This window comes from Paenibacillus sp. FSL M7-1046 (assembly GCF_038007405.1).
In the GTDB taxonomy this organism is placed as follows: Bacteria; Bacillota; Bacilli; order Paenibacillales; family Paenibacillaceae; genus Paenibacillus_AQ.
In genome coordinates, this window is record NZ_JBBOXB010000001.1 from 2,940,411 (window position 1) to 2,998,081 (window position 57,671).

Genomic DNA, 57,671 nt, shown 5'->3' on the forward strand with positions numbered 1-57,671 from the left:
TCGACATACACAACTATGGCGTATGCTTCCGGGAGGATGTGGAAGAAGCGATGAGTGAAGCCTATGCCCATCAAACACTCAGGAGGATGAACAGCTGAATGAAGAAAACATGGCGTGGATTTATGACCGTACTACTTGGAGTTAGCATGTTGTTCGGGGCTCTGGGCAGTGTTTCTGCCGCTTCTGTGCCAAAGGATATTAAGGGACACTGGGCACAAAGCCAACTGCAGAACTGGCTGGACAAAGGATATTTGGGTGGATACCCTGATGGTACGGTTAAGCCCAATAAGGTGATTACCCGGGGCGAATACGTTGCTTTTGTAAACCGTCTCTTTGGATTTACGGATACGGCGGCTATCAGCTTCAAGGATCTTCAAAAATCCAACTGGGCTTACAATGAAGTAGCGAAAGCTGTAAAAGCCGGATATATCGCCGGTTTTAGCGACAAAACCTTTCGCCCTTTAAGTCCGCTGACAAGACAGGAAGCAGCGGCAATTACTGCCAGATTACTTAGTCTGAACACAGGCAGCACTACACTTGCTTTCAAGGATAGTGCCCAGATTTCTGTGTGGGCACGGGGATCCGTTGCTGCGGTAGCCAATAAGAAGATTATCAACGGGTATACAGACGGAACCTTCGGTCCTAAGAAATCGCTGACAAGAGCCGAAGCGGTTACCATCATCGGAAATTCGGTAGCTAACCGGCCGGGTGGCTCTGGTGGAACTGTAACACCTACCCCTACGCCAACAACAGCGCCAACCGCGACACCTGCACCAACACCAGTTTCAACTAGCGGTACAGGCGGAGGCAGCGGTGGTGGAGGAAGCGGTGGCGGTGGCATCACTGTTCCATCTGTAAGTGGTGTAACCTACGGACATGTTGGTGTTGTTACAGCAGATGTGTATCTTACACCTTCAGTGACCGGTGATGTCTATTATGTTGTAGCACCTTACAGCAGTACTGTATCGGCACCGAGCGCTTTGCAGATTAGAGACGGCCTGACTAGTGCCGGAACAGCTGGTGTCAATAGCGGAAAGACAGCAGCGACGGGTAATACAACGGTATCTTTCTCTGTGTATGGATTGCAGGCGGGTACTGAGTATGCAGCCTATGTAACGCTTACTGATTCTTACGGAAACTGGTCAGAAGTATCGACACTGCGTTTAACCACTGCTGCAAGCAGTGCAACTTCCATTACTGCTGTTAAACCAGGGGAGATAGGTACGGTTACAGCAGATGTGTATGTCACCTACGGGCAAGCAAGTGGGACTCATGTACCGGTAAGATATGTAGTGTTGCCGGCTAATGCAGCTGATCCGAGTGCAGCTCAAATTGCCCAAGGAAAAGATAGTGCAGGAACAGCGCTGTCAGCTCCTTGGACGGGTTTAATCAGTCCTGCACCTGCTCCTGGAGTAAGACAGACGCTGGGGCTAACCGGCCTGACTGCGAATACCAGCTACAAGGTATATCTCATTACCGGTAGTGAAAACACATGGTCACCGGTGGAGATCCTGCGCATTCATACTAAGTATAATTGACTTTGGTCCGGAAGAGGGTAATTAAAAACTGCCCCTTCCGGGCCAATTGTGTATTTTCGGGGAAATCATCGCATCTTATGTTAGCTAAATGTAAAGGCTGTCATGATTTGTTTTTTACTTAGCGCTGACAATTTGGTATAATGAAAATGTAAACAAAGGAGGAGTGCCCATGCAATTCAGCATTCGAGGTCAACAAATTGAAGTGACCGACGCTTTGAGAGAATATGTTGATAAGAAGCTCAGCAGACTTGAGAAGTATTTCGATGCACCCCCTACCTCAGAAGGATATGTGACGCTTGGCGTTGTCCGCGGCCTTCATACGGTGGAGGTAACCATTCCACTGGCAGGTGTGACGCTTCGTGCCGAGGACCGCAGTGATGACATGTACGCTTCCATTGATGCTGTTGTGGACAAGCTGGAACGCCAAATCCGCAAGCACAAGACCAAACTTAATCGCAAGTTCCGCCAGGAAGGAAGCCTGAAGACGCTCTTTGTCGAAGGATCCCCTAGTGCTGTTGCCGTAGAGGAACAGGATTATGATGATTTGGAAGTTGTGCGTAACAAGCGGTTTACCTTGAAGCCTATGGATGTCGAGGAAGCGATCCTGCAAATGAACATGGTTGGACATAATTTCTTTGTGTTCTCCAACATCGACACTTCTGAAGTGAGTGTTGTTTACAAACGAAATGATGGAAAGTATGGCTTGATTGAACAGAACTAGTTTCTGAAAATCAAGAAGGCAATAGCTGAGGCAGCGTTATTCGTCTCAGTCTGACGTAGAAAATTAACCGAGCCCCTATTCGTGTGAATCGAATAGGGCTCTTGTGCGTATATAAACGGAGACAGAAAAAAGGGCAACATTGCCCTCCACAGGTACAGCGGCATTTCAGCGAAAATATGAAGTTAAAACGCGACTGAACTTTTTTTGTAAAATAAGGTTGCGGCCTGCTCGTATTGCGGCATCTCTTACAAACTGTTACAATTTATGAAGCAGCGGAATCGAAATAATATATGGCCCTTTCAATTTTGTGGGATGGGCTCGATTCCACCATCTGTGTTGCATGAAAGGGGTTAACCATGCTAGGACTTGTAAAGAAAATATTCGGCGACACCAATGAACGGGATGTCAAACGTCTAATGAAGACGGTCGAAGTAATTAATGGACTGGAGCCGGATTTTGTGGCGCTTTCGGATGAAGCGCTCAAAGCTAAGACTGAAGAATTCCGCGCCCGTATTGAGAAGGGCGAAACCTTGGAAGAGATTCTTCCCGAGGCCTTTGCAACCGTACGCGAAGCTTCCAAACGGACGCTGGGCATGCGGCATTTTGACGTACAGCTGGTTGGGGGAATGGCGCTGCATGAAGGCCGTATCTCCGAGATGAAGACAGGTGAAGGTAAGACACTGGTAGGAACGCTACCGGTATATTTGAATGCATTGCTGGGTAAAGGCGTGCATGTTGTAACTGTAAATGACTATCTCGCTCAGCGCGACAGTGCGCAAATGGCACAAATTTATAACTTCCTGGGCTTGACCGTCGGGGTGAACCTGAACGGTATGGACCATGCTGATAAACAAAGCGCTTATGCCTGCGATATTACGTATGGCACGAACAATGAATTCGGTTTCGACTACCTGCGTGACAACATGGTGCTCTACAAGGAGCAAATGGTACAACGCCCGCTATACTTCTGTATTATTGATGAGGTTGACTCCATCTTGATTGATGAAGCCCGTACCCCTCTTATTATTTCCGGACAGGCTGAGAAATCGACAGAGTTGTATTACGCCGCAGACCGTTTCGTGAAGAAGCTGACTGCTGAAGAGGACTACACGATTGATATTAAAGTGAAGTCCGTGGCTTTGACCGAGAAGGGTGTCGCTACGGCTGAACGTGCTTTTGGCATTGAGAATTTATATGACCATGCCCATGTAACCTTGAACCATCATATCGTACAAGCCCTCAAGGCTAATGCTATTATGCGCCGCGATGTGGATTATGTAGTAAATGATGAAGAGGTTGTTATTGTCGATGAATTCACGGGTCGTCTGATGGCCGGACGCCGTTATAGTGACGGGCTGCATCAAGCGATTGAAGCCAAGGAAGAGATTCAGGTACAGAATGAGAGCATGACGCTCGCTACAATTACGTTCCAGAACTACTTCCGTATGTACCGCAAGCTGGGTGGTATGACAGGTACTGCGAAGACGGAAGAAGAGGAATTCAAGAAGATCTACGGGCTGGAAGTTCTCCAGGTGCCGACCAATAAACCTAACAAACGTGATGATATGCCAGACGTCGTGTACAAGAGCGAAAATGGCAAATTCAACGCTGTAGTAGCGGAGATTGTAGAGCGCCACAAAAAGAACCAGCCGGTACTGGTAGGTACAGTATCCATCGAGAATTCCGAACGCGTATCTGAAATGCTGAAACGCAAGGGTGTTAGACACCAGGTGCTGAACGCCAAACATCACGAGGCGGAAGCAGAAATTATCTCTCATGCCGGACAACCGGGAACAGTAACTATCGCTACGAATATGGCTGGCCGCGGTACGGATATTGTACTGGGTGAAGGTGTGACCGATCTTGGTGGCCTGCATATTATTGGTACGGAGCGGCATGAATCCCGGCGGATTGATAACCAGCTGCGTGGACGCGCGGGACGTCAAGGCGACCCGGGCTCAACTCAATTTTATCTGTCGCTTGGCGATGAACTGATGAAACGTTTCGGAGCGGACAATGTCCTGAATATGATGGACCGTCTCGGATTCGAAGAAGATCAGCCGATTGAGAGCCGTATGATTACCCGTGCAGTGGAATCTGCCCAGAAGCGGGTAGAAGGCAACAACTTTGATATCCGTAAGGTTGTATTGCAATATGATGACGTAATGAATCAGCAGCGTGAGATTATCTACAAACAACGCCGCGAAATTCTGGAGTCTGACAACATTAAAGATATCGTAGTGGAAATGATCAAACCTGTCATTGACCGTGTGGTTAACGCCCACTGCAGTGATGATATTCCGGAAAACTGGGAGCTTCAAGAGGTTGCTGATTATGTAAACAGCAAACTGTTGGAAGAAGGCGTTTTGACACGTGACGATCTCTGGGGCAAGGAAGTTGAAGAGATCATCGAGTACATCTTCACCCGTGTGCTGGAGAAATATGCAGCCCGTGAAGAACGTCTGGGTGCCGAGCTGGTACGCGAATTCGAGAAGGTTATCGTACTTCGTTCCGTAGACAGCAAATGGATGGATCATATTGATGCGATGGATCAGCTTCGTCAAGGGATTCACCTGCGTGCTTACGGCGGTACCGATCCGCTTCGCGAATATCAATTCGAAGGCTTTGAAATGTTCAATGCCATGACCGCCAGCATTCAGGAGGAAGTAGCGACCTACATTATGAAGGCGCACATTGAGACGAATCAGGAACGCCAGTCGGTAGTGGAAGAGGACAAAATCTCCACAAATGCTGAGCCTGCCGAGAAACGTCCGGTGCATGTGGAGTCTGCGATTGGCCGTAACGACCCTTGCCCTTGCGGAAGCGGCAAAAAGTACAAGAACTGCCACGGACAGAACGCGTAAGACATTTGGATGATTTTCAGATGTCCGGTCTTCCGGTAAAATAGTGAGAAGATCTGAAGCTGCGAATGTTTTTTACCAAGTGCGCTTTAGGTCTTGTCCATTGCTTCAAAGGTTATAATGACAATAAAAAGCGGCTGGGCCCGGGGGACTCCCCCGTTTTGCGGCCCGGCCGCTTTTTTGGACTTTGGGATCTTTTGGTGACCATGAAGCGGAGCAGAAGGAACTGTTCTTGAGAACCTAGCCATGAAGTGAGAGTAACGGAGGGGAAGTTTGGAACTGTAGGAGCGGTAGCGTCCGCCTGAAACCTTTCCGCAGGAAAGCTCGCTTCGGAAGCATGGGCAGTGTTTGGATTTCCACCGTGACTATATAAATTGAACTTAAATACTAGAGATAAGGAAAAGGAGCAATGGAAGGGGATTTTGGAACTGGAGGAACGGTAGTGTCCGCCTTTGTCTTCGGATTTCTACCGCTAATAGCGGTATTGATCAAGAAATCTGAAGACAACAGCGGCCGGAAGTCCAAATATTCACCGTAGTAGCGACTGATCCTGTACTCTAAAACCTTAAGTTCAATCTATATAGCGGTTTAAATCAGGAAATCCAAACCTAACAGCGGCTGAAAGTCCAAACATTCGACGCAGTTACGGGCATCACCGAGTGAAGCCATTCGCATGAACAATTCCGCCAGCGAAGCGCGTTGGACTCCAGAAATGCCTAAGTCCAATCAGCCGCCCGGCGCAAACACTTATTTTTGAAAGGTGAAGTGAACCATATGATCGATGCTAACGTGAAGCAAGACCTGCGTGAAATAGGCAAGAAACTAACCAACCTTAGGGGGTCTCTTTGACTTAGATCTGAAGCAGGAGATGATCGCAAACTTTGAGGAGAAAATGGCTGCTCCCGGATTTTGGGATGATCCCGAGAAGGCGCAAGGTGTGATCGGCGAGATGAACGCGGTAAAGTCCAGCGTGGATCAGTATGAGAAGCTGCAGCAGGATTATGAAGATGCCGCAATGATGGCTGAGCTTGCCGATGAAGAAGGCGATGACGCCCTGGCAGCAGAGATTGCCGGAACCATCCGCAGTGTGGGCAGTAAAGTCGATGAGTTCGAGCTTCAGCTGTTGCTGAACCAGCCGTATGACAAGCTGAATGCAATTCTGGAGCTGCACCCGGGTGCTGGCGGAACGGAATCCCAGGATTGGGGACAGATGCTGCTGCGGATGTATACGCGGTGGGCGGAAAAGCACGGATTTAAAGTAGAGGTGCTCGATTATCTGCCGGGTGATGAAGCGGGGATTAAGAGTGTTACACTGCTGATCAAGGGTTTTAATGCCTATGGCTATTTAAAGACTGAAAAAGGGGTCCACCGGCTGGTGCGCATTTCACCGTTTGACTCTTCCGGAAGACGCCATACTTCTTTTGTCTCCTGCGATGTCGTTCCGGAAATAGCCGATGATGTAGAGGTGGATATCCGTACAGAAGATCTGAAGATCGATACGTACCGGGCCAGCGGCGCAGGCGGTCAGCATATCAATACAACCGACTCTGCCGTGCGGATTACCCACTTGCCGACAGGTGTAGTGGTAACCTGCCAGAACGAGCGCTCGCAGATCAAAAACCGGGAACAGGCAATGAAAATGCTCCGTTCCAAGCTGTATGAGCGCAAATTACAGGAACAACAGCAGCATCTGGATGAGATCCGCGGCGAGCAATCTGAAATTGCCTGGGGAAGCCAGATTCGCTCTTATGTATTCCATCCCTATAGCATGGTAAAGGATCACCGTACTTCCGTGGAAACCGGAAATGTCGGAGCGGTCATGGACGGCGATTTAGATCTGTTCATTGACGGGTACTTGCGGAGCCAAATCAAAACAGAGGTTGAATAAGCGGAACTGTATTCCTACGCGTCTTCGGAGGTGTAGGAATTTTTGTGATGCAAGAATGAAATGCCTGTAATTCCCGCAAAGTAGTTGAAATGCTCTGGAACAACAACTTGACTTGGCGGCGATATATAAGCAAGATCACATCTTAAGGAGAAAAGGCATACATGCAAAAAATCAATTCACGCAACAAGCCCCCGTTGATCCCGCTGAACGGGCCGCTGCGCCATACCGTAGATATTGTGCTCATCCTGGTCGGGTCGCTGATTACCGCGCTTGCTTTTAATCTGTTTTTCTTGCCGAACCAGATTGCATCCGGCGGGGTTTCGGGATTGTCCGTACTTGCCGAAGCCTGGTTTCATGCAGAGCCGGCATTTACGCAGTGGGCGCTGAATATCCCGCTGTTTGTGCTGGGGATCATTTTTCTCGGCAAGCAATATGGAATCCGCTCCTTGCTGGGGAGCTTTGTGCTGCCGCTGTTTATTTTCCTGACCAAAGATGGGCCTGTTCCTACAACGAACCCGCTGCTGGCTTCAATCTATGGTGGTATTGGCGTGGGGCTGGGTCTGGGTCTGGTTTTCCGCGGGCGCGGTTCGACAGGTGGTTTGACCATTCTGGCGCAGATTATCCAGAAGATAACCGGGTTCAGCTTCTCACTCTCCGTTGTGCTGCTGGACGGCACGGTCATTACGCTGGCTGCTTTTGTACTGGGGATGGAGCAGGCGATGTACGCATTGATCGGGCTGTTCGTTACAGGCAAGGTAATCAACGCGCTGGAGGTAGGCTTTAGTACGACCAAGGTTGCGTATATTATTTCGGATCAGACGGAAGAGATATCGCAGGCGATCTTAAACGACCTGGACCGTGGTCTGACTAAGCTGAAGGCTGAGGGCGGATATACCGGCGACAATCGTACGGTTCTCATGGCAGTTGTCGGGCAGAACGAGATTACGAGGCTGAAGGCCATTGTCCGCTCGGTCGATCCGGGGGCGTTTGTCATTATAACGGAGGCTCATGAAGTATTGGGCGAAGGCTTTAAAAGAGAAGCATAGATTTTTCCTTAGGGGAAGCTCAACGCTTCTCTTTTTTCTTAGATATCGGGTCACGGGCTGCGGTGGAAATCTAAAAATGCTTGGAATAAAGTTGACGCAACGTGTTGTATTTATATTAATTCGGACGTATAATAATACATATTTGCAGGACGGTATTCATTCAATTCATGAAGCAGGAAGTGGGGATGACAGTGGAAGGCAAGCTGAGAGCGGCAATTGTCGGATCAACGGGTTATGGAGGCGTGGAGCTGATTAGGCTGCTGCAGAACCACCCTGATATAGAGGTTACGTCAGTGATCTCCTCATCGAGTGCGGGCGAGCCCATTGAGAATGGATTCCCCCACTTAACGGGAATTATCCAGCGCAATCTGGATGGTGTCGACCCGGCAGAGATCGCCGGAAGGGCGGATGTCGTGTTCACGGCTACACCATCGGGAGTCAGTGCGAAGCTGGTGCCGCAATTGCTGGAGGCAGGACTGAAGGTCGTCGATTTATCGGGTGACTTCCGGCTGAAAGACGGTGCGGAGTATGAGCAGTGGTATAAGCATCCGGCTCCCCCTCAAGCTTACCTGGAGCAGGCGGTCTACGGCTTATGTGAGGTATTCGGGGAACGTGCCGCCGGCGTGGATTTTATCTCTAATCCGGGCTGTTATCCTACGGCAACACTGCTGGGGCTGATTCCGGCGCTGAAGGCAGGCTGGATTAAGCATGACAGTATCATTATTGATGCAAAATCGGGAGTTTCCGGGGCAGGGCGCGGAACGAGTCTGATGGTCCATTTTGCCGAGATCAATGAGAATCTCAAAGCCTATAAAATCAACAAACACCAGCATATTCCCGAAATTGAGCAGGTGCTCACGGAGATTGCCGGAGAGAAGGTAACTGTAACGTTCACTACGCATCTGGTTCCGATGAACCGGGGGATTATGAGTACGATGTATGCCGGGATGAACGGAAATTATAGCGAGCAGGATTTTGTGGAATTATACCGTGAGTATTATGAAGGCAGACCGTTTGTCCGCGTCCGCGGGGCTGGCGTAGTTCCGGCGACGAAAGAAGTCAGCGGCTCCAACTACTGCGATATCGGGTTTGCCACAGATGCCCGTACAGGTCGGGTTACCATAGTGTCCGTGATTGACAACATCGTTAAGGGCGCAGCAGGGCAAGCGATTCAGAACCTGAATTTGATGATGGGATGGGAGGAAACCCGTGGCCTTGGCTACACGCCTGTGTATCCGTAAGGTTCAGCGGTCAAACATACAATGAATGAGATTAAAGCTTATACCGTCGTGGAAGGCGGAAGTATAACTGCACCGAAGGGATTTACCTCTGGAGGGCTGCACTGCGGCCTCAAAAAGACCGACCGCAATGACCTTGCGGCCATCCTTTGCGAGGTGCCTGCCACCGCTGCTGCTGTCTATACGACCAATGTATTTCAGGCTGCTCCGCTGAAGGTGACACGGGAAAGTCTGGCAAACGGGGTGTTGCAGGCAGTAATTGTAAACAGCGGAAACGCCAATGCCTGCACCGGTGAACAGGGAGAAGCCGATGCCTACGAAATGCGCGCCGCTGCTGCACGTCATCTCGGTGTGAATGAGCTGGATGTTGCGGTTGCTTCTACCGGGGTAATCGGTGAGCTGCTGAAGATGGATTGTGTACGCAGCGGAATTGCCGGACTTCCGGAGAAGCTGGATGGGGGAGCGGCTGGTGCGGAGGAATTCTGCCAGGCTATTTTGACTACCGATCTGGTGAAAAAAGAATGCTGCGTGAAGGTACTGGTCGGCGGCGAGGAAGTTACAATTGCCGGAGCGGCTAAAGGTTCGGGAATGATTCATCCCAATATGGCCACGATGCTGGGCTTCATGACCACGGATGCGGTCATTGATGGGGAAGCTCTGCTGACCCTGCTGCGCACAGCTACCAATTCAACATTTAATATGATCACGGTGGATGGAGATACGAGCACCAATGATATGCTGGTAGCGATGGCCAGCGGTCTGGCCGGCAATGAGAAGCTGACGCGGCTGCATCCGGATTGGGACGCTTTTGCCGCTGCATTTATACATGTCTGCAAGACGTTGGCCAAGGCAATTGCCCGTGACGGCGAAGGTGCAACGAAGCTTATTGAGGTGCAGATCAGCGGGGCGGTCCATGACGAGGCTGCAGGTGCGATTGCCAAAACGGTGGTCGGCTCCAGTCTGGTCAAATCGGCGATATTCGGTGCGGATGCCAACTGGGGACGAATCATTGCTGCGGTGGGACGCGCTGGAGTGCCTGTATCACCAGAGCGTGTAGACATTTCGCTGGGAGAGATTGAGGTGCTGAAGCAGTCGCGTCCGGTTGCTTTTGATGAAGAGAAGGCACTTCACTATTTGCAAAAGAGCGATACGATATTGATTACCGTAGCTTTATCTGATGGGGATGGTACGGCTACAGCCTGGGGCTGTGATCTCACTTATGATTATGTGCGGATCAATGCGGCCTACCGTACCTGACCAACCTGTTGCATAAGTCCATGGGAAGGATACCGATACTATGACCGATGAACGTATAGAGAAGAATAAGGCCGGCGGGCTGTTCGTGATGAAATGCGGCGGCAGTACGCTGGCGGCATTGCCTGACTCTTTTTTTGAGGATTTAAGAGAGTTGCAGAGCAGCGGTGTGAAGCCTGTGATCGTTCACGGCGGCGGCCCGGCGATCTCCGGAAATCTGGCGAAGCTGGGTATTGAGAGCCGTTTCGTGAATGGCCTGCGGGTGACGACCGAGGAAGTGCTGGATGTGGTGGAGATGACCTTGGCCGGGAGTATCAACAAGGCGATTGTCCGAAGAATTCAGGGCAGCGGCGGGCAGGCAATTGGCCTATCCGGTGTCGACGGGAATCTCATCATGGCCAAACCGGTAGCGAACAGCGATGAAGTGGGCCAGGTCGGTGAAGTAACCGGGGTCAAAGCAGAGATCATCAAGGGTATTCTTGATTTGGGCTATATTCCTGTAATTGCTCCTATCGGTGTGGATGCAGCAGGCCAGCGCTACAATATTAATGCGGATACAGCAGCCGGAGCGGTGGCTTCTTTTGTGGAGTCGCCCAAAATGATTGTAGTGACGGATGTTCCGGGCATTATGCGTACAGTGGAAGGACAGAAGATTGTGCTTCCGTCGGTGACGGTGGCGGAGATTGAAGAATTGATCGAAAGCGGCGAAATCTACGGCGGGATGATTCCTAAAGTGCGGGCCGCGATGGACTGCATTCAAGGCAGTGTGTCAGAGGTCGTTATTGTGGACGGCAAGGAGCCGAAAGTGCTTAGCCGGGTGCTGCAGGGCGAATCGCTGGGAACGAGAATAATTTCTTCCTAATATAAGTTGAACAAAAGAACTACCTAGAGGCAAAAGCAGCGGAGGGGAAGTTTGGAACTGTAGGAGCGACAGCGACCGCCTTTGTCTACGGATTTCTACCGCTAAGAGCGGTATTGTTCAAGAAATCTGTAGACAACAGCGGCCGGAAGTCCAAACATTCACCGCAGTTGCGTTCTATGCCGGATCGGTAAATCTAAATTTCAACTTATGTAGCTGAATTTGATAGAATGCAAGAGAAGATGTACTGCACAGCCGCATTCTGATTGGAATCACAAAATTACAGCGCTGCCGGAATACCGGAAGCAGCATGGTGGGAGAGTGACTAAGAATGAGTAAGCTAACGCAAGCGGAAAAGGATTCTTTGACAGGGGCAACGGAAAACCGTTCAGCGGAACTGGAGGATCAGGGGGCTGCTCCTGCCAAGCTGGGTGCGGTATTCCCGTCCTACGCCAGATATGACATCAGTCTGGTCAAGGGCAAAGGCAGCTGGGTATGGGATGATCAGGGCAATAAATATCTCGATTTCATGTGTGGTCTGGCTGTGACCAGTCTGGGGCACGCTCCGGAGAAAGTTGGCGCGAAGCTGAAGGCGCAGATTGATACGCTATGGCATGTGTCGAACCTGTTCCACATTCCGGGCCAGGACCGGGTAGCTGCGCTGCTTACGGGCAACAGCTGTGCGGATCAGGTGTTCTTTTGCAACAGTGGAGCAGAAGCGAATGAGGCTGCGATCAAGCTGGCCCGCCGCTATCACCAGAAGGTAAAAGGCACGGGGCGTTATGAGGTCATTACGTTCGAGCAATCCTTCCATGGCCGCACATTGGCGACACTTACGGCTACCGGCCAGCAGAAGGTTAAAGAAGGCTTCCTGCCGCTTCCGGCAGGCTTTAAGACGGTGCCTTTGCATGATCTTCCGGCGCTTAAGGAAGCGATCTCCGAGAATACCGCAGCCATTATGCTGGAGATGGTGCTGGCGGAAGGCGGCGTGCTTGAGGTGCAGCAGGAGTTCCTGGACGCAGTGGTGGAACTGTGCAAGGAGCATGGTCTGCTGCTGATCGTCGATGAAGTGCAGACCGGCATGGGCCGTACCGGCAAGCTGTTTGCACATCAGCATTACGGCATTGAGCCGGATATTTTCACTTTGGCCAAAGGTGTGGCCAGCGGTTTTCCGGCGGGGGTTATGCTGGGCAAAGGCTATTTGCGCGAAGCCTTCAGCCCGGGCAGCCATGCGAGCACCTTCGGGGGCACGCCGCTTGCCGCAGCGGTAATGGAAGCGACCATCGAGACGATGCTCGAAGATGAGCTGCCGCAGCGCGCAGCCGAAATGGGCCAGTACCTCACCGGATTGCTGGGAGAGAAGCTGGCAGATACGCCGTTTGTGAAGGAGATTCGCGGCAAAGGCTTGTTGATCGGCATCGAATGCCAGTCGCCGGTAAGCGATATTGTGCTGGCCGGACAGAAGCAGGGATTGCTGTTCGTACAGGCCGGACCGAATGTGATTCGGCTGCTGCCTAATTTATATGTAAGCAAAGAGGAGATCCACCAGGCGGTGGACATCCTTTCCGAACTAATTCATACTTATGCTAACAAAGAAAACGGGGAGGCAGGTTCATGAGCCAGGGTGTACAAAACGCTGCGAATACAATCGCACAGCAGCTCAAAGGCCGTGATTTACTGGAGCTGAACGATTACAGTCCGGAAGAAATCACGTATTTGATTGATTTGGCCATCGAGCTGAAACAGAAGCAAAAGAACGGCGAGGTCTACCAGCCGCTAAAGGGCAAGACGATCGGGCTGATCTTCGAGAAATCCTCAACCCGCACACGCGTTTCATTTGAAGTGGGGATGTATCAGCTGGGCGGACATGCGCTTTTCTTAAGCAAAAATGACATTCAGCTCGGACGCGGAGAAACGGTCGGCGATACGGCGCAGGTAATGTCCCGTTATCTTGACGGCATCATGATCCGTACCTTTGGCCATGATAAAGTGGAGGATCTGGCACGTTATGCCTCAGTCCCTGTAATCAACGGACTAAGCGACCTGGCTCATCCTTGCCAGGTGCTGGCCGATTACCAGACGGTCTATGAGCACAAGGGTAAGCTTAAAGGGCTGAAGCTGGCTTATATCGGCGATGGCAACAACATGGCGCATTCCCTGCTGATCGGCGGAGCCAAGCTGGGTGTGCATGTCTCCATCGCCGGACCGGAAGGCTATGAGCCGGATGCCGCTGTCGTCGCGGAAGCGCGGGAGATCGCCAAGGAGACCGGCTCTGTCATCGTCATTACCCGCAGTCCGCAGGAAGCGGTACAGGATGCCGATGTCATCTACACGGACGTGTGGGCGAGCATGGGCTTTGAGGCCGAGCAGCTGGCCCGCGAAGCGGCGTTCAAGGACTACCAGGTCAATGATGAACTGGTCAAAGGCGCGAAGAGCGACTACCTGTTCCTGCACTGCCTGCCGGCCCACCGCGAGGAAGAGGTCAGCAGCGGTGTAATCGACGGTCCGAATTCGGTCATCTTTGACCAGGCTGAGAACCGCCTGCATGCGCAGAAGGCCCTGATGGCCGCGCTTATGGGCTAATTAATTTAGCCTTAGGTTTAGAGTGAATAAAGATTGATCTTGCAAGGGTCTTGCTTGGTCTTATACTATATAAAACACTATACAAGATGAACTGTTATAAATAATAGGGTGAAAAGGAACGAAGGGGAAGTTTGGAACTGTAGGAGCGTAAGCGTCCGCCTTTGTCTCCGGATGTTAACCGCTATAACGGTATAATCAAAAACATCTGGAGACAACAGCGGCCGGAAGTCCAAACATTCTCCGCAGTGACGACCAGAACCCGATTGTTGTATAGTAGTTCATCTTATACCCCCCACACGAAAGGAAGTTGCTTCTTCATGGCTAAAGAAAAAATTGTACTCGCCTATTCCGGCGGACTGGATACCTCGGTCATTCTAAAATGGCTGAAAGAAACCTATGACGCGGAGATCATTGCTTTTACAGCCGATATCGGCCAGAAGGAAGAGCTGGATGGTCTGGAGGAAAAAGCACTGGCGACCGGCGCCTCCAAAGTCTACATTGATGATCTGCGCGACGAGTTCGCGAATGACTTCATCTACCCGATGTTCCAATCGGGCGCACTTTATGAAGGACAGTACCTGCTGGGCACCAGCATTGCCCGTCCGCTGATCGCCAAGCGGATGGTGGACATTGCGATCGCTGAAGGCGCTACGGCCATTGCCCATGGCGCAACAGGCAAAGGCAACGACCAGGTACGCTTTGAGCTGGGTGTAGCTGCACTGGCTCCGAACATCAACGTTATCGCACCTTGGCGGCTCGAAGAGTTCCGCAACCAGTTCCCGGGCCGTGCAGAAATGATCGCTTATGCGGAAGCCAACGGAATTCCGGTACAGGCCTCAGCGGCAAAACCGTATTCCATGGACCGCAATCTGCTGCATATCAGCTATGAGAGCGGCGTGCTGGAGGATCCTTGGTTTGATCCAAGCGCACCGGAGAACAAGGGAATGTTCCTGCTCAGCAACGCGCCGGAGGATGCTCCGGACGAGGCGGAATATTTGGAGCTTGATTTCCTCAAAGGCGATTGTGTTGCGCTGAATGGCGAAGCTTTGACCCCGCTGCAAGTCATGGAGAAACTCAATGAACTGGGCGGCAAGCACGGTATTGGTCGCGTAGATATGGTGGAGAACCGTTTTGTCGGTATGAAGAGCCGCGGTGTGTATGAAACTCCGGGCGGAACGATCCTGTTCACGGCACACCGCAAGATGGAGTCCATCACCATGGACCGTGAAGTGATGAACCTGCGCGACAGCCTCATTACCCGTTACAGCACTTTGGTATATAACGGCTTCTGGTTTGCGCCTGAACGTCTTGCTCTACAGGCTCTGGTCAAAGAAAGCCAGCAGAACGTGACTGGTACGGTGCGTCTCAAGCTCTACAAAGGCAATATCATCGGTGCCGGCGTCAAGAGTCCGGTCAGCCTGTACAACCCGGATATCGCGACGATGGAAGCTGATCCTACACAAGCTTATGACCAAGGCGATGCCACAGGATTTATCCGTCTGAATGCCCTGCGTTTGAAGGTTTCAGCAGGTGTAGCGGAATCCAAGAAGTAGAGTATTTTAACCGCGCGGCGGTATTAGTCAAGAAATAAGTTCAGCTTAATTAAGCAGACATCCGAAGGCCGTTCCTCCCGTCAGGACAGGAGCGGCCCTTCTGGCGTCAACAGAGGAGGAAAAAACAGGTGAGCAAGCTTTGGGGCGGACGTTTTACCAAAGGAACAAACAAGCTGGTGGAGGAATATACGGCTTCCATCGGGTTCGATAAGGCTTTGGCCGAAGAGGATGTGCAGGGCAGTCTGGCCCATGTCACAATGCTGGGCAAATGCGGGATTTTGCCGAAGGACGATGTAGAAACGATCAAGGCGGGTCTGAATAAGGTGCTGGATAAGGTTCGGGCGGGAGAGATTGTTTTTTCCGTAGCGGATGAAGATATCCATATGAATATCGAAAAGAACCTGATTGAGGAAATCGGTCCAGTCGGCGGGAAGCTGCACACCGGACGCAGCCGCAACGATCAGGTGGCGACCGACATGCATCTATACTTGCGCAATCGGGTAGTAGAGCTGGTTGGGCTGCTGCATGAACTGCAGGAAGCGCTGATCGGCCAGGCGAAGGATAATGTGGAGACGATTGTTCCCGGTTATACACATTTGCAGCGGGCACAGCCAATCCTGTTCGCCCATCACCTGCTGGCTTATGTGTCGATGTTCCGCCGGGATGCGGAGCGCCTGACGGACAGCTATAAGCGGATCAATGTACTGCCGTTGGGAGCGGGCGCGCTGGCGGGAACTACATTCCCGATTGACCGCCATTTTGTAGCGGAACAGCTTGGCTTCGACAGTGTGTACGAGAACAGCCTGGATGCAGTCAGCGACCGTGACTTTATCGTTGAGTTTCTGGCGAACGCCTCGTTGATCATGACCCACCTGTCCCGGCTAAGCGAGGAGCTGGTGCTGTGGAGCAGCACGGAATTCAGCTTCGTGGAGCTGGATGATGCCTTCTGTACCGGCAGCAGTATTATGCCGCAGAAGAAGAATCCGGATGTGCCGGAACTGGTGCGGGGCAAAACCGGCCGCGTCTACGGCAACCTGATTGGCCTCCTGACCGTACTGAAGTCTCTGCCGCTGGCTTACAACAAGGATATGCAGGAAGACAAGGAAGGCATGTTCGATACAGTAGCCACTCTTACAGGGGCGCTGCAGCTGTTTGCACCAATGATCTCCACCATGAAGGTGAATAAGGGGCGGATGCGTGAAGCGGTGAATACCGACTTCTCCAACGCGACCGATATTGCAGACTTCCTGGTCGGCAAAGGCTTGCCTTTCCGCCAGGCCCATGAAGTCATTGGCAAAACCGTACTGTTCTGCATTAACGAAGGGAAATTCCTGCTCGATCTGACGCTGGAGGAATTCAAGCAATTCTCGCCGCTGTTCGACGAGCAGATCTATGCAGTCCTGCAGCCGGAAGCAGTGGTGGATGCGCGCAACGTGTACGGCGGCACAGCCACTGTGCAGGTGAAAGCAGCGATTGGACGGGCAGAGGCTTCCTTGCTTGAGGCCAATAAATGGGTAGTGCAGCATGGGAACGCCGCTGAATAGTTAACTTTTGGCCAACGCATCATCGAAAGAGCTTAAATCAAGAAAGACTGTCTTCAGCCGTATCTTAGGATGCGGGAGGACAGTCTTTTTTCTATATTAGGGGAATGTCTCTGCATTGGCAGAGAAAAGCCTATTTCGATAATGGCAGCCAGGCCAGCACATCGCGGATCTTGGTGTCCCAGTAGCCCCATTCATGTTCACCCGGGCCTTCCTCATAAGTGAGGGGCAATGACGTCTTGCTGCAGGCTTCACGGAAGGCCTGATTATCCTCGTACAGGAAATCATCGGTGCCGCAGCATTGGTAGAGCAGCGGTTTGGGTCCCTTCGAGCCGTCAACTTCTTGAAGCAGCCACAATAAGTCATCCGGAGTGCCTGCGATGTCTTTCTTGCCAAAGATCAGTTCGTACTCTTTACTTTTCTTCGAGGCATCTTCCGAGTTCAAGAAATGATGGGCCATATCGAGTGCCCCCGACAGACTTGCAGCAGCGGCAAAAACCTCCGGCTTGCGCAGACCCAGCTTGATCGCCCCATAACCACCCATTGAGAGGCCAGCCACGAAGTTATCCTCACGTTTCGCTGACAACGGGAAAAAGGAGCGCGCCAGCGCAGGCAATTCCTCACTGATAAACGTCCAGTAATTGCCCCCTGAGGCCATATCCGTATAAAAGCTGCGATGTACCTGCGGCATAACCACAGCAATCCCCAGTTTCGCTACATACCGTTCGATTGAAGTCCGGCGCAGCCAGATGGAGTCATCATCAGACAAGCCATGCAGCAAAAACAGCGTCGGGTGAAGATCACCCCGTTTTACATTGCTGAGCCCGATCTGCGTAGTGGTTTGCTGCGGCAAAATGACAGTCATCGAAGTGTTCAGTCCCAATACTTCTGAATAAAATTTGCATTCTATTAAAGCCATAATTCACTCCTCCTCTCAGCCAAATAATACCACAGCGCAAATCCGATATACATCCTCGGCGGAGCTTTTTTTGTGCTTGCCGGACATAATTCCGTTTTCATAAGAAGCGGGATTGGGTATTTTAGCTTACGGGACACCGTAAGCTATAAAGTAGCTATCGCTTTTTAAAGACAATGAAGGAGGCGTTTAAAGGATGAACAAGAAGTGGATCATCGGTTCGTTAGCTCTCTCCTTGGGGCTGATGTCTGCGGGAAGCGGGGCACTGGCGGCTTCACTGCCGCTCTCGAATACAGGAGTAAAAAGCGTGGCCGTAGTGGCACCGGGAAAAGAGGGGCCGGTACTGATCAATAATTTGACAGTCAATAGCGTGGTTCCGCTGGTGGCCCATGCCAAAGCTTTGTATACGTATACGCATCGCGGAGGAAGTGCATATATGCCGGAGCTTTTTCAGTATAATGCTATGGAATACCGGTTTCTTTCCAGTGATCTCGGAACGAAGCAGAAACTGCTCAGTTACATAAAACGTGCGTATACCCACAAGGCGGCAGCTTATTATGTACAGAATCAATTTCTGGAGTATAAGGGGAGAATGGCGCAGGTGAATGCCGACATGGGCAATTTGCTGCAATATGAGAAGGCTAAGGCCAGAATGATCTCAAAAGACACAGCCTCGGCGGTGTTCGAGCTTAGTGTGCCTTATCCCGAGGGCCAGGGACCAAATGAGACTGTAATAGTCAACCTGAAGAAAGTGAACGGGTACTGGAGGATTGACACGTCACCGGACATTCTTTTCTAAGAGGCAGTGAAGTGGGTTTGCTATTCGGGCTGAGGTAGATCTGAAGGGTAGACAACACCGGCGAACTTGCCGTTGCTCGTAATAATAATGCAATCATTTCTCATAGGCTCGGGGCGGTTCATTGCTTCAGCCCGCACGTTGTCTGGGGAGGCGGAGATGTCTGTAATCAGCGGCTTGCGGTTCATCAGCTTGGTTATAGATTCTCTGTAGAAATGATCCATGCCCAAACGTCCGGTGGCTTTCAAAAAGAAGCGCTCGCACATCAGCAGGCCAACAGGTTCATTCACGGAGTTGCAGACGACAATGCATTTGGATTCTGGATGCTGAAACATGACACGCAGCGTTTCACGGCAGGTGCGGGAGGCGTAGACGGCAGGAGCGCTGCGGACGACGGAGGGCAGCCCGGATGCAAGTATTGTGCTCATAGTAATTCATCCTTTCCGATGTTAGTTTACTGTCAGTGTAACGTCATACTATTAACTGTGGTGGCGCTGTAGATTATCAGAGTGTAAAATGGATATAAACGGGCGTGCAACGAATGCTTCCTTATACTTCCCAAAAAGACGGTCAGAGCATCCGCTGCTGACCGTCTTTTTCGAATTTCCGTAATGTCCGCCAGTAAAGGGAAGGCTCACTGCTGTTGACTGCTGCGTACGCCATCCTCAACCAGTTGCTTTTTGGGTGATTCCGGCAGGGTGGATTTGCTCATGCCGCCGCGGTTGATGGCGATGACCCGTTTTTGCGCCGGATAGACATCGCGTGAGAGCTTTGTCTTCTCTACGGCTTTGCCATCCTCATAGCGGGTAATATAGGTCTCAACCACATAGCCGGTTTTGCCGTTCTGCAGTACCCGTGTTCCGCCGGGAGGCAGCGAGGAGTCGCCTACATACTTATCGGTCGGCGGCAGCACCTCCACAGTCTGGGAGTGGACAGCATAGGAAACGTTCTTCGGGAACGTTCCGAACAGCTTTACAGTTAAGGTGCGCCCTTGTACCGCAGCTTTAATAATCAAGTATTTACCGGTGTTGTTGCGGAAGCGGAAATTGATGTAGCCCTGGGCGAAAGTTGCATCCTGTCCCTTGGGCAGATAGCTGACCGGCAGCGAATGATTGCGCCGCTCCACAATTTCCAGCCCCGAGCGGAGTGCGGCGTTGTAGAGGGTGCTGGAGACCTGGCAGATTCCACCGCCAGTGCCGGGCTGCAGCTTTCCGTTCACAATGACCGGTGCTTCACGGAAGCCGTATTCAACCTGAGCTTTTTCAATCGCTTTACCGTAATCGAACACAGCGCCCGGCGGGAGCATTGTACCGTTGACGGCTTTGGCGGCGGCTTCTACGTTAAAGGACCGCCCGGGTCCGCTTGTACCGAGTGAAGTGCTGAATTGGGTGATTTTCCGTTCAATCCCCTGGTCTTTCAAAGCCCTAAGTGTGACTGCAGGCTCCTGGACGGCCAACGGCACTTCAAGAGTGATTCCCTTGCCCTGCAAAGAATCTACGGTACTGAGTCTGGTTGGCAGGGCTGCCCGGAGGGCAAGCTCCAGTCCGTGCCAATCCACCTCGTAGGAGGTCTTCTCTGGTGTATAGACTACCCGGTCATCCTCAGTAATCCGCCGCGTGGCGTCAACGGGAATGCCAAAAGACTCTCTTTCCCAGGCCGGGCTTAAGCTGTTCTGGAGCTGGCTGATCTCCAGATGGGCACCGAAGCTCCAGCTGCGGGGGAAACTCCGGCGGGCGCGCACCCGGTCCAAGAGTCTTCCTTCTGTCAGCTCCTTCAGTCCCCGGAGGAAATGTTCCGCTTCGTAGGTCATTCCCGCTTGCTTCAGCGTGAGGGTCAACTCCGTATTACCCTCCGCCTTCAGGATAAGAGGGACCGCCTCCAGCGCCTCCAGCCGCGTATTTAATCCGTTGCGGACCTCGCCGATGTCCATTCCGCCGATGTTCCAGCCTGCCAAATAGGTGTCCTTCGGAATGGTTTTCTGGCTCCCATATAAATGAAGCGCTCCTGTGAAAAGAGAACCGGCAAGGATGAGCCCGATCAAAGCGATAAGCGCAGCGTGGATTTTTTTCATGAAAATTCTCCTTCTGGGGGCGGATTGGCGCTTGAAGCGGCGCGGGCCATAGTAACAATGCTAGTAGTAACAATGCTTAAAGAACGGTTTCTTTAACCGATATATATGTACAGGGGACAACAATCACGCTTTTATATATGTATATGTGCGGCTCCGGCAAAACTTTCGGGTACTCAATCGGTTACGGATTTGTTACAATAGATACGCCTGCGATAATAATGCAGTTTATGGAAGCTCCCGCTGTTTACTGTCGAAAGGCAGGGGCCGGAGCAATATGTCAGAATCGGGAAGTGATAAGATGATCGAAATGCAGGACGTATGGAAGACCTACCCGAACGGAACCCATGCCCTTCAAGGTGTATCCGTTAAGATCGATCGCAATGAATTCGTTTATATCGTCGGACCGTCCGGCGCAGGGAAATCAACGTTCATGAAATTAATTTATAGAGAAGAAACTCCGACCAAAGGACAGATATCTGTAGGCGGGTTTAATATAGGTAAGCTTAAGCCGCGCAAGATCCCTTATGTCCGCCGTAATATCGGCGTTGTGTTTCAGGATTTTCGCCTGCTGCCCAGGCTGACAGCTTACGAGAATGTCGCTTTTGCTATGGAGGTTATTGAAGCACCGAAGAAGATCATTAAGAAACGTGTCAATGAAGTGCTCGACCTGGTAGGTCTCCGCAGCAAAGCGGGCCGTGAGCCTTCGCAGCTGTCGGGCGGGGAGCAGCAGCGGATCGCGATTGCCCGGGCCATCGTCAACAATCCTTCCGTTATTATTGCGGACGAGCCTACCGGCAATCTGGATCCCGAGACCTCATGGGGAATTATGCAGCTTCTTGACGAGATTAATTTTCGCGGCACGACCATTGTAATGGCTACCCACAACAGAGATATTGTCAACAAAATGCGTAAGCGAGTGCTGGCTATAGAGAACGGTAACATTGTTCGAGACCAGGTGAGAGGGGAATACGGTTATGAGTTTTAAGACCTTCTTGCGGCATGTGCGGGAAGGCTTCAAAAACGTATTCCGCAACGGTTGGATGTCGGTGGCTTCCATCACATCCATTGTCGTCTCTCTCTTCGTCCTAGGCGTATTTATATTGCTAGTGCTTAATGTTAATTCCGTCGCAGACAAGGCGGACAGCCAGGTGCAGATCAATGTGCATTTAGCGCTGAATACGGATCAGAAGATGCGTGAAACGGTGGAGAACGAAATCGGCAGCATGCCGGAAGTCAGCAAGGTTGAGTTCGTCTCCAAGGAGCAGGGGCTAAAGGAATTCCGCGAAGATATGGGCCCGGATGCCGCCGAGCTTTTGGAAGGTTTTGATGTGGATAATAATCCGCTGCCGGACAAGCTGCTGGTGGAAGTTATCGAACCCAAAACCGTTCCTTTTGTCTCCGGAAAGATTGAAGCACTCAACAAGACCCACAAAGAGCAGCCAATCTTTAAAGTTAACTATGGCAAAGGATCGGTAGAGACGCTGTTCAAAGTAACGCGTGCTGTGCGCAACATCGGCTTTATTTTTGTGGCAGGACTTGCGCTGATGTCGATGTTCCTGATCTCCAATACGATCCGGGTGACCATTCTTGCCCGCCGCAAGGAGATTGGCATCATGAAGCTGGTGGGTGCGACGAATTATTTTATCCGCTGGCCGTTCTTTATTGAAGGTGCGCTCATTGGTCTGATCGGATCGCTGGTTACCTCAGGTGCCCTCTACGTCGGTTACACCGGTCTCGTGGCTTCCGTACAGGGAGATCCGATGCTTGGGCTGAAACTTGTTCCCTTTGAGGATATTTGGTTGATGCTCTGCGGGCTGCTGGTTGGCCTGGGAGTGCTGATCGGTGTGTGGGGAAGTACCGTGTCGATCCGCAAGTTTTTGAAAGTATAAGTCTTCATTCAATACTACTAAAATTACGAAACGAAAATATTTGAGAATAAAGGATGGGGAGTGCGAGTTGAAGAAGATTGCCGCCGGATTAGCCGCTGCACTGCTGGTTGTCACTTTAGTAGGACCCTCTGACGGATATGCCAAGAAGACAAGTGTCGCTGAAATTGACAAGCAATTGAAGAAGCTGCAGCAAGAGGTGCAGACGGCCAAGGCTGCACAGGAAAAAGCGGAATCACGCAATCAGGAAGCCCAGCACTATAAGAACAAGACAACGCTTAATCTCCAGAATGTGCTGGAGCAAATAGAACAAGTGAAAGGCGAAATGAAGACCACCTCCGGCAAAATCGCCAGCACCGAAGAGTCGCTTAATGTTACCGCGGCCGAGCTGGATGAAGCAGAAGCGCGTGTAGCTTCCCGGGAGAAATTGCTGGAATCGCGCGTTCGGCTGATGTATACAGATGGGGCGGTATCGTACCTTGATGTGCTGCTGTCTTCAAAGAGCTTTGCGGATTTTCTCGACCGGGCCGATTCGCTGAAGATGATTGTGGATCAGGATCAGGATTTGCTGGTGCAGCACAAAGTGGACAAGCAGACCGTTATTGTGAAAAAGCAGGAGCTTGAAGGGCAATATGCCCAGGCCAAGCAGTTGTACACGAATCTGGAATCCCAGCGCAGCGTGCTTAAGGAAAGAGAAGCGCAGAGACAGGAACTTATTGCTTATTATGACAAGGAAATACAAGACACGGATGATATCAGTGAAGAGCAGAACGCCAAGCTAGTGCAGCTTGCCAGTGAACGTTCCGCTTTGGAAGTGCAGAAGGATAAGATTAAGGCTGAAGAAGCGGCACGCAGGGCAGCAGCAGCGAAAGCGGAGGCGGCCCGCAGAGCGGCGGCAGCGGCAGCTAGAGCTAAGGAGGCTGCGAGCGCTAGCAGCTCCAGTTCTAGCTCTAGTTCCAGTTCTTCAGAATATGTTGGAGGCAGTGGTCCTTTCCTGATGCCGGTAGGCCAGGCACGTATTTCTTCTCCTTTTGGTCCGCGTACCCATCCGGTGACAGGAGAGGTTGGTAAAATGCATACGGGTGTGGATTTTGCAGTTCCGCAGGGGACGAGCATCCATGCAGCGGACTCCGGCACCGTTATTATTGCAGAATGGTGGAGCGGTTACGGAAACTGCGTAATTATTGACCACGGCGGCGGTGTCTGGACATTGTATGGACATATCCGCGAAGGCGGCATTAAGGTGAGAGAAGGCGAAAAGGTAGAACGAGGCCAAGTAATTGCTGAATCGGGATCGACAGGTCGTTCAACGGGGCCCCATCTGCATTTTGAAGTCCGGATTGATCAAAAAGCGGTTAATCCAATGCCTTATCTCTAATTTTTAGCACTAATAAATATAAATTCGTTATACGGCATATACTGGGAGAGATACCGTTCTTTCCTGGACGGACTAATGTGGGTTTTACGAGATGGACAAGAAGGGACGGTGGGAACGTTATGTTAAAGAAAAGCACAGCGGCCTTTATGATCGTCGCCGCCTTGCTGTGCGGCAGCCTGCTGACCTTAGGCGTAACCGGATATGTGCAAGTATTTGGACAAGCCGCAGGCGAAGGCCTGGCGGCGTCGGTGCGGCCGACCGGTGGCCTGGAGGACAAGGAGTCACAGAAGCTTGGAACCGCTCTGAGTTTGATTGAGGGCAATTATTACGAGACTGTGGACCGGGAAAAGCTGATAGATGGTGCGGTCAACGGTATGATGGAAGCCCTGGGCGACCCTTATTCCAACTATATGGGCAAGGAAACGGCAGAGAAGTTCGAGGAGAGTATCGAAGGCTCCTTCTCGGGAATCGGTGCGGAAGTTTCCTCAGACAACGGCAAGGTAGTGGTGGTGTCCCCGATTAAGGGCTCACCTGCCGAAAAAGCCGGAATTCAGGCCAAGGATGTTATCCTGTCGGTGAACGGAGAGTCGCTGGAGGGGTTGGAGCTGAATGCAGCTGTAGCCAAGATACGCGGCCCGAAAGGCAGCGAAGCCACGCTTCAAATCCAGCGGGCAGGTTCTGCAGTGCCGCTGAAATTTGTAATTACCCGTGCTGACGTGAAGCTGGAGACTGTGTATGCGACGATGGAGAAGAACGGGGTGGGTGTTATCGAAGTGACCCAGTTCTCCATGAATACCGCCGAGCGCTTCAAGACAGAGCTGGCTAATCTGGAGAAGCAGGGCATGAAGGGACTTGTCCTTGATGTCCGCAACGATCCCGGGGGTGTACTGCAAAGGGTCATTGAGATGGCAGAGCAGTTCGTACCGTCCGGCAAAACGATTGTCCAGGTCGAGAATAAGGACAAAACCCGCGAGGTCAGTACCTCAAAGGGCTCAAGCAAGAAATACCCGGTAGTCGTGCTGATGAACAAAGGCAGCGCAAGCGCATCGGAGATTCTTGCCGGGGCATTGCAGCAATCGGCCGGGGCCAAGCTGATCGGTGAAAATTCATTCGGCAAGGGCACGGTGCAGACCAGTTTTGAAAAGGAACTCGGGGATGGCAGTCTGCTCAAGATTACCATTGCCAAGTGGCTGACGCCGGATGGCACCTGGATTCACGGCAAAGGAATTAAGCCGGATATCGCGGTATCCCAGCCTGATTACTTCTCGGTGGCGCCTATTAACAAAAGTGTGGCACTGCAATACAACATGAACAGTTCCGATGTGAAAAGCGCACAGACGATGCTGGAGGGTCTGGGCTACAAGCCGGGCCGCAAAGATGGATATTTTGATGCAGGCACGAAGGAAGCAGTCAAGAAATTCCAAAGCACGGCGAAGCTGAAATCGACAGGTGTCATTGACGCCAAGACAGCAGAAGCCATGGAGCTGGCGCTGATCAAGGTTATTCAGGACCCGGTCAATGATAACCAGCGGAACAAGGCAATCGAAGAGATTCAGAAGGAAATTAAGGCAACAGCGTCGAAAAAGTAAGAAGGCTGAATTCAGCCTTCTTTTTTTCTATGACGGGTAGATGATACTGAATTACACTGCAATAGGAGTCAAGCCAGGGAGATAAGGAGTGTGACGAAGTCTTTGAATGTGATGACGGAACTGCTTACAAGCTGGGGGAATGCGGTCATACATCTGCTTCTTCAGCCTTACTACTATATCGCACTTATATTTATAGCACTGTATTACCGCAGGCAGGTTGCACTGGAGCGGAAGCTGATTCATGTGAAGCAGCATAGCTGGGGGCGGGAAACATGGCGGACGATCTGGAGCGGGCTGGTCATGGGGCTGCTCGTCTCGCTTGCCGCGATCGCGCTGGGCATTTCACTTCCCGGGGCTGCGGTAGCCCTCATCTGGGTGGTCAGTCTGGTATTGATGTTGTTCCGTGTGCGGTTTTTATGCTTCGCCTATTCCATAGGCTTGCTGGGAGTTGCGCAATTTGTGCTCTCCTTCTTCCCGGATAGCCTGCAGAGCGGAGGCTTAAGCACCTTCGCCACGGCGCTGCGGGATATGGATATCCCGGCGCTGCTGGTGCTGGCCGCGTTGCTTCATCTCGCGGAAGCGCTGTTGGCGCGCTGGCAGGGCGCGCGCCTGGCAACCCCGCTCTTCCTGGCAGGGAAGCGCGGCAAGGTCGTCGGCGGCTATCAGCTGCAAGCCTTCTGGCCGCTGCCGTTGTTCCTGCTGATTCCCTCAGGCGCGGGAATCGGCGACCTGCCCTGGCAGCCGCTGCTGGGCGGCGGCCTTGGGCTGGTCTCGCTGCCGGTGATCATCGGCTTCAGCGAGATGACCCAGAGCATGCTGCCCGGGCGCAAGGCGGCCCGCACGGCAGGACGGCTGCTGTTATACAGCATCGTCCTGCTGGGCATCAGCCTGCTTGCGGCCTGGTGGAGCCCGCTGACCGTGCTCGCGGCGCTCGCCGCTGTTCTGCTGCACGAAGGCTTAAGCTGGTACAGCGCTCTGGAGGAGCGCAGTACCAGTCCCATCTTCGTGCATCCCCCGGCCGGCCGCAAGGTGCTTGCCGTGCTGCCGGACAGCCCCGCGCAGGAGATGGGCATCCTGCCGGGCGAGATTCTGCTGAAGGTCAACGGGGTCCTGTTGACCGAAGCGGCGCAGCTGCATGAAGCGCTGCGCATGAACCCGGCGTTCTGCAAGCTGGAGGTCAAGAACCGGGAAGGCGAGAGCAAATATCTGCAGCGGGCGATATATGACGGCGACCATCACCAGCTCGGGATGATTTTGGTGCCGGAGCCGGATGAATTGCGTACTGCGGAGGCCAAACCTTCCAGCATCTTCAGCATCATCGGAATGAAGACCGGAACCCGTCGCCGCAGCCTTCCGGCAGATAGACTCAAGCGGACCAAACCTGCCGGTGCTGAACCCAAACAGGAAAACGCCGGAGGCTGATCTTGCTGCAGTATTCGTAAGTGGTTGCATCCACACCATCAACTAAACCAATAAAAGGCCTGCATTCCCGCGTAACTGCGGGAGGCAGGCCTTTTTCTAATTGTACTGAGTATATCTATGTATTCCTATCCATAGAGAAAGCCGGGAACAACTTTCTGTCCGCGAACTACTTCTCCGTTCCACAACCGTTCTCTGTAACGTAATCCCGGCTGGCCATCACTTCTCCTGTCGGTTTTTCAAATAGAATATCGCAATCTGTGTCCGGTCGCGCAGTCCGAGCTTACTGAGAATATCGGTAATGTAGTTTTTCACGGTACCTTCACTTAAGAACAGCTTGGCGGCAATTTCTTTATTGGTAAGACCTTCGGCAATGGAAGCAACGACGGCCAGCTCTGCTTTGGTTAGGCCGAAGGATTCCAGCGGCCGGCCCTGTACGGCTTCTGTACGTGAGGCGGGCTGCAGAAATCCGGCCATTTTGCGGGCGATGTCGGGATGGATCAGCATGTTGCCTTCATGCACCGTCTTAATGCCCTGGATGATGCGGTCCGGCGGGATGTTCTTGAGCAGATAGCCGCTGGCGCCGTTACGGAGTGCCTCAATGATATATTCATCATCATCAAAGGTGGTCAGCATGAGTACGGAGATATTGGGATAAGTCTCCTTGACGAGACGGGTGCCCTCCACGCCGGAGCAATTCGGCATTCGGATATCCATTAGTACCACATCTGTTTGCGGCAGCGACTGCAGCAAGGCTAATGCTTCATTGCCATCACCTGCTGCGCCAACAACCGCAATGTCGGGGTCCAGACCTACCAGCACTTTAAGGCTTTCACGGATAAAAGAGTCATCGTCAACAATTACTACATTAATCATAGCGGGCAAACTCCTTATCTCTAATTTATGATCCTACGGTTCTTCATGCAACGTTACCTAATCTCCGCCTGCCTATAAACCGGCAGACGGGTAATTGCGGTGAATTGCGGCTCCGTACGCAGCTCCAGTGTTCCGCCAATCAGGTTTGTCCGCTCGGTCATGCCTTTCAGGCCCATGCCGCCGCTGCCCTGCATTCTTCGCAGCTGGTCGCCTTCGGGCCGTTTGCCATTATTGCCAACCTCCATCTTAACCTCTTGCTCACTATAGGACAGTGTGATCCATACTGCCGCTGCTTTTCCGTGCCTTAGGGCGTTCGTGATGGCCTCCTGGGCATTTCTATAAAGTACGACCTGGGTACTTGGGTACAGCGGATAAGGATACCCATGAATGGAATACGTAGTTTCAATACCCGTATCCCGCCCGATTTCTTCCAGCAGGCGGTCCAGGGCATAAGCTCCTTCAAGCTGCGGCGCATAATTAATCCGTCTTACGGCAGCGCGCATATCGTCCATGCTGGCCGCGAGCTGATCGCGGATCTGGTCCATCATCTTCATTCCGGATTCAGGAGCAGCCGGCAAGGTATGAATGGCAGCTTCAACCATCATTTTGACCCGGATCAGCCTGTGGCCGATATCATCATGAAGCTGGCGGGAAATCCGTACCCGTTCCTCCGATTGTGCGGCATTCTCTACCTGAGAGGTGAACTGCAGCAGCCGGCTACGGGCTTCTTCCAGCTCAAAATGCTTGCGGCGCAGCTCATCATAGAGAAACTGCGTTTCCTCGCGGCCGCGGCCGGTCCGCAGCAGCAGCACATTGAGAAAAACGGCCAGCAGGAAAGTAAGATTCATCACTCCCCATTCGACAGGTGTTGATTGACTGAAGGCGATATTCAGGACAGCCAAATGAACGTAGGTGAACACGACGGATACCGCCTTTGACTGTTGACATGAATAATGCAGCAGCGCTGAGATGGCCGGGAAAATCATCAGTGTACCGTACTGGCGGCATAGCCAGGCCGTGAAGAGCAGTTCTATACAGGACAGCAGCGGCAGTGATTTCGGCAGCTGGTACTCAAGCGTCACCACAAGCAGCAGCAGCAGGAAATGCAGGGTGAATAATTCATAGTCGGCATAGTCGTAGACGTATATAGTGATCGCCGCAGGGAGCAGAATGAGGCCGTAACGCAAAGAGTTCAGTTCTTTAATCAATAGAAGTCATCCTTTTTTTCAATGGAATGCCCGAATCTATCATGTTTTATATAAGTTGAACTTTAGCTTACCGATCCGGCATAGAAGGCAACTGCGGTGAATGTTTGGACTTCCGGCCGCTGTTGTCTACAGATTTCTCTTGATTTATACCGCTATTTGCGGTTGAAATCCGTAGACTGGTTATGCTTCCGAAGCGAGCTTTCCTACGGAAAGCTTTCAGGCGGTCACTATCGCTCCTGCAGTTCCAAACTTCCCCTCCGCTGCTTTTGCCTCTAGGTAGTTCTTTATTTCATCTTATATTTTTGTTCTTATGTTTATCTTAGCATATTCCCCGGCCATTTCAGGAGATGACTTTAGTCACCCCAGAAGATGACCTTTCGTACCTTCGGTGATGTTGTTGGCGCGTTACAATAAGAGCATAGAGATTGAGGAACAGGGGAGATGAAGAGATGACACTTGCGGTACTCAGTAATGTAGTGAAACGGTACGACCAGAAATTAACGGTAGATCATGTGAATCTGAACATCGAGGAAGGCGAAATTTTCGGTTTGCTCGGCCCAAACGGCGCCGGGAAAAGCACAACCATCAGTATGATTTGCGGCTTGCTGAAGCCTGACGGCGGCGAGATTATCATCGACGGGCTGTCAGTGGCAGCAGCTCCGCTAGAGGTGAAAAAAAGAATCGGTCTGGTTCCGCAGGAACTGGCCTTGTATGAAACGATGACGGCTGAGGAAAATGTGAGATTTTTTGGCAAGCTGTATGGCCTGCGCGGCAAGCTGCTGAAAGAACGGGTGGAAGAGGCGCTGGAATTCACCGGACTAAGCGACCGGACGAAGGATAAACCGGCCACCTTCTCCGGGGGAATGAAACGGCGGCTGAACATTGCCTGCTCGATTATGCACCGCCCGAAGCTGATCATTATGGATGAGCCTACGGTAGGTATTGATCCCCAATCGCGCAATCATATCCTCGAGTCGGTTAAGACGCTGAACAAGCTGGGGTCGACCATCATTTACACCAGCCATTACATGGAGGAAGTCGAAGCGATTTGCGACCGTGTAGCAATCATGGATAAAGGTCATGTAATTGCCTGCGGCACAGAGAAAGAACTGCGGGAGAAGGTTGCCCATGAAGAAAAAATTGTCATCAAGGCTGTCAATATCTCGGCTGCCCTGATTAAAGAGCTTAGTCTTCACCCGCGGATTAACCGCGTCAAGGAAGTGGAGCAGGCGGTGGAGCTGTACCTTCCATCCTCACAGAGCGAGCTGCAGGACATTTTGTTTATCTTTTCCAAGCATGAGGGGATTATTGTCTCCCTGCATATCGAAGAGCCGAATCTCGAGACGCTGTTTCTGAGCCTGACCGGACGGACCTTGCGCGATTAAAGGAGGGGGAACCTGAAATGAATATTTTGATAATTGCGGTGTACGAACTGCGCAGGCTGACCCGTTCACGGTGGGTGCTGATGATTTTGTTCCTGCTGCCGCTGGTGCTGATCTTCCTGCTTGGCGCGTCGCTCTCCGGGGTAGTGGGAGACAAAGAGGCTGAAACTATCGACCCGGTGAAGGTAGCTGTAGTGAATGCTGGTGGGACAGGAAGTTCCAAGATGATCAAGACTTTTCTGGATTCAGCCAAAATCAAGGATTATATTATTCCCCAAGAGGCCAAAACCAGGCAGGAAGCAGAGAGCGGGCTGCGGTCCGGCATCTACGGCTATGCGGTGATTGTGCCGAAAGAATTTGACAGTGGAGTACAGCGCGGGGGAAAGGCTGAACTGGAGTTCATTCTTGGTAAAGACCGGATGGATAACACTGTTGCTGGAACAGCCTTTGACAATTTTCTCAGCATCATGAATTACAAGCAGGCAGCAGCGATGACCCTGGGCCCGGAAGCAGTTGCAGCAGCAGCAGATTCTCATCAAGAAGGGGCAGCCGTAAAACTTGGGGATTTGAGTAAAGGAGGAAGAACTTACACAGCCTCGCAATTTTATGCAGCCTCAATGCTGTTGATGTTTCTGCTGTATAGCGGCCTTACGGTGACTCATTCGCTGTTCAGCGAGAAGGACAATCACACGCTTTACAGAATCAACTCCATGCCGGTTAAAGGGTCGGATTTGTTTATAGGAAAAATGCTGGGCATTGCGATTATCACCATGCTTCAATGTGCGGCCATCATTCTGTTGTCTCATTGGCTGCTCGGTGTGTATTGGGGCAATCGTCCGGGTCTGCTGGCGCTGTTCTGCCTGCTGATAATCCTCGCTTCCCTGACCATTTCTGTAATTGCGTGCATGTTCAGTAAAAAAGAGACGGAAGCCACGAGTATCATCAATGTCATTACAGTAGGCATGACCTTTCTTAGCGGCGGCATGGTTCCGCTTCCTGATTCCTGGGTGAACAGTATTGGTGCGTTTACGCTTAATCATTGGACGCTGCAAGCCGTAATCCGAATGATGCTGCATTCAGATTTAGAGCAGATTCTGCCGAATTTATGGATGATGCTGCTGATCTGCCTGATTCTATTCAGTGCGGCAATTCTCTCATACCGGAAGGTGGGGTACCATGAATAACATATTTACGATTGGCCGGAATATGGTCAAGCGAACGATAGGTTCCCACAGAGGGCTGCTGCTGCATATCCTGTTGCCCTCTTTAGTGGTAGCCGGTATTGTCTCCGTTACCGGCGGCATGGAAGATAGCGCGGCGGTTCTGCTGTATACCAACAAGGATACCGGAGCAGCCGGGAATCATCTGATTGTTGAACTGGAGAATAGCGGGGATTACAAGCTTGTTGAGCGCAGCGATGAGGCTGATTTGAAGGAAGGTGTCACCTCGCAGGACGGTGCGGCCGGATTGTGGATTCCGGAGGGCTTTACCTCGGGAATTCTGCAGGGGAAAGCGCCGCAGCTCACCGTATATGAGCTGAAGACGACAGAGAATTCTATACTAATCAAGATGAAAACCGATGCTATCGCTGTAGAAATGCTGTCAACCGCAGCTACGGTGAGAAAGGCTTCTGCAACCGGGAGTACGGATTCGGAGGAGAGATTCACCGCGATTCTGAAGCAGGCGGAAGAGCATAATGTAGGCAGTATCCGAACCGACTATAATCTGTACCCGCGGCAGACACTGGGTGTTATTACAGGTATGACACTGATGTTTCTGATGAGCCTCGTGACCAGCAGCGTGTCGTTGATTATGGCGGACCGCAGGGGGCGGACGATGATGCGGATGTTCAGCGCACCGGTACGATCCTATGAAATTGCGCTCGGCAATTTCCTCGGCAGCTTTATGGTAGGGCTGATCCAGATCGCTGCTGTGCTTGCACTGGGCAAGTGGGTGCTCCGTTACGACTATGAGGTGCCGATGTATTTGTATTTCCTGGTTCTCGCTGCATTCATGCTCGTATCCATGGGAATTGCCGGTACTGTGGCGGGGCTGATCCGCAACCCGAACAATACCGGGATGCTGAATACGCTGATCCTTACACCGACCTGCATGCTGGGCGGCTGCTTCTGGCCACTGTCCATCATGCCGGATTACATGCAGAAGGCGGCCAATTTCACGCCGCAGAAATGGGCGATTCAAGCGGTGGACATCGCCGCAGCCGGTGGAGGTTGGGATGAGCTGTGGCTGCCCTTTGCCATTCTGGGCCTGATGGCCGTTATTCTGCTGGCCATCGGCTCCGCGATTCTTCGCCCTAATGAAGCGGGGATCAACGCGTAGGAAGAATGAACTGTAACACAAAGCCTTTATTTCTCACAGCAGCAGAAGAGGGACTGCTGCTGGCGGGGGATAAAGGCTTTTCGTTCTAAAGAATCCTTTGATTACCCAATATTCCCCATAAAAAGAGTTGCTAAAGTTATGATGGAAGCGGTATCATTAAATCTTGCGAAGCAAGTTTTATCCGAAGTGGGCTCAATGAAGTAATGCTAACAAAACTTTTGGGAGGTCGGGAAGATGAGCAGCAACAAGTTGGCTTGGACCTGGAAGGTGAAGGAAGAGTATCTGGAGGAATATGTGCAGATGCACCTGAACCCTTGGCCGGAAATCCTTGAGGAGCACAGCAAAGCGGGAATCAGCAATTATTCGATCTTCCAGAACGGCAATCAGTTCTTCTACTGCTTTGAATGTGATGACAAAGAGACGGCTTTTGCTTACATTGCCCAGAGCGATGCCTGCAACCGGTGGAACGCCATTACCTCTAAAATGGTTGAGGGCTCCTTTGATTTTAACGAAGAAACACCGATGGAACCGCTCCGCGAGGTATTTTATTTGAAATAGTACGGTTGCCCATATAAATATTTTCTTGATCAACCGAATATTTGTTTGAATTTGATGAAGCCTGTCCATATAGGCTTCTTTTTTGTTTTTTTATGGAAAGCTTGTACTGGCGGTTTGGGGCAGAGCGAGTGGATTATTTAGGTTTATATTGTGTTGCTTCGGCCGGGCTTCGGCTTATCTGGAGGAGCTCCATCCCGGGAATGGGATCACCTCCGCCTCGGGACTGAGCACGAAACCCTTCGTTGGGCGGTTTTGACTTTGGCCAAAAGCTACTACACTAAAGCAGGAAAGCAATGCTTGATACATAAGGGATCAGTCTTAAAGAGAGCAATCAATAATGGAGTGGAAGGGGAAAAAAAGAATGACATGGTTAACGAAATGGTCGTTTGGCAATAAGGGGGCGGTAGGTCTTCTAGTTGTTATGGCACTGGTGGTGGGGATAATGAGCTACACCTCGCTGCCGATGGAATTCATGCCGGAGGCCGATAATCCACAGATCACGGTTACAGTGCTTGGACCCGGACAGGATGCGCATTCGATGGAAACCTCGGTTACCAAGCCGATTGAAGCGGCGACCTCTCAGGTGAAGGGCAAGACCGAACAAATGTCTACCTCCGGAGACGGATATGCCAAGGTAGACATATATTTTGACGGCAAGTCTGATATGAAGGAGGCGGCGCAGGAAGTCGAGAAAGCTGTGGGTACACTGCAGTTTCCCGAAGGTGTGATGGACCCGTTCATCATTCAGCTGAACACCTCAATGATTCCTGTCTCCCAGCTTACGCTGTCGTTCGATGATGGGCTCACCAAAGATAACCTTGAGATTGCCGAGAATACCATTATCCCTGAGCTGCAGAAGATCGAAGGGGTAGCCAGCGTAGCTTTGTATGGCAAGACAGCTCCTCAAGTTAGAGTGAAGCTTGATCCGAAGGCGATGGCCGCAAAAGGGGTAACCACTGCGCAGGTATTGGGGCTGCTTCAGGGGCGCAATGTTTCCGCCTCCATCGGCGAGCAGACGATCGGCGGCCAGACGGGGAATGTGAATGTAATCTCTTCGATAGACAGTATAGATACCTTGAAGCAGCTGCAGGTCGGGGCTGGAGCAAAGCTGCAGGATATTGCCGCTGTTGAGGCCAAGATAGACCAGGAGAGCGTCAGCCGCTCCAATGGTAAAGATGTGCTGTTCGTCGTAATTACCAAGGAAGCGAATGCCAATGCAGTAGATGTCGGCGATAAGGTGCGCAGCGCTGCAGACGATATCAATGACAGAATTAAAAATGCCGAGGCCTCCGTCATTTTCAGCACCTCTGATATGGTGGTCACCTCCGTCAACAGCATGATGCGTGAAGTCCTGCTCGGTGCGTTGTTTGCGACAATCGTAATCCTGCTGTTCCTGCGTAACATCCGGGCTACGCTGATCACGGCGATATCCATTCCGCTGTCCCTGGCGGTTACCCTTTACCTGCTTAAGGTATCGGGAATTACCCTGAACATCGTTACCTTGGGCGGGGTTGCCGTTGCTGTCGGACGGCTGGTGGATGACAGCATCGTGGTCATTGAGAATATTTACCGGCGTATGCAGAAGGAACCCTTGTCCCGTGATATGGTGATCAGCGCAACCCGCGAGGTGGCCAGAGCCATAACCAGCTCAACGCTTGCTACGGTGGCGGTATTCCTGCCGATGGGGCTGCTGCGCGGCGGACTGCAGGCTTTCTTGCTTCCGTTTGCCTTGACGGTAACTTACTCCTTGCTGACTTCGCTTGTTGTGGCGCTGACTGTCGTTCCGCTGCTAAGCTCCTGGCTGCTGCGCGGCTCTTCCCTGAAGGAACATGAGCCCGCCGGATGGTTCACCCGTTTTCTCGATTGGAATCTGCAGCGCAAATGGCTCACGCTGAGCCTGGGGCTGGTGCTGTTAGTCGGCTCTATTGGCGCTTATATTGCTATGCCGAAGGCCGCGCTGGATGCTAGCGATGCCAGCAATGTATCCGTTCAACTGGTATATCCGAATGATGTTCCGGTCGCGGAGGTGTTGAAGAATGGCAAGTTGCTGGAGCAGGAGCTGATGAACCAGCCGCAGGCCCAGACGGTCATCATGCAATCCGGGAACAGTGCCGATTCGGCGAAATGGGGCAGTGTTACCTCGCTGACCCAGGTGGATTATACAGTAATGATCAAAGAAGGAACGGATGCGCAGGTGTTTTTGGATAAAGTCCGCAGTCTTCAGGCTTCCTATACGGGGGCAACGCTGACCGCAAATGAAGCCAGCATGATGGGCTCAAGCTCCACCAGTGAATATGTCGATATTGTCGGCAATGATGTCGCAGCTATCAATACAATTGCTGAAGAGGTCGCCGCCAAGGTGAAGAGTATAGAAGGTGTGCAAAAGGTCAGCAGCAACATGGAGGATACCAAGCCGGTATTTGCCTTCAAGGTGAATCCTGCTGAAGCTAACGCCCAAGAAATCTCCATGCAGCTGGGGGCGATGCTCAATCCGGTTCCGCTGGGACAGATCGAGTTGGACGGTTCTCCTGCCGGCGTTATCCTTGAACCTGTTATTCAGGCGGAATCACAGGAAGACCTGAAGAATATGACCATCATGACCGCCGCTGGTCCGCAGCCATTGTCGCAAGTGGCAGCCCTTGAGGTCACGGATCAGCCAGCTATGCTGTACCATAAGGACGGCAAGCCTTATGTGCGGATTACCGCAGAAGTGGATCCGAAGAAGGTATCGGCCATCGGTGCCGATATTAAAAAGCAGACAGACGGCATAACGCTGCCGGACGGTGTAACTCTGTTCGCAGGCGGAGCATCGGCAGACCAGGCCGGGGACTTCGGTGACCTTGGAATGACGGCGCTGATCTCAATCGGCCTAGTGTACCTGATTATGGTGCTCACCTTTAAGACGCTGCGTGCACCACTGGCAATTATGTTCTCATTGCCGCTTGCAGCCATCGGAGCGATTGTAGCCCTGATCATATCCGGGGTAACCCCTGACTTCACCGCGTTGTTCGGTGCATTGATGCTGATTGGCATCGTGGTCACAAATGCGGTGGTGCTGATCGACCGCATCAAGCAGAATGAAGCGCATATGTCGATCCGCGAGTCCATTCTCGAAGCAACCGGCACACGGATGCGCCCGATTCTAATGACGGCGATTGCCACTGTCTGCGCCATGTTACCGCTGCTCTTCGGACATTCCGAGCAGGGCAGCATTGTCTCGCAGAGTCTGGCCATCGTAGTAATCGGCGGATTAACCGCAGCCACTCTGCTGACGCTGCTGGTCGTGCCGGCCATCTACGAGCTGCTGTACTTCCGCAAATCTGCCAAGGAACGTAAAAAGGCGGCAAAATCTGCGGTTGCAGCATAGGCCGAAATAGGCAGGGAAGGCTTGTATCAGTGACAATTGAATAGTATCCGGGCAGGTGACGTATTGGAGCTTTTAAACTCCTGAGGTTAATCCTGCAAAAAAAGTCTTAGCCTGTGTTCCACACTTCCATTACGGAACGTGGAGTTCATGAGCTAAGACTTTTTCATTTATTCTTACAAAATATTTACAATCAATAATATACATATAAAAACAAAATTTCCTACTGAATTATGTAAAATAATATGATTTTTTGTGTAAATATATAGTTTTAACACATATTCATATATAAAATACTTGTTTTTCCATGGGAATATATGTATTATTAATCTTGTAATAAATTAATAGGCGAGGGGGGAAGTTGTTCTTTTCGCTACACAATTTTTATCGCCCGGTTTAGTAGTGTTCTTGTTAGTAGCAAGGATATAGTGAAGGATTCATTCCAACTCAATTACTAAAAGGAGATGTTTAATTGTGAAAAAAATTCAAAAGTCAGCAATTGCCGCACTTTCTACTATGGCCATGCTCTTAGGATCTGTACCGGCTGCGTTCGCTGATGAAGCCGTTACTCCTGCTGCTGCTCCTGCGGCACAGGAAGTTCAGGCAGCGAGCGGAGTTGTTACACCGCTGGCAACACTTTACGGTTCAGTAGGAACTCCTACTACGGATATATATTTCAATGGCGTTTATACAGTCGAGATTCAAGGCGAACCAGGCGGTAATTACGTAATCTATGCCATCGATCCCAGTAATAATTGGTACTATAGAACAGAGATTATTGGTTCAGGTAAGTATACAAGCCAATTATGGGGCTATCATAAAATTTATGTAACTTCAAGTTTCGGAGGGAACTTTAAAGTTATCTATTAATAATTATTGATTGATTTTAACGTAATCGTAATTACTATCTTCATATAAACGTCAAAACCCCACCGGCCCAAATGGACAAGTGGGGTTTTTAGTATTTACATTCTGGTCTTTAATAATCAGTCCGCTCTTTGCGGCTCAATTCCCCGTACTTTCATAACGCGATAGTCCGAAGCGGAAAATGCCGTAGGCCGCAGCTGCACTTCCTATTGCAGCTACCGGGGCCAGCATCCACCAGCCGGACCATTCGCTTTTGCCAAAAATATATGTCGCCGGATAAAAGCTGATAAACGCATAAGGAAGCACGGTAGAAATAAACACCCGTACGGCCTGCGGGAACAGCGTGATCGGATATTTGGCCAGGTCGGCCAAATTATGGACCATCAAGGGAAAGGCATTGCCGGCATTACGGATCCAGAAGGCTGCCGAATTGCCGGCCAGATTGATCGACACGCGGATAACTACTGCTGTCACAAGGAGCAGGGCAATAATTATGACTTTGCCAAAGGTCCAGTGGAGATGGGTGTGGACCAGCGATTGCCAGACAATTACGCCGCCGATCAGCAGATTTCCGAGGCCGTTAATGCCGATGCCTGTACAGAACACCTGAAGCACGACAGGCACCGGCCGCAGCAGATAACGGTCCATTTCTCCCATGTTGACCAATCTGCCCATACGCCAGGCCCCCTCGAAGAACAGGGAGGCAATGCCTTCGGTCAGAAAGATCATCGCGTACATAAAGGTGACTTCCCAGAACTGCCAGCCGTTGATGTCGGGAATCCGGTCATAGATGACCCAGAGGAAGACGAATCCCAGCACCTGCGTTAATGCGGCAGAACACATTAAGATATAGAAATCCTTATTGTATTCCATGATGGCTTTTAACTGCTGTATGTAGAGCCTTTTGTATAGATAGAACATGCGTGATAACTTCATGCTTCGCTCTCCTTCCGCCTAACCTCCATGAATCGTTACCTGACGTACTGCCCAGTTCCACATGCATTTTCCGGCAATCCAGAGTGCAATCCCCCAGAAGAATTGCAGGCCGATCAGCCTGACGCTCTCCCAAGTGTCCGCCTGTTCCAGAAAGATCATCGTCGGTGTGTGAATAATGCTCTGAAAAGGCAGGAACAGTGCGAGCTTCTCCAGCCAATCCGGGAAAAAGGCCAAGGGTACCAGCGCTCCGGATAGTAGGTTGGTCAGGGCGATTCTTGTCCAGACAATGCCCATGGAGCCGGTCGACCAGAAGCATAATAATGCCGCAAGATAGACAACGCCGAACTTTACCAGGATCGCTCCGAGCAGACTGATTGCGAACAGCAGATAGACCAGCGCCGACTGCGGGAAGGTTACACCGGTCAGGAAGGTGGCGAACAGAACGAGCAACACCGTGCTCATTCCTCCCTCAAGCAGGCTGGAGCCCAAGGTTTCCGCAAATCTTGCACTTTGAAAATCAATGGGCTTAAGCAAATCTACGGCAACGCTCCCGTCGAGGATTTTGCCGGAAATAGATGTTTCGGAATACCAGGACAACACAGAGTTGGCCAGAAAGGTAACGAGCAAGTAGGTTTTCATCTGGTCCCACGAATACCCGCCTACGATATCGCGGCCGCTATAAATGCCCTGCCATAAAAAGTAGATTGCCAGCAGATTGATCGAATTGGCCAGAAAGGTGATCACGTAAGAAGTCCGGTAAGCGAGAACATTTTGCAAGGACCGGTTGGCAATACTTCTGTATTTCTTAAGATTGGGTACAGGCATGACTGCGTTCGCTCCTCCTTATGCACCGGTTTCGTTCAGGTTCAGATTTCCGTCGTATACGGCTTTGATGACTTGCTCGATATTGGCATCCTCCATCCGGAAGTCAATCACCTCGCCATGTTTCATCACCCGGCTGACCACTTCGCTGGCGGTATATTCATAACGGTCAAAGGATACGGAGAACTCTTGATCATTCTGCAAGTCCAGCTTCATTCCCGGAGTCTGTGAGAGCTGCTGGTACAGCTCGGGCAATGGCGAGCCCACCTGGAAAAAGATCACCCGGTTTCTGGCGAAACGGGATTTGACTTCACTTAAGCTGCCGTCATAGATAATGGAGCCGTGGTCGATGATAATCAGCCGTTTGCACAGGTCCTCAATATCACCCAGATCGTGGGTGGTCAACATAACTGTAGTCTGCTGCTCCTGGTTGATCTTTTTGATGAATTCGCGGATTTTCTGCTTCACGGAGACGTCGAGGCCAATCGTCGGTTCATCCAGATACACAATCGGCGGGTTATGTAATAAAGCAGCAGCCAGATCCGCTCGCATACGCTGGCCGAGGGAGAGCTTCCGGGCGGATAAGTGAATAAATTCACGCATACCCAGCATCTCAATAAACATCTCCAAGTTGGTCTTGTACACAGCATCGGGGATCTGATAAATATCCTTCAGCAGGGAAAAGGACTCCACAATCGGAATATCCCACCACAGCTGCGTGCGCTGCCCGAACACCGCTCCGATCTGGGCGGCGTTCTCCATTCTTTTCCGGTACGGGTTGATACCGTTTACAGAAATACTGCCTGCGGTAGGCATCAGTATGCCGGTCAGCATTTTGATCGTGGTAGACTTGCCTGCACCGTTCGGCCCGACATAGGCCACCGTCTCACCTGCCTCGATGCTAAGGTCCAGCGACTGCACCGCCATCTTCTCAATATGCCTGGGGATCAGCAGATGTTTGACCGCACCTTTGAGGCCGGGCTCCTTCACCGCCTGCATAAACGACTTGCTCAGTCCTTTAGCTTCAATAATACTCAAGGGTCATCCTCCTTCAGTGTTGACATTCTATAAAAAGGCGTGTTCCGTTAATATAGCACTGCTGTAATGTCGAAAACTATCACAATAAATCGAAAGAATAATTTTTTTATTAGTTTATGACGAATCCTGCAAAAAGACCTCTGTCTGATGAACATGCGGATTTTATAGTGGAGCTTTATTTGTCCATAATAGACAATCTAATGATGCATGTTCTTAATTCTCTGATTTATGTTATAATACGTTTTTCTAAAATCGATTATAATAGATTATGGTAAAAATGGAGGTGGAGCTATTTGAGTATCTTTGACAAGACGAGAGTCTGGTGCCTGCCCGGGGACTTGAAAGAGGAGCAACTTAAATTATTCCAGCCAGTCGCCAAACAAGAAGGAGCAATACCTGCTGAATTGACAGCGGTTTCTTCGAATGAAAAATGCAAAGACCGTATTTATCATACAGCAATGATTGCTTCCATCCGCAACGAAATGAAAAAAATCAGCCATTTTATCTCCATTCCCTATGTTGTGTTCTTAACTGGCAAGGAGGGCGTCATTCTGGAGCTGGTATCTTCCTCTCCGGATCTTCAAGCGGATATGCTTCAGGCTGGTATGGGTGTCGGTGTCAGCCTAGGAGGGCAATATTCTGGTTTAAATGCGGTCTCGTTGGCTATGGAAATGAACTGTATTGGTGTAGTGAGAGGTGAGGAACATTCCAATATTGTATTTAAAGGGTGGAATTGCGTATGTGCTCCGCTGCAGAGGGATGGCAAAGTGTATGGTTATGTGGATATTTCCTTCAATAAAAATGAACAGATTGAATTTGCCATCCCCTTCGTGCAGCAGGTGGCTGAGAACATTTCGGAGAAGTGGATGGAGCAGCACCCGGAGATGCAGCAGTACCGGCTGGAGGCCAGTTTTCAGGAATTTAGACTGACTGCGCGCGAACAAGATGTGTCCCGGTTATGGCTCATGGAGAAAAGTGCGCTGCACATTGCCAACGAGCTGGGGATCAGCGAAGGCACAGTGCGTAACATGGTCAAGAACATCTACAGTAAAATGCGTGTAAATGACCGGTGGCAGTTCACCAAAAAGCTTGCACATTAACAGATTTTTATACATATAAAAAGAGCCGGCCCGCGATAATTGGTATCCAGGGCCGGCTCTTATTCAATTCTTATAGAGCCGGTTTAGGGATAATCAGCTTTAACCGCAAGAGCAATTCAGTACTGGCTTGCGTGCGGCCTGCGTTTCATCCAGACGGCTGATCTCCGTAGTGTGCGGAGCATTAATGACGATTTCCGGAGTCTCCTGGGCTTCCTTGACGATTTGAATCATCGTTTCGATGAAGCCATCAAGCGTTTCCTTGCTTTCGGTTTCGGTCGGCTCAATCATCATGCACTCTTCCACAGTCAGCGGGAAGTAGACCGTTGGCGGGTGGTAGCCGAAGTCGAGCAGGCGTTTGGCTACGTCCAGCGTGCGCACGCCGTATTGCTTCAGGTTCTTGCCGGACATCACAAACTCGTGCTTGCAGACACCCGGATACGGAATTTCAAAATACGGTGCCAGCCGGTGCATCATATAGTTGGCATTCAGCACGGCGTTTTCGGAAACCTCGCGCAAGCCGTCCGGCCCGTAGGTACGGATATAGGCATAGGCACGGACGAGAATTCCAAAGTTGCCGTAAAAGGCCTTGACCCGCCCGATGGATTCCGGGCCGCCATAGTTCAGCGAGAAGCTGTCATCTTCATTCTTGACCACCGTAGGCTGCGGAAGAAAAGGAATCAGCTTCGCTTTCACGCCGACAGGTCCGGCTCCCGGACCGCCGCCGCCATGCGGGGTGCTCATCGTCTTGTGCAAATTCAAATGCACCACATCGAAGCCCATATCGCCGGGACGGGTAATGCCCATAATGGCATTGGAGTTGGCTCCATCGTAATAGAGCAGTCCGCCCGCTTCATGTACAATTGCAGCAATCTCCACAATCTGCGTTTCGAACAGGCCGAGTGTGCTGGGGTTGGTCAGCATCAGCGCGGCGGTATCGCTGCCGACAGCTGCCTTCAGCGCTTCAAGATCAACCATTCCTTTATTATTGGAAGGAATCGTCACCGTATCAAGTCCGGCTGCTGCGGCGCTGGCCGGGTTGGTGCCATGCGAGGAGTCCGGCACAATCACCTTCGTGCGGGTCTCGCCGCGGCTCTCATGGTAGGCGCGGATCATCATCAGGCCAGTCCATTCACCATGTGCGCCTGCGGCAGGCTGCAGGGAGACGGCATCCATGCCGGTCAAAGCGGAAAGATCATTTTGCAGGGTGTACATCAGTTCCAGAGCTCCCTGAATGCTTTCTTCCGCCTGGTAAGGATGAATCTTGGCCAGTCCCGGGAAGCGGGCAACATCTTCGTTGATCTTCGGATTGTATTTCATCGTACAGGAGCCGAGCGGATAGAATCCGTTGTCGACGCCGAAGTTGCGCCGGGACAGCGCGGTGTAGTGGCGGATGACATCCACTTCGGATACTTCCGGCAGCACGACCGGTTCGCTGCGCAGAAGTCCTGCAGGGATCAGTGCATCAAGGTTCTCATCCTGCGGAACATCACACTGCGGCAGGGAGTAGGCCGAGCGGCCGGGACGGCTAAGCTCGAAGATCAGACTTTGTTCCGGTTTCATAAACAGCCCTCCAGTGCGCTGGCGAATTGGTCAATTTCGGTTTTGCTTCTTTTCTCCGTGACGGCAACCAGCATATGTCCGGCAAGCTCCGGATAATCACGGCCCAGATCGTAACCGCCGAGATAACCTTCTTTTATGAGCTTGGAATTAATCTCGCTCACTTCACTTCCTTCGGGAAGCTTCAGGACGAATTCGTTAAAGTAAGGAGCTGAGAACGCAGCCGCAGCACCGTTAATTTCGCCGAGTTTGCCGGCGGCATAGTGGCTCTTGCGGATGTTCAGCTCGCCAACCTCGCGCATGCCTTCTTTGCCCATCACGGACAAATAGACGGAAGCGCATAGCGCCAGCAGCGCCTGGTTGGAGCAAATGTTCGAAGTGGCTTTTTCACGGCGGATATGCTGCTCGCGGGCCTGCAGCGTCAGCACGAAGCCGCGTTTGCCGTTCCGGTCAACGGTCTGGCCGACAATCCGGCCCGGCATGCGGCGCATCAGATGCTCCGCTACGGCGAAGAATCCGCAGGTTGGGCCGCCCAGCGAAGCCGGAATGCCCAGCGGCTGCGCATCACCGACGACAATGTCGGCGCCGAGCTTGCCCGGCGTTTCCAGTACGCCGAGCGCCAGCGGGTTGGCGCTGACGATGAACAGGCCTTTGACGCCGTGGATCAGCGGCTCGATGGCACCGAGATCTTCTATCGCGCCGAAGAAGTTCGGTGACTGCACCAGGACAGCCGCCGTGTCGCCGTCGATGGCTGCGGCAAGCTTCGCTTGGTCGGTTACACCGTCTTTATAGTCAATCTCTACGACATCGAGGCCCCAGGCCCCTGCCGAAGTGCGCAGCACCTGGCGGGCCTCAGGATGCACGGTGCGGGAGACAATCAGCTTTTTGCGTTTGGTGGCACCAGCTGCAAGTACTGCCGCTTCCGAGAAAGCCGTAGCACCATCGTACATGCTGGCGTTGGCCACCTTCATGCCGGTCAGCTCACAGATGTAGGACTGGAATTCAAAGATCGCCTGCAGCTCGCCTTGGCTGATTTCCGGCTGGTAAGGGGTATAGGCAGTATAGAATTCCGAACGGGAGATGACATGATTGATGACGACAGGGATATGATGGTCATAGAGGCCGGCGCCGAGGAAGCTGGCGTGGGTATCGAAATTGGCATTTTTGTCGGCCAGCTCTTTCATATGGCGCAGCAAGGCGTATTCATCCAGCGCCTCCGACATCGGCATAGTTCCCTGATAACGGACGGCCTCGGGGATATCGGAGAACAGCTCCTCCATGGACTGAATTCCGACTGCTTCCATCATTTCGTTGCGGTCTTGTTCAGTCATTGGCAGATAACGGTGCTTCATTGCGGCTTCACTCCCTGGCTCTTTTTGTAGAATGGCGCTTTGACCACGACAGCCTTGAGCTGCTTGCCGCGGATCTCTACGTTTACCTCTGTGCCTATTTCACTGTAAGCTGCATCCAGCAGCGCAAGTCCGAGATTGCGTTTGAGTGTCGGTGACTGGGTGCCGGTGGTCACTTCACCGATCTTTACTCCATCCCCGTATACAGGGTAGTGGGAACGCGGAATGCCGCGGTCGATCATTTCCAGACCGACAAGGCGGCGGGGCAGACCGTCAGCCTTCTGCTTCACCAGCACATCACGGCCGATGAAATCTTCTTTGTCCAGCTTCACGAAGAACTGCACGCCTGCTTCCAGCGGCGTAATATCCGCCGACAGCTCCTGGCCGTACAGCGGCAGCTTGGCTTCAAAGCGCAGCGTGTCGCGTGCGCCAAGACCGGCTGGTGTCAAGCCGTGCGGAGCCCCCGCTTCCAGCAGGCCGTTCCACAGCGCAGCCGCTGTATCCGGCGGCGCGTAGAGCTCGAATCCGTCCTCGCCGGTATATCCGGTGCGGGAGAGCAGAACGTTCACGCCGCACACCTCGGCGTTCTCGATGAAGTGGAAAGGCTTCAGCTCAGCAATGGGAGCCGCTGTAACTTTGGAGAGGATGGCCTCAGCCAGCGGGCCCTGCAGGGCGAGTAGAAGAGTCTCATCCGAGATGTTGCTCAGGCTGACGCCGCTGAATTCTGCGGTTAGATGCTCCTGCAGCCATTGAAAGTCCTTGTCGATGTTGGAGGCGTTCACGACAAGCATGTAACGCTCTTCGCCGAGGCGGTATACGAGCAAATCATCGACAACACCGCCGTTTGGATATAGAAGCAGCGTGTACTGCGCTCCACCGTCTGCCAGCTTGCTGACATCATTGGTCGTCATTTTTTGCAGGAAGGCTTCGGAGCCGCTGCCGCTAACCATGAATTCACCCATATGCGACACATCGAACAGTCCGGCTTGCCCGCGGACGGCCTCATGCTCCCTGACGATTCCTGTAAACTGCACCGGCAGCTCCCAGCCGCCGAAGTCAATGCATCTGGACTCCGCATAAGCAGAATAAAGGTCATAAAAAGGCGTTCTTTTCAAAGCGTTCATGTGCTCACTCCCTTGGTCTGATTACATGCAAGCCTAACGGGATTTCCTTTGCCGGCAGGGACGGAGTCCGTTTCTGCCCATTAAAAAAAAGGACAGGCGGAAGCCAAATATGCGCACGCGCATATAGACTTCCGCTCTGTCCTTTGTACCTGAGAGTTACCCTGCTGTGAACCCGGCAGGTTTCCCCGTTGGTGACCAGTACGCCGCAATAGCAGGGCCTGATGCTCTCCAGAGATGCGTCCGGCAAAGGTCCTTTTGCCTGAGAGATTCACCCCTTAGAGGGCTTACTCCTTCGGCGCCGTCTTCAAGAGGCGGTCTCTCCCTATGCCATCATTCGCAAACCGTATAATTTTCTGCTGTCTCCATTAAACCGGGTATGGAGGTCCACTGTCAACAAAAAAACGTCAAAAAGATGACAAATTTAAATTTCCTGTCAGTTATATTGACATTGAGCAGGACGATAACTTAGTCTATAACTAAATTTACAACTCCAATTCGGAAATGAGGCGGCTTGAAATGAGTGAAGTGCTAGATAACCTGCTGTACAGCGAAGAGCATGAATGGGCGCAGCAGGGCGAAGGACGTTTAATACGTGTTGGGATTACGGATCATGCCCAGCATTTACTAGGCGATATCGTATTTGTGGAATTTCCTGAAGTTGGATCGGCTATTTCTGCCGGGGACAGCGTGGGCAGCATTGAATCCGTGAAGACGGTTTCCGAATTATATTCACCGGTATCGGGAACGGTGACCAAGATTAACGATGCACTGGAGAACAGTCCGGAGCTGATTAACGATCAGCCGTACAGCGGGGGCTGGATTTTTGAACTGGAGATCGAAGGCGAGTATGCCGAAGCCGTATCGGGACTGCTGGACGCAGCCGCTTACCGTGAACGGGTTGGGGAATAGCAATTGGTTTTGTGAAAAATTTATTAAAGACGGATTTCGCGCATTAGCTGCACTAATGTGAGGAGTCTGTCTTTTTGCGCTTTCAGCGGCTTGGAAAATCTGCAAGTCCCGGATAAAAATGTGGAGCCATCCGCCACAAGAGGGGCAGCAGTGCAAGGCTAATCAGGACGAATAAACAGCATAAAAGGATAAATCTGTAGATTTTGCGAGGGGGTGCAGCCGGTCTGAGCACAAAGTAATAAACGCCGATAGAGTAAAAGGGATACAGCAGGACAGCTGCCATGGCCATGCAGACAAAAAAGGTCATCTCACCGGCTGAGCTGGGGATCATTGTGTCCGGGTAATACACGGGATCAAGCTGCAAAAAGATAACCAAAAGTGGCACATAAGCGAAAAACAGGTGCAGAAAAAAGCAGCGGATGCGTCCGTTGTCGGCCAGACCGTAGAGCATCCACCAGACTCCCAGCCAGGGCAAGGCAAAAGCGCCGCCCGCAAGCAAAAAACGAACGGCGATTTGAATCAGCTTGCTTAGCGGATACACATTGGCTTGTTCGCCCCAGAAAAGGGAGTACGACGAGAGTAAAAGGAAATAAGCCATGCCCCCAACGAAGAACGTAATGATTCCCTGGAGAAACGCGGTAACCAATAGCGAGACTAGTAGACGCAGATTTTTTAAAAATCGGGTGGGATCAGGTGATGTTCCGTTTAGAGTTTCCATACCTATTCAGACTCCTTTAGAAGCAAATGTAACCTTTCATCATCTGCTGTTCTGGGCTGATAGGCGGAATTATTCTTCGTCTTGAAGCTGCCGCAGCACGATTAGCTCGACGCGGCGGTTTTTCTGTTTTCCAAGCAGCGTAGTATTGTCGGCAGCGGGCCGGGTATCGGCATAGCCGGCATACTGGAAGGTATCCGGATCCAGTCCTTCATTGTCGAGGAAGAAACGCAGGATGGAGAGTGCCCGCGCGCCTGACAGCTCCCAGTTGTCGTTATAGCGCGAGCCAACCGACACCGGGGTATTGTCGGTATGTCCCTCGATGCTGATGGATGCGCCTATGCCGCGGAACAGGCCTGAGAGCTGGCGGAGTGCAGGGAATGCAGGTGCTTTCAGCTCGGCTTTGCCGGCATCGAACAGGAACCGGTCGCTAAGCGTAATGGCAATGCCCTGTGGTTTATCTGCAACAAAGATCTGATCTCCGAGGTTGTTGTCTTCAACATATTTGGTGATGACGCCCATCAATGAGGCCAGCTTCGCTTCCTGTTCCTTGAAAGCCAGTTCACGTGAAGAAGGCGGCTGTGCCGTCTCTCCGGCATTGGCCGTGCCTGCAACTTTGCTTCCTGTTCCATTATCTTGACTGCCTTCGCCAGCGACAATTGCAGAATTGCTTCCTTGTTTCTGACTGTTTGCTGAGCCGCTGTTTTCCGTTTCTTGTTGGCTCTCCAGAATGCCATCGCCACCTTCAAGCACGGGGTTGCCGCTCCTGAACGTTTCCGAAAGGGAACCGGTGACAATCTTGTATTTCTGCACGTCCAGACTGCTCATGGCGAACATAATGACGAAAAATATAAGTAAAAGTGTAATGAGATCGGCATAAGTGATCATCCAGCGGTCATTGCTCTCCCGGCTTTCGGCGTGCTGCTCACGCCGGTTTCTCTGCCTCATAGCAGCCCTCTTGCATACTCACGCTCACGGCTTCCGGCAGAATCCGCAGTGAAGGAGCTAAGCTTCTTGCGCACCAGCTGCGGATGATCCCCGTTCTGCAGGGCCAGAATGCCGACCAGCAGCATCTCCATGCCAGCCAGCTCGGTTTGGCTGCGGGATTTGATCTTGGAGGCAATGGGTAAAAATATTAGATTAGCGCTGGCTACACCGTAAAGCGTCGCTGTAAAAGCGACTGCGATGGATGCTCCCAGATTGGAAGGATCGGTCAGATTGCTGAGTACATGGATCAGTCCCATGACCGTCCCGATAATCCCCATCGTTGGTGCGTAGCCTCCGGCCGCCTCAAATATTTTGGCGTAGCCGTTGTACTTCAATTCTTTGGCGTCCATGTCCAGCTCCAGAATCTGGCGGACCTCGTCAGCATCTGTGCCGTCGACGATCAGCAGCAATCCTTCACGGGTAAAGGGATTGGGATGTTCTTCGGCTTTTTGCTCCAGCAGGAGCACACCGCCGCGCCGGGTAATAGCAGCCATGGAGATCAGCTCCTCCGCGTTCTGCTCACTCAGGTCCGGATGCCTGCCGAAGGCCATGCGCAGTGCAGCAGGGATGTGGCGCAGTTTAGATGCGGGAAAGCTGATGAGAACAGCGGCCAATGTGCCGCCAAAGACAATTAGTGCAGCATTAGGCTGCAGCAATCCGGAGAGATTGCCGCCTTCCCAAAAGAAGCCGCCGATCATAGCGGCCAGTCCAGCCAGGAGGCCGATAATTGCGGTGATATCCATAGGTTATGACTCCTTACTTTTCTATATATTATGGTTTGCATGAATGTAGGCAACACTGTATAATAAACGGGAACAAGTATTCTTATCTTCCATATTTTTCAGGATTGTATGGAGAGCCAGTACTTAGGGCCACAATTATACTATACTACTATATTTTAGACGATAGAGGGGAGACGGGCAAATGAGCGATATTGTCGTCAGTACGAAGACTTTTGAACTGGAGTCCGAATACACACCCCAGGGCGATCAGCCTCATGCCATTGAGGAATTATTGGACGGCATCCGGCAGGGCAAGAAGCACCAGACGCTGCTGGGAGCGACGGGCACAGGTAAGACATTCACCGTCGCACAAGTGATTTCCAAGTTAAACCGCCCCACGCTGGTAATAGCGCACAATAAGACACTTGCTGCGCAGCTGGCGAGTGAATTCAAAGAGTTTTTCCCGAACAATTCGGTAGATTACTTCGTCAGTTACTACGATTACTACCAGCCAGAGGCTTACATTCCCTCCTCCGACACCTACATCGAGAAAGATTCCAGCATCAATGAAGAGATAGATAAGCTGCGCCACTCCGCGACCAGTTCATTGTTTGAACGGCGCGATGTTATTATTGTAGCGAGCGTATCTTGCATTTACGGCCTCGGTTCGCCGAAGGAATACGGAAGCCTCCTGCTCTCGCTGCGGGTAGGGATGGAGAAGCCACGCAACCAGATCTTAAGCAGACTAGTAGATATCCAGTATCAGCGCAATGACATGAATTTTGTCCGCGGTACATTCCGTGTGCGCGGTGATGTGGTTGAGATCTTCCCGGCTTCCCAGGGAGAACATGCCATCCGGGTAGAACTGTTCGGCGACGAGATTGAACGGATTACCGAGATTGACGTGCTGACCGGAGAATTAATCGGTGAACGTGAGCACATCGCGATCTTTCCGGCATCTCACTTTGTAACCCAGGAAGAAACGATGAAGGTTGCGATCGTCAACATTGAACGTGAACTGGAGGAACGGCTGGCCGTTCTTCGCGACGCAGGCAAGCTGCTGGAAGCCCAGCGGCTGGAGCAGCGGACGCGTTATGACATCGAGATGATGAAGGAGGTCGGCTTCTGCTCCGGGATTGAGAACTATTCCGGACCGCTCACCTTCCGTGAGCCGGGAGCAACCCCTTATACCTTGATGGACTACTTCCCGGATGACATGCTGATTGTTATTGATGAATCTCATGTTACCCTTCCGCAGATTAGGGCCATGTATAACGGTGACCGTGCGCGGAAGACCGTTCTGGTAGAGCATGGGTTCCGCTTGCCGTCAGCGCTGGATAACCGGCCGCTTCAGTTTGAAGAGTTCGAAGACAAGGTAAGCCAGATCGTCTATGTATCCGCCACGCCAGGTCCATACGAAATGGAACACTGCGATACGATGGTGCAGCAGATTATCCGCCCTACCGGTCTGCTTGATCCGATTATTGAGGTGCGTCCGACAGAAGGCCAGATCGATGATCTGATTAGTGAAATCCGCGAACGTGTGGAACGCGATGAACGGGTACTGGTAACGACACTTACGAAGAAAATGTCCGAGGATCTGACCGATTACTTCAAGGAGATCGGGATCAAGGTCCGATATATGCACTCTGATATCAAGACGCTGGAGCGGATGGCGATTCTGCGTGATCTGCGTCTCGGTACGTTCCATGTCCTCGTGGGTATCAACTTATTAAGAGAAGGACTGGACTTGCCAGAGGTATCCCTTGTCGCGATTCTCGACGCCGACAAGGAAGGTTTCCTCCGTTCTGAACGCTCACTGATTCAGACTATCGGCCGTGCCGCCCGTAACTCAGGCGGCCGCGTCATTATGTATGGTGACCGTATTACGGATTCCATGGAGAAAGCTATGAGCGAAACTGAACGCCGCCGGGCGATTCAGATTGCCTATAATGAGAAGCATGGAATCACCCCGACGACGATCAACAAGAAAATCCGCGAAATCATCGAGGCGACCAAGGTCGCCGAATCCAAGGCCGAATATCTCACCGGCGTGGGCGGCAAGATGAACAAGAAGGACCGCCAAAGCCTGATGCAGCGTCTGGAGGCCGAGATGAAGGACGCCGCAAAGAACCTGCAATTCGAGCGCGCCGCCGAGCTGCGTGATGCTTTGCTGGAGCTGCGGGCCGAGTAAATATTTTAGCGAGTACTGGAACGGCGCTTCCCAGGCCGTTCTTTTTAGATAAACTGCTCCGTTGTCTTGTTGCCTGTTGTCAGCGCATCCCGCAGGGACAGCTGCCCTGGCGGTTCCGGTTCTAGCGCATCCCGTAGGGACAGCTGTCCTGGCGGGTTTACGGTTTTAGTGCATCCCGTAGGGAGAGCCGTCCTGGCAGTTTCCGGTTTTAGCGCATCCCGTAGGGACAGCGTCCCGGCACGCAGCAGCATGCAGCGTGCCGACCAGCGGAGCACGGACGTTGAAGCGGTCCCTTTAGGGACAAGCGCTCCGAGCACCACAACAGCTAAGTACAGCCCCATCCATCTCCTTCGCCAACCTTGCGGGTGTCCAGAGGGCGCAGCCCTTGGGGCCCTCCCTTGGAAGGGAGGGTTTGGGAGGGATCGGAAATATTTTGAAATGTGGCTTTTAAATAAAGCTTTGAACTAGTTTTGAACTAAATGATGTATATAAAGGAGAGGTACCGTTGGCGAACGAAAATATAGTAATCAAAGGCGCGAGGGCGCATAATCTCAAGAACATTGACGTAACGATTCCGCGGGACCGCTTCGTCGTGCTTACGGGACTTAGCGGCTCCGGCAAATCGTCGCTGGCGTTCGATACGATCTACGCGGAGGGACAGCGCCGTTATGTCGAGTCCCTGTCGGCGTATGCCCGCCAGTTCCTGGGCCAGATGGAGAAGCCGGACGTTGATTCCATCGACGGATTATCTCCGGCAATATCGATCGACCAGAAGACTACAAGCCGCAATCCGCGCTCAACGGTAGGTACGGTTACGGAGATTTATGACTATTTGCGGCTATTGTTTGCCCGGGTCGGCCATCCTCATTGCCCGGATCACGGGATCGAAATTACATCACAGACCGTCGAACAGATGGTGGACCGGATTATGCAGTATCCCGAGAAGACGCGGCTGCAGATTCTGGCACCGGTTATTTCCGGGCGCAAGGGTGAACACAAGGGGCTGTTTTCGGATATCTCCAAGCAGGGATTTGTCCGTGTGCGCGTTGATGGCGAACTGCGGGAAGTCACTGAAGATATCCAGCTGGAGAAGAACAAGAAGCATACCATCGAGGTCGTGGTTGACCGCATTGTCATCAAGGATGATATGGAGACTCGTCTGACCGACTCGCTTGAAACAGCCCTGAAGCTCTCAGGTGGACAGATTCTGGTTGATGTTATCGGCCAGGAAGAACTTCTGTTCAGTTCAAATTTTGCTTGTCCAGTATGCGGATTTAGTATTGAAGAGCTGGCACCGCGGATGTTCTCCTTCAACAGCCCTTTCGGCGCTTGTCCAGAGTGTGATGGACTTGGTGTGAATATGGTTGTCGATCCCGATCTATTAATTCCGGATTCCGAGAAATCGATTGAAGAAGGAGCATTTCTGGCCTGGACTGGCAGCACATCGAATTACTACCCGCAGTTTCTGAAATCGGTCTGTGAGCACTTTAAGATTCCACAAAATGTTCCTGTAAGCAGTCTGACTCCCGAACACATGAGCAAGCTGCTCCACGGTACAGGCAGCGAGAAGATCCGGTTCCGGTATGAAAATGACTTTGGCCAGAAAAAAGATGCGCTGGTTGCCTTTGAAGGAATTATTCCGAATCTGGAACGACGTTACCGCGATACGGCATCGGATGGAATCCGTGAGTTTATCGAAGGTTTTATGAGCGCCAAGCCTTGTAATGTGTGCAAGGGCAAACGGCTGAAAAAAGAAATTCTTGCGGTCACAATTAATGAGCAGAATGTAGCGGATGTTACGGATCTCTCGATTGGCGACTGTTTGGACTTCTTTGATAAACTGGTGCTTAGCGAGAAGGAAACAGCCATTGCCCATCTTATTCTGAAAGAGATTAGCAGCAGACTTGGCTTCCTGGTGAATGTGGGTCTGAATTATTTGACGCTCAGTCGTGCGGCAGGTTCACTCTCCGGCGGTGAGGCGCAGCGGATCAGGCTGGCGACGCAGATTGGCTCCAGCTTGATGGGCGTTCTGTACATCCTGGACGAGCCAAGTATTGGTCTGCATCAACGAGACAATGACCGGCTGATCGCCACACTGGGGCATATGCGAGATCTCGGCAACACATTAATTGTGGTTGAGCATGATGAAGATACGATGATGGCGGCAGACTATATTATTGATATCGGACCGGGTGCCGGTATCCACGGCGGACAGGTTATTGCCCAAGGGACGCCGCAGGAAATCATGAAAGACCCGAGTTCCTTGACCGGAGAGTACTTAAGCGGACGCAAGTTTATTCCGGTTACGTCCAAACGGCGGCCAACCGATGACCGCTGGCTGGAAATTCGCGGAGCCAAAGAGAATAACCTGAAGAACGTAAATGTCAAGATTCCGCTGGGCGTCTTTACTGCAGTGACTGGAGTTTCCGGTTCCGGCAAATCGTCGCTGGTTAATGAAATCCTCTATAAGAGCCTGGCCCGTCAGTTGAATAAGGCCGTTAAGGTCCGTCCCGGCCTGCATAAGGAAATTCGCGGTCTGGACAATTTGGACAAGGTCATAGAGATCGACCAATCGCCGATCGGCCGCACGCCGCGTTCCAATCCGGCTACCTATACCGGGGTGTTCGATGATATTCGTGATCTGTTCTCCAAAACCAATGAAGCTAAGGTGCGCGGATTCCAGAAGGGCCGCTTCAGCTTCAACGTCAAAGGCGGCCGTTGCGAGGCCTGCCGTGGAGACGGAATTATCAAGATTGAAATGCACTTCCTGCCGGATGTCTATGTTCCTTGCGAAGTATGCAAAGGCAAACGATACAACCGCGAAACACTGGAAGTGAAATACAAAGGCAAAAACATCTCTGATGTGCTGGAAATGACGGTAGAGGATGCAACCGGGTTCTTCCAGAACATCCCGCGCATCCACCGCAAAATGCAGACCTTGCTGGATGTGGGTCTTGGGTACATCAAGATTGGCCAGCCGGGAACGACGTTGTCCGGGGGTGAAGCACAGCGCGTGAAGCTGGCTTCCGAGCTATACCGCCGCAGTACCGGCAAGACACTGTACATTCTGGATGAACCGACAACAGGGCTGCATGTGGATGACATCGGCCGCCTGCTGGAGGTGCTGCACCGCCTGGTAGATTCCGGCGAATCCGTTCTGGTTATCGAACATAACCTCGATGTGATCAAGACGGCCGATTATGTTATTGATATGGGACCTGAAGGCGGCAGCGGCGGGGGAACGGTACTGGCTACAGGAACACCGGAGAAGTTAATCACCGTTGCGGAGTCCTATACCGGCAAATACCTGAAGCCGATTCTGATCCGCGATACGGAGCGGACTGAGGCTCTGCAGCTGCAGACGTCGGAGACAGTATAACTGCACTTCATGAAGAACAAAAGAGCCACAGCATTTTCGCCGTGGTTCTTTTAGTTTTTGGGTGAAAGCCATTATAGAAATAAGGACAGCTTAATAGTTGAATCAGGCATATCGGGAGCATGTCCGCAGTAAGATTCAAAGAGAAGGATTTGCGTTGAATGATTAGCAGAGATGGAAAACAGCCTTACATATAATTTGCTCTTTGAAAAATCAATAAAAAACAAGGTGTCAATGAAAAATATCATGATTTTTATCCCGAATCCGGCGCTAAAAAATATTTATCGTGACTTTTACATAAAATTTATGCAATTCCTATTGCGTCACTGAAATGGTAGCGATAACATAGAGGGAGATATGGATTAGATGAACTTGCTTGACAACACTTTCGAGGAGGTAATGCCATGCTGCTTGCAGAAGCTGCTGCGCAAGAACCGTCTAAATTTCATACCTTCGATGTATTTATGATCGCCTTTACCATCCTGATACTCATCGGGGTCATCCGGCTGCTGCGGGCTCCGCAGAAGAACAAATTTGCGATTGGCTTTGGAGTGGTGAGCTTGCTGGTATTTGCGGTTTCGGACTACGCGATGCTTATGCACTGGTTAAGCTGACACAGGAACGCTGCCCTGCTTCAAATTCAAGTCAAAACAATTGCAGATTTAAGTTTACCCAAAGACACCTTTAATCGCCGTCAGGCGTGACTAAAGGCGTCTTTTTCAAATTTCGCACTTCTTCATATGAGTTGACTGCATTATGTACAACCTGGAACAAGGTCAGAGAGAGCGCCCGGCGAAGGCTGGGGAAATGGGGGGAGAATATGGTTAAGAAAAGCCTCGGACTGTTGCTGTGCGGAGTATTGCTGACAGGAATAGGAGGCGGATCGCTTTCTGCGCAGGGGGCGCCGTTTCTAGATGGCTTGCAGACTGCGGGGAATGTATCGTCTTCAGTAAAGATCAAAGAAATAGGAAGTACCCTGACCGGCAGCAAAAAGAGTGCAGCCTCGATAACCGATCCGGTACCGCAAATTATCAAAGAGGTTTCCCCGTCGGTAGTAGGAATTATCGGCAAATATTCAGAAGATCGCTCTAATGCACCCAATGACCGTTTTAATCTGTCCCATGGATCAGGTATCATCGTCAGGGCAAACGGCTGGATTATTACGAATGCGCATGTGATGAAGGGACTGCAGAATGCTGTGGTCGTTACATCGGACGCGAAGTCCTACAGCATCACAAATACGTATCTGGATGAGGTTAGTGACCTGGCACTGATCAAGATCAATGCCAAGGCATTAAAGCCTGCGAAGTTTGCCCAATCTGCTGCCAGCCTTCAGGTTGGCGACAAAGTGATTGCCATCGGTACACCCATTTCCTTCTCACTGCGAAATTCTGCCACGGTAGGGGTGGTCAGCGGTCTTAACCGTTCAGTGGATGCTGCCTATCGGCTCATCCAGAGTGATACAGCGATTAATCCAGGCAACAGCGGTGGTCCGCTCGTCAGCATGAAAGGCGAGGTACTGGGCGTAAACAGTCTGAAATTTGCCGCAGTAGGCGTAGAGAATATGGGATTTTCTATCCCGTCTGATACTGTACAGTACATTATGAACCAGCTGTTCAAGTATGGAGAGGTAAAACATCCAAGTCTTGGCCTGGAGCTGGAGGAAAGCTGGTCTGCCTTAGTGGGCCTACCCTCACAAGATCCCTTAACAGTTACGAAGGTCATCTCTGCGGAAGCAGACAAGGCAGGGATTCTTGAAGGGGATGTTTTATACGCGATTAACGGCCACCGTGTCGGTTCCTTAGTGGATGTTAATGAACTTTTTAAAAGCTACGCACCGGGTGCGGTGGTAAATCTGCTTATGCAGAGCGACGGTGATATTGTTACCCGGAAGCTCACGCTTGGCCAGGGCGATCCCCTGATAAACAATGAAGAAGCTGATGTGGAGGGTGATGCTGATGGACAAGCGGAAGAGTAAAGGGGTACTGGGAAGAGAGGGGCGGAAGAGGGACCGCAGATATACTTATCGTGGTCTATGTACAGCGATGCTTGCTCTGGTGCTGCTGCTGACTGTGCTCCCGGCCACAGAGGTGCACGCGGCGGAGAAAGCCGAGCTACAGCTCACCCTTAAGGTCGGCAGTCCGGCTGCAACGGTGAATGGCAAAAAAGTTACGATTAAGCAGCCTTTTATGAAGAATAGTACCGTCATGGTGCCGCTCGGCGTGTTCAAGAAAACATTTGGCAGCACAGTTTCCCTCGAACCCGGCGATGTGGTCAAGGTGATGTACGGACGGCATACGGGAACGATGGTGATAGGCAGCAGCACTGCCTGGAAGGACGGCGTCAAAATCAAACTTGCTGCACCGCCGCATATGGTCTCAGGGGTTTTGATGGTCCCGCTGAGGTTCGTGGCAGGAGTGCTGGACGCACGTGTAACTTCCGGCAGCAACGGTGAGCTGGTAGTGTCGCTTGTGCCATCAGTCACTGAAGAAGAGGCGCCCGGGGATAGCGGCATTGACAGCGATGTCGGTAAGACCCGGATAGGGAACAGCCATTTTCAGTGGAGCATGAATTATCCTCCCGGACTGGTGGTTGGCGACAGCGGCGGCAATGAAGGCGTGGCTACCTTTATGAATTCAGAGAATCAGTATTATCTGGAGGTTCATGCCTCACCGCAGGAGAACCCGGCAGACCCGGAACAATTGCTGGATGGGCTGCTCCGCTCGGCTGAAGAAGGCGGGGAAACGATTTTGGACCGGGAAACTTATCCGAATGCCGTTGTTCCCTACGCGCGAATTGTCAGCAAGGATTCCAGCGGCGCACTGTGGGAGAACAGGCAATATAATGCCGGAGGGAGATTGTATGAGCTGTATCTGACCGATGACAATGCAGCGAACTATAAGGATTTTGATAAATATGCAGTGCTGTTGAACTCCTTCCGGCCAACCTTTGACCCGAATGATAAAAGCCAACGTGATCTCTCCACAGTGAAAAACGGGCTGCATGAAGGGTACAATGAGGACTACGGCATTGCGCTGCAGGTCCCTGCAGACTGGAGTATGGATGACCAGCATCTGTATTATGAGAGCAAACAAGGGAGCTATTTGCGC

At 51.7% G+C, this 57,671-nt stretch carries 47 protein-coding genes and 1 riboswitch (1 of these 48 only partly in view); of the genes, 32 read left to right on the forward strand and 15 right to left on the reverse strand.

Going from position 1 to position 57,671, the window contains the following annotated elements; translation table 11 throughout:
* Positions 1-98: 98 nt before the first annotated feature.
* The 13 genes from NYE29_RS12850 (at position 99) to argH (ending at position 17,085) form a co-directional block, all read left to right on the forward strand.
* Positions 99-1,538 carry an S-layer homology domain-containing protein gene (locus tag NYE29_RS12850; RefSeq protein ID WP_340896301.1) on the forward strand — a complete coding sequence of 480 codons (1,440 nt, stop codon included), beginning with the start codon at positions 99-101 and terminating at the stop codon, positions 1,536-1,538.
* Positions 1,539-1,707: 169 nt separating this feature from the next.
* Positions 1,708-2,259, forward strand: a complete 552-nt coding sequence (gene hpf, locus NYE29_RS12855; RefSeq protein WP_038597313.1) for a ribosome hibernation-promoting factor, HPF/YfiA family — start codon at positions 1,708-1,710, stop codon at positions 2,257-2,259.
* Between the two features lie 356 nt (positions 2,260-2,615).
* A complete protein-coding gene (secA, locus tag NYE29_RS12860) occupies positions 2,616-5,123 on the forward strand; it encodes a preprotein translocase subunit SecA (RefSeq protein WP_038597310.1) in 2,508 nt (835 codons plus the stop codon).
* 406 nt (positions 5,124-5,529) lie between these two features.
* A complete protein-coding gene (locus NYE29_RS12865; RefSeq protein WP_340896302.1) occupies positions 5,530-5,658 on the forward strand; it encodes a hypothetical protein in 129 nt (42 codons plus the stop codon).
* A 236-nt stretch (positions 5,659-5,894) separates the two neighbouring features.
* Positions 5,895-7,008 (forward strand): peptide chain release factor 2 gene (gene prfB, locus NYE29_RS12870; protein ID WP_340896303.1). Its coding sequence is split into 2 segments (ribosomal slippage): positions 5,895-5,966 and positions 5,968-7,008, totalling 1,113 coding nucleotides; the frame shifts between segments, so codons are not numbered across the junction.
* A 161-nt stretch (positions 7,009-7,169) separates the two neighbouring features.
* Entirely contained in the window at positions 7,170-8,054 is an 885-nt protein-coding gene (locus NYE29_RS12875) for a YitT family protein (protein WP_076109619.1), read from the forward strand.
* Positions 8,055-8,221: 167 nt separating this feature from the next.
* Entirely contained in the window at positions 8,222-9,295 is a 1,074-nt protein-coding gene (gene argC / locus NYE29_RS12880; RefSeq protein WP_445322164.1) for an N-acetyl-gamma-glutamyl-phosphate reductase, read from the forward strand.
* Positions 9,296-9,316: 21 nt separating this feature from the next.
* Positions 9,317-10,549, forward strand: a complete 1,233-nt coding sequence (argJ, locus tag NYE29_RS12885; protein ID WP_340896304.1) for a bifunctional ornithine acetyltransferase/N-acetylglutamate synthase — start codon at positions 9,317-9,319, stop codon at positions 10,547-10,549.
* 40 nt (positions 10,550-10,589) lie between these two features.
* Positions 10,590-11,408 carry an acetylglutamate kinase gene (gene argB, locus NYE29_RS12890; protein ID WP_340896305.1) on the forward strand — a complete coding sequence of 273 codons (819 nt, stop codon included), beginning with the start codon at positions 10,590-10,592 and terminating at the stop codon, positions 11,406-11,408.
* 328 nt (positions 11,409-11,736) lie between these two features.
* Positions 11,737-13,023: an aspartate aminotransferase family protein gene (locus NYE29_RS12895; RefSeq protein WP_340896306.1), complete on the forward strand. Its 1,287-nt coding sequence runs from the start codon at positions 11,737-11,739 to the stop codon at positions 13,021-13,023.
* The gene (gene argF / locus NYE29_RS12900) at positions 13,020-13,988 is read left to right on the forward strand and encodes an ornithine carbamoyltransferase (protein ID WP_340896307.1); all 969 of its coding nucleotides are present in this window, start codon (positions 13,020-13,022) and stop codon (positions 13,986-13,988) included. The genes NYE29_RS12895 and argF overlap by 4 nt, the downstream gene beginning before the upstream one ends.
* 317 nt (positions 13,989-14,305) lie before the next feature.
* Positions 14,306-15,541 (forward strand): argininosuccinate synthase, encoded by a 1,236-nt coding sequence (locus NYE29_RS12905; RefSeq protein ID WP_038597293.1) that lies wholly within the window; start codon positions 14,306-14,308, stop codon positions 15,539-15,541.
* Positions 15,542-15,669: 128 nt separating this feature from the next.
* Positions 15,670-17,085 carry an argininosuccinate lyase gene (gene argH / locus NYE29_RS12910; protein ID WP_076109614.1) on the forward strand — a complete coding sequence of 472 codons (1,416 nt, stop codon included), beginning with the start codon at positions 15,670-15,672 and terminating at the stop codon, positions 17,083-17,085.
* Positions 17,086-17,215: 130 nt separating this feature from the next.
* Here argH and NYE29_RS12915 read toward each other — a convergent pair whose 3' ends face one another.
* A complete protein-coding gene (locus tag NYE29_RS12915; protein ID WP_340896308.1) occupies positions 17,216-18,001 on the reverse strand; it encodes an alpha/beta hydrolase in 786 nt (261 codons plus the stop codon).
* 193 nt (positions 18,002-18,194) lie between these two features.
* Here NYE29_RS12915 and NYE29_RS12920 point away from each other — a divergent pair, with 193 nt between their 5' ends.
* Positions 18,195-18,797, forward strand: coding sequence for a DL-endopeptidase inhibitor IseA family protein (locus tag NYE29_RS12920; RefSeq protein ID WP_340896309.1), 603 nt, complete (start codon positions 18,195-18,197; stop codon positions 18,795-18,797).
* A gap of 20 nt (positions 18,798-18,817) precedes the next feature.
* On the opposite strand, the gene NYE29_RS12925 is transcribed toward NYE29_RS12920, so the two are convergent.
* Complete coding sequence (locus tag NYE29_RS12925; RefSeq protein ID WP_340896310.1) at positions 18,818-19,222, reverse strand: hypothetical protein; 405 nt, start codon at positions 19,220-19,222, stop codon at positions 18,818-18,820.
* Positions 19,223-19,428: 206 nt separating this feature from the next.
* Positions 19,429-20,865, reverse strand: coding sequence for a VanW family protein (locus tag NYE29_RS12930; RefSeq protein WP_340896311.1), 1,437 nt, complete (start codon positions 20,863-20,865; stop codon positions 19,429-19,431).
* A gap of 298 nt (positions 20,866-21,163) precedes the next feature.
* On the opposite strand from NYE29_RS12930, the gene ftsE reads away from it, so the two are divergent.
* The 5 genes from ftsE (at position 21,164) to NYE29_RS12955 (ending at position 27,140) form a co-directional block, all read left to right on the forward strand.
* Complete coding sequence (gene ftsE / locus NYE29_RS12935; protein WP_038600957.1) at positions 21,164-21,850, forward strand: cell division ATP-binding protein FtsE; 687 nt, start codon at positions 21,164-21,166, stop codon at positions 21,848-21,850.
* Positions 21,840-22,754 (forward strand): permease-like cell division protein FtsX, encoded by a 915-nt coding sequence (gene ftsX / locus NYE29_RS12940; RefSeq protein ID WP_076109609.1) that lies wholly within the window; start codon positions 21,840-21,842, stop codon positions 22,752-22,754. The genes ftsE and ftsX overlap by 11 nt, the downstream gene beginning before the upstream one ends.
* A gap of 67 nt (positions 22,755-22,821) precedes the next feature.
* Complete coding sequence (locus tag NYE29_RS12945) at positions 22,822-24,129, forward strand: murein hydrolase activator EnvC family protein (protein WP_076109608.1); 1,308 nt, start codon at positions 22,822-22,824, stop codon at positions 24,127-24,129.
* A gap of 119 nt (positions 24,130-24,248) precedes the next feature.
* The gene (locus tag NYE29_RS12950) at positions 24,249-25,718 is read left to right on the forward strand and encodes a S41 family peptidase (protein WP_076109607.1); all 1,470 of its coding nucleotides are present in this window, start codon (positions 24,249-24,251) and stop codon (positions 25,716-25,718) included.
* A gap of 111 nt (positions 25,719-25,829) precedes the next feature.
* Positions 25,830-27,140: a PDZ domain-containing protein gene (locus NYE29_RS12955; protein WP_076109724.1), complete on the forward strand. Its 1,311-nt coding sequence runs from the start codon at positions 25,830-25,832 to the stop codon at positions 27,138-27,140.
* 216 nt (positions 27,141-27,356) lie between these two features.
* Here the strand turns inward: NYE29_RS12955 and NYE29_RS12960 are convergent, their stop codons facing one another.
* The gene (locus tag NYE29_RS12960) at positions 27,357-28,013 is read right to left on the reverse strand and encodes a response regulator transcription factor (RefSeq protein ID WP_340896312.1); all 657 of its coding nucleotides are present in this window, start codon (positions 28,011-28,013) and stop codon (positions 27,357-27,359) included.
* A gap of 53 nt (positions 28,014-28,066) precedes the next feature.
* Positions 28,067-29,221: a sensor histidine kinase gene (locus NYE29_RS12965; protein ID WP_340896313.1), complete on the reverse strand. Its 1,155-nt coding sequence runs from the start codon at positions 29,219-29,221 to the stop codon at positions 28,067-28,069.
* Between the two features lie 449 nt (positions 29,222-29,670).
* On the opposite strand from NYE29_RS12965, the gene NYE29_RS12970 reads away from it, so the two are divergent.
* The 6 genes from NYE29_RS12970 (at position 29,671) to NYE29_RS12995 (ending at position 37,735) form a co-directional block, all read left to right on the forward strand.
* A complete protein-coding gene (locus NYE29_RS12970) occupies positions 29,671-30,606 on the forward strand; it encodes an ABC transporter ATP-binding protein (protein ID WP_340896314.1) in 936 nt (311 codons plus the stop codon).
* Between the two features lie 17 nt (positions 30,607-30,623).
* Positions 30,624-31,787, forward strand: a complete 1,164-nt coding sequence (locus NYE29_RS12975) for an ABC transporter permease (RefSeq protein ID WP_340896315.1) — start codon at positions 30,624-30,626, stop codon at positions 31,785-31,787.
* Positions 31,780-32,943, forward strand: a complete 1,164-nt coding sequence (locus tag NYE29_RS12980) for an ABC transporter permease (protein ID WP_340896316.1) — start codon at positions 31,780-31,782, stop codon at positions 32,941-32,943. The genes NYE29_RS12975 and NYE29_RS12980 overlap by 8 nt, the downstream gene beginning before the upstream one ends.
* A 234-nt stretch (positions 32,944-33,177) precedes the next feature.
* Positions 33,178-33,501, forward strand: coding sequence for an L-rhamnose mutarotase (locus NYE29_RS12985; protein ID WP_340896317.1), 324 nt, complete (start codon positions 33,178-33,180; stop codon positions 33,499-33,501).
* Between the two features lie 361 nt (positions 33,502-33,862).
* On the forward strand, positions 33,863-36,868 hold the full coding sequence (locus tag NYE29_RS12990; RefSeq protein ID WP_340896318.1) for an efflux RND transporter permease subunit: 3,006 nt from the start codon (positions 33,863-33,865) through the stop codon (positions 36,866-36,868).
* A 471-nt stretch (positions 36,869-37,339) separates the two neighbouring features.
* On the forward strand, positions 37,340-37,735 hold the full coding sequence (locus tag NYE29_RS12995; RefSeq protein WP_340896319.1) for a hypothetical protein: 396 nt from the start codon (positions 37,340-37,342) through the stop codon (positions 37,733-37,735).
* Between the two features lie 135 nt (positions 37,736-37,870).
* Here NYE29_RS12995 and NYE29_RS13000 read toward each other — a convergent pair whose 3' ends face one another.
* Genes NYE29_RS13000 through NYE29_RS13010 form a run of 3 tightly spaced genes read right to left on the reverse strand, consistent with a single transcriptional unit; the run spans position 37,871 to position 40,528 of the window.
* Positions 37,871-38,668: an ABC transporter permease gene (locus tag NYE29_RS13000; RefSeq protein ID WP_340896320.1), complete on the reverse strand. Its 798-nt coding sequence runs from the start codon at positions 38,666-38,668 to the stop codon at positions 37,871-37,873.
* A gap of 18 nt (positions 38,669-38,686) precedes the next feature.
* Positions 38,687-39,493 (reverse strand): ABC transporter permease, encoded by an 807-nt coding sequence (locus NYE29_RS13005; RefSeq protein ID WP_076109598.1) that lies wholly within the window; start codon positions 39,491-39,493, stop codon positions 38,687-38,689.
* An 18-nt stretch (positions 39,494-39,511) separates the two neighbouring features.
* Positions 39,512-40,528, reverse strand: coding sequence for an ABC transporter ATP-binding protein (locus NYE29_RS13010; RefSeq protein ID WP_038597244.1), 1,017 nt, complete (start codon positions 40,526-40,528; stop codon positions 39,512-39,514).
* Between the two features lie 293 nt (positions 40,529-40,821).
* On the opposite strand from NYE29_RS13010, the gene NYE29_RS13015 reads away from it, so the two are divergent.
* A complete protein-coding gene (locus NYE29_RS13015) occupies positions 40,822-41,628 on the forward strand; it encodes a LuxR C-terminal-related transcriptional regulator (protein WP_340896321.1) in 807 nt (268 codons plus the stop codon).
* A gap of 99 nt (positions 41,629-41,727) precedes the next feature.
* On the opposite strand, the gene gcvPB is transcribed toward NYE29_RS13015, so the two are convergent.
* Genes gcvPB through gcvT form a run of 3 tightly spaced genes read right to left on the reverse strand, consistent with a single transcriptional unit; the run spans position 41,728 to position 45,658 of the window.
* Positions 41,728-43,188 (reverse strand): aminomethyl-transferring glycine dehydrogenase subunit GcvPB, encoded by a 1,461-nt coding sequence (gcvPB, locus tag NYE29_RS13020; RefSeq protein ID WP_340896322.1) that lies wholly within the window; start codon positions 43,186-43,188, stop codon positions 41,728-41,730.
* The gene (gene gcvPA, locus NYE29_RS13025) at positions 43,185-44,537 is read right to left on the reverse strand and encodes an aminomethyl-transferring glycine dehydrogenase subunit GcvPA (RefSeq protein WP_340896323.1); all 1,353 of its coding nucleotides are present in this window, start codon (positions 44,535-44,537) and stop codon (positions 43,185-43,187) included. The genes gcvPB and gcvPA overlap by 4 nt, the downstream gene beginning before the upstream one ends.
* On the reverse strand, positions 44,534-45,658 hold the full coding sequence (gene gcvT, locus NYE29_RS13030; RefSeq protein ID WP_340896324.1) for a glycine cleavage system aminomethyltransferase GcvT: 1,125 nt from the start codon (positions 45,656-45,658) through the stop codon (positions 44,534-44,536). The genes gcvPA and gcvT overlap by 4 nt, the downstream gene beginning before the upstream one ends.
* 237 nt (positions 45,659-45,895) lie before the next feature.
* Positions 45,896-45,992: riboswitch (glycine riboswitch) on the reverse strand.
* 182 nt (positions 45,993-46,174) lie between these two features.
* On the opposite strand from gcvT, the gene gcvH reads away from it, so the two are divergent.
* Complete coding sequence (gene gcvH / locus NYE29_RS13035) at positions 46,175-46,567, forward strand: glycine cleavage system protein GcvH (RefSeq protein ID WP_076109594.1); 393 nt, start codon at positions 46,175-46,177, stop codon at positions 46,565-46,567.
* A gap of 82 nt (positions 46,568-46,649) precedes the next feature.
* Here the strand turns inward: gcvH and NYE29_RS13040 are convergent, their stop codons facing one another.
* The 3 genes from NYE29_RS13040 to NYE29_RS13050 form a co-directional block, all read right to left on the reverse strand.
* Entirely contained in the window at positions 46,650-47,285 is a 636-nt protein-coding gene (locus NYE29_RS13040; RefSeq protein WP_340896325.1) for a hypothetical protein, read from the reverse strand.
* Positions 47,286-47,354: 69 nt separating this feature from the next.
* Entirely contained in the window at positions 47,355-48,230 is an 876-nt protein-coding gene (locus NYE29_RS13045) for a flagellar motor protein MotB (protein ID WP_340896326.1), read from the reverse strand.
* Positions 48,227-49,012: a flagellar motor protein gene (locus NYE29_RS13050; protein WP_076109591.1), complete on the reverse strand. Its 786-nt coding sequence runs from the start codon at positions 49,010-49,012 to the stop codon at positions 48,227-48,229. Before NYE29_RS13050 ends, NYE29_RS13045 begins: the two co-directional genes overlap by 4 nt.
* A gap of 181 nt (positions 49,013-49,193) precedes the next feature.
* On the opposite strand from NYE29_RS13050, the gene uvrB reads away from it, so the two are divergent.
* Positions 49,194-51,185, forward strand: a complete 1,992-nt coding sequence (uvrB, locus tag NYE29_RS13055) for an excinuclease ABC subunit UvrB (RefSeq protein ID WP_340896327.1) — start codon at positions 49,194-49,196, stop codon at positions 51,183-51,185.
* Between the two features lie 44 nt (positions 51,186-51,229).
* Here the strand turns inward: uvrB and NYE29_RS13060 are convergent, their stop codons facing one another.
* Positions 51,230-51,526 carry a hypothetical protein gene (locus tag NYE29_RS13060; RefSeq protein ID WP_340896328.1) on the reverse strand — a complete coding sequence of 99 codons (297 nt, stop codon included), beginning with the start codon at positions 51,524-51,526 and terminating at the stop codon, positions 51,230-51,232.
* A gap of 164 nt (positions 51,527-51,690) precedes the next feature.
* Between NYE29_RS13060 and uvrA the strand changes: the two genes are divergently transcribed.
* The 4 genes from uvrA to NYE29_RS13080 all read left to right on the forward strand — a co-directional run.
* Complete coding sequence (gene uvrA, locus NYE29_RS13065; protein WP_340896329.1) at positions 51,691-54,564, forward strand: excinuclease ABC subunit UvrA; 2,874 nt, start codon at positions 51,691-51,693, stop codon at positions 54,562-54,564.
* A gap of 401 nt (positions 54,565-54,965) precedes the next feature.
* On the forward strand, positions 54,966-55,175 hold the full coding sequence (locus NYE29_RS13070) for a hypothetical protein (RefSeq protein WP_038597219.1): 210 nt from the start codon (positions 54,966-54,968) through the stop codon (positions 55,173-55,175).
* 185 nt (positions 55,176-55,360) lie between these two features.
* Complete coding sequence (locus tag NYE29_RS13075; RefSeq protein ID WP_445322208.1) at positions 55,361-56,539, forward strand: S1C family serine protease; 1,179 nt, start codon at positions 55,361-55,363, stop codon at positions 56,537-56,539.
* Positions 56,490-57,671, forward strand: the 5' portion of a protein-coding gene (locus NYE29_RS13080) for a stalk domain-containing protein (protein WP_340896331.1). Its footprint extends 816 nt past the window's final position; 1,182 of the gene's 1,998 nt are visible here — the first part of the coding sequence; its start codon is at positions 56,490-56,492; its stop codon lies beyond the right edge, outside the window. Before NYE29_RS13075 ends, NYE29_RS13080 begins: the two co-directional genes overlap by 50 nt.

Excerpts from the sequence above, each read along its gene's own strand:
- NYE29_RS13070 (WP_038597219.1), top strand. The coding sequence starts at position 54,966 with ATGCTGCTTGCAGAAGCTGCTGCGCAAGAACCGTCTAAATTTCATACC.
- NYE29_RS12980 (WP_340896316.1), top strand. The coding sequence starts at position 31,780 with ATGAATAACATATTTACGATTGGCCGGAATATGGTCAAGCGAACGATA.
- argC (WP_445322164.1), top strand. The coding sequence starts at position 8,222 with ATGAAGCAGGAAGTGGGGATGACAGTGGAAGGCAAGCTGAGAGCGGCA.
- NYE29_RS12850 (WP_340896301.1), top strand. The coding sequence starts at position 99 with ATGAAGAAAACATGGCGTGGATTTATGACCGTACTACTTGGAGTTAGC.
- gcvH (WP_076109594.1), top strand. The coding sequence starts at position 46,175 with ATGAGTGAAGTGCTAGATAACCTGCTGTACAGCGAAGAGCATGAATGG.
- argJ (WP_340896304.1), top strand. The coding sequence starts at position 9,317 with ATGAATGAGATTAAAGCTTATACCGTCGTGGAAGGCGGAAGTATAACT.
- NYE29_RS13060 (WP_340896328.1), bottom strand. The coding sequence starts at position 51,526 with ATGGGGCTGTACTTAGCTGTTGTGGTGCTCGGAGCGCTTGTCCCTAAA.
- NYE29_RS12920 (WP_340896309.1), top strand. The coding sequence starts at position 18,195 with ATGAACAAGAAGTGGATCATCGGTTCGTTAGCTCTCTCCTTGGGGCTG.
- NYE29_RS13005 (WP_076109598.1), bottom strand. The coding sequence starts at position 39,493 with ATGCCTGTACCCAATCTTAAGAAATACAGAAGTATTGCCAACCGGTCC.
- NYE29_RS13000 (WP_340896320.1), bottom strand. The coding sequence starts at position 38,668 with ATGAAGTTATCACGCATGTTCTATCTATACAAAAGGCTCTACATACAG.
- NYE29_RS13040 (WP_340896325.1), bottom strand. The coding sequence starts at position 47,285 with ATGGAAACTCTAAACGGAACATCACCTGATCCCACCCGATTTTTAAAA.
- gcvPA (WP_340896323.1), bottom strand. The coding sequence starts at position 44,537 with ATGAAGCACCGTTATCTGCCAATGACTGAACAAGACCGCAACGAAATG.
- uvrB (WP_340896327.1), top strand. The coding sequence starts at position 49,194 with ATGAGCGATATTGTCGTCAGTACGAAGACTTTTGAACTGGAGTCCGAA.
- argB (WP_340896305.1), top strand. The coding sequence starts at position 10,590 with ATGACCGATGAACGTATAGAGAAGAATAAGGCCGGCGGGCTGTTCGTG.
- ftsE (WP_038600957.1), top strand. The coding sequence starts at position 21,164 with ATGATCGAAATGCAGGACGTATGGAAGACCTACCCGAACGGAACCCAT.
- NYE29_RS12875 (WP_076109619.1), top strand. The coding sequence starts at position 7,170 with ATGCAAAAAATCAATTCACGCAACAAGCCCCCGTTGATCCCGCTGAAC.
- secA (WP_038597310.1), top strand. The coding sequence starts at position 2,616 with ATGCTAGGACTTGTAAAGAAAATATTCGGCGACACCAATGAACGGGAT.
- gcvPB (WP_340896322.1), bottom strand. The coding sequence starts at position 43,188 with ATGAAACCGGAACAAAGTCTGATCTTCGAGCTTAGCCGTCCCGGCCGC.
- NYE29_RS12970 (WP_340896314.1), top strand. The coding sequence starts at position 29,671 with ATGACACTTGCGGTACTCAGTAATGTAGTGAAACGGTACGACCAGAAA.
- NYE29_RS12955 (WP_076109724.1), top strand. The coding sequence starts at position 25,830 with ATGACGGAACTGCTTACAAGCTGGGGGAATGCGGTCATACATCTGCTT.
- argF (WP_340896307.1), top strand. The coding sequence starts at position 13,020 with ATGAGCCAGGGTGTACAAAACGCTGCGAATACAATCGCACAGCAGCTC.
- NYE29_RS12905 (WP_038597293.1), top strand. The coding sequence starts at position 14,306 with ATGGCTAAAGAAAAAATTGTACTCGCCTATTCCGGCGGACTGGATACC.
- hpf (WP_038597313.1), top strand. The coding sequence starts at position 1,708 with ATGCAATTCAGCATTCGAGGTCAACAAATTGAAGTGACCGACGCTTTG.
- NYE29_RS12930 (WP_340896311.1), bottom strand. The coding sequence starts at position 20,865 with ATGAAAAAAATCCACGCTGCGCTTATCGCTTTGATCGGGCTCATCCTT.
- NYE29_RS12990 (WP_340896318.1), top strand. The coding sequence starts at position 33,863 with ATGACATGGTTAACGAAATGGTCGTTTGGCAATAAGGGGGCGGTAGGT.
- NYE29_RS13045 (WP_340896326.1), bottom strand. The coding sequence starts at position 48,230 with ATGAGGCAGAGAAACCGGCGTGAGCAGCACGCCGAAAGCCGGGAGAGC.
- ftsX (WP_076109609.1), top strand. The coding sequence starts at position 21,840 with ATGAGTTTTAAGACCTTCTTGCGGCATGTGCGGGAAGGCTTCAAAAAC.
- NYE29_RS12865 (WP_340896302.1), top strand. The coding sequence starts at position 5,530 with ATGGAAGGGGATTTTGGAACTGGAGGAACGGTAGTGTCCGCCTTTGTC.
- gcvT (WP_340896324.1), bottom strand. The coding sequence starts at position 45,658 with ATGAACGCTTTGAAAAGAACGCCTTTTTATGACCTTTATTCTGCTTAT.
- NYE29_RS12915 (WP_340896308.1), bottom strand. The coding sequence starts at position 18,001 with ATGGCTTTAATAGAATGCAAATTTTATTCAGAAGTATTGGGACTGAAC.
- NYE29_RS12950 (WP_076109607.1), top strand. The coding sequence starts at position 24,249 with ATGTTAAAGAAAAGCACAGCGGCCTTTATGATCGTCGCCGCCTTGCTG.
- NYE29_RS12975 (WP_340896315.1), top strand. The coding sequence starts at position 30,624 with ATGAATATTTTGATAATTGCGGTGTACGAACTGCGCAGGCTGACCCGT.
- NYE29_RS12985 (WP_340896317.1), top strand. The coding sequence starts at position 33,178 with ATGAGCAGCAACAAGTTGGCTTGGACCTGGAAGGTGAAGGAAGAGTAT.
- NYE29_RS12925 (WP_340896310.1), bottom strand. The coding sequence starts at position 19,222 with ATGAGCACAATACTTGCATCCGGGCTGCCCTCCGTCGTCCGCAGCGCT.
- NYE29_RS12960 (WP_340896312.1), bottom strand. The coding sequence starts at position 28,013 with ATGATTAATGTAGTAATTGTTGACGATGACTCTTTTATCCGTGAAAGC.
- NYE29_RS12895 (WP_340896306.1), top strand. The coding sequence starts at position 11,737 with ATGAGTAAGCTAACGCAAGCGGAAAAGGATTCTTTGACAGGGGCAACG.
- NYE29_RS13050 (WP_076109591.1), bottom strand. The coding sequence starts at position 49,012 with ATGGATATCACCGCAATTATCGGCCTCCTGGCTGGACTGGCCGCTATG.